General features: G+C 31.6%; 49 protein-coding genes (2 of these 49 running past the window's edge). 26 read left to right on the top strand and 23 right to left on the bottom strand.

Going from position 1 to position 57671, the window contains the following annotated elements; translation table 11 throughout:
* Positions 1-71, bottom strand: the 5' portion of a protein-coding gene (gene glp, locus BWZ22_RS15950) for a gephyrin-like molybdotransferase Glp (protein ID WP_076701946.1). 1108 nt of this gene lie to the left of the window's left edge; 71 of the gene's 1179 nt are visible here — the first part of the coding sequence; its start codon is at positions 69-71; its stop codon lies beyond the left edge, outside the window.
* A gap of 199 nt (positions 72-270) precedes the next feature.
* Here glp and BWZ22_RS15945 point away from each other — a divergent pair, with 199 nt between their 5' ends.
* The 9 genes from BWZ22_RS15945 to BWZ22_RS15905 all read left to right on the top strand — a co-directional run bounded on the left by BWZ22_RS15945 (position 271) and on the right by BWZ22_RS15905 (position 9348).
* On the top strand, positions 271-1020 hold the full coding sequence (locus BWZ22_RS15945; RefSeq protein ID WP_076701943.1) for a Crp/Fnr family transcriptional regulator: 750 nt from the start codon (positions 271-273) through the stop codon (positions 1018-1020).
* Positions 1021-1160: 140 nt separating this feature from the next.
* The gene (locus BWZ22_RS15940; protein WP_076701942.1) at positions 1161-1589 is read left to right on the top strand and encodes a globin family protein; all 429 of its coding nucleotides are present in this window, start codon (positions 1161-1163) and stop codon (positions 1587-1589) included.
* 227 nt (positions 1590-1816) lie between these two features.
* Positions 1817-3205, top strand: coding sequence for a CmpA/NrtA family ABC transporter substrate-binding protein (locus BWZ22_RS15935; protein ID WP_076701939.1), 1389 nt, complete (start codon positions 1817-1819; stop codon positions 3203-3205).
* Between the two features lie 24 nt (positions 3206-3229).
* The gene (locus BWZ22_RS15930; RefSeq protein WP_076701936.1) at positions 3230-4333 is read left to right on the top strand and encodes an ABC transporter permease; all 1104 of its coding nucleotides are present in this window, start codon (positions 3230-3232) and stop codon (positions 4331-4333) included.
* Positions 4334-4350: 17 nt separating this feature from the next.
* Positions 4351-5199, top strand: coding sequence for an ABC transporter ATP-binding protein (locus BWZ22_RS15925; RefSeq protein ID WP_076701934.1), 849 nt, complete (start codon positions 4351-4353; stop codon positions 5197-5199).
* A gap of 11 nt (positions 5200-5210) precedes the next feature.
* Positions 5211-6044 carry an ABC transporter ATP-binding protein gene (locus BWZ22_RS15920; RefSeq protein WP_076701931.1) on the top strand — a complete coding sequence of 278 codons (834 nt, stop codon included), beginning with the start codon at positions 5211-5213 and terminating at the stop codon, positions 6042-6044.
* 138 nt (positions 6045-6182) lie between these two features.
* Positions 6183-7460, top strand: a complete 1278-nt coding sequence (locus BWZ22_RS15915) for an alginate export family protein (protein WP_076701928.1) — start codon at positions 6183-6185, stop codon at positions 7458-7460.
* A 190-nt stretch (positions 7461-7650) separates the two neighbouring features.
* Complete coding sequence (locus BWZ22_RS15910) at positions 7651-8325, top strand: carboxypeptidase-like regulatory domain-containing protein (RefSeq protein WP_076701925.1); 675 nt, start codon at positions 7651-7653, stop codon at positions 8323-8325.
* A complete protein-coding gene (locus BWZ22_RS15905) occupies positions 8326-9348 on the top strand; it encodes a transglutaminase domain-containing protein (protein WP_076701922.1) in 1023 nt (340 codons plus the stop codon).
* 98 nt (positions 9349-9446) lie between these two features.
* On the opposite strand, the gene BWZ22_RS15900 is transcribed toward BWZ22_RS15905, so the two are convergent.
* Positions 9447-9896, bottom strand: coding sequence for a universal stress protein (locus BWZ22_RS15900; protein WP_076701920.1), 450 nt, complete (start codon positions 9894-9896; stop codon positions 9447-9449).
* 158 nt (positions 9897-10054) lie between these two features.
* On the opposite strand from BWZ22_RS15900, the gene BWZ22_RS15895 reads away from it, so the two are divergent.
* Positions 10055-10513, top strand: a complete 459-nt coding sequence (locus BWZ22_RS15895; RefSeq protein WP_076701917.1) for an RNA methyltransferase — start codon at positions 10055-10057, stop codon at positions 10511-10513.
* On the opposite strand, the gene BWZ22_RS15890 is transcribed toward BWZ22_RS15895, so the two are convergent.
* The 7 genes from BWZ22_RS15890 to tsaD form a co-directional block, all read right to left on the bottom strand.
* Complete coding sequence (locus tag BWZ22_RS15890) at positions 10510-11685, bottom strand: class I SAM-dependent methyltransferase (RefSeq protein WP_076701916.1); 1176 nt, start codon at positions 11683-11685, stop codon at positions 10510-10512. The two genes, BWZ22_RS15895 and BWZ22_RS15890, sit on opposite strands and share 4 nt — an antisense overlap.
* 6 nt (positions 11686-11691) lie before the next feature.
* Positions 11692-12780 (bottom strand): AI-2E family transporter, encoded by a 1089-nt coding sequence (locus BWZ22_RS15885; protein ID WP_076701913.1) that lies wholly within the window; start codon positions 12778-12780, stop codon positions 11692-11694.
* Between the two features lie 43 nt (positions 12781-12823).
* Entirely contained in the window at positions 12824-13324 is a 501-nt protein-coding gene (locus tag BWZ22_RS15880) for a TrmH family RNA methyltransferase (protein WP_076701911.1), read from the bottom strand.
* Between the two features lie 24 nt (positions 13325-13348).
* Positions 13349-13993 carry a DUF4159 domain-containing protein gene (locus tag BWZ22_RS15875; RefSeq protein WP_076701908.1) on the bottom strand — a complete coding sequence of 215 codons (645 nt, stop codon included), beginning with the start codon at positions 13991-13993 and terminating at the stop codon, positions 13349-13351.
* 1 nt (position 13994) lies between these two features.
* Entirely contained in the window at positions 13995-14699 is a 705-nt protein-coding gene (locus BWZ22_RS15870; RefSeq protein ID WP_076701905.1) for a 16S rRNA (uracil(1498)-N(3))-methyltransferase, read from the bottom strand.
* On the bottom strand, positions 14699-15337 hold the full coding sequence (locus tag BWZ22_RS15865) for a peptidylprolyl isomerase (protein ID WP_076701902.1): 639 nt from the start codon (positions 15335-15337) through the stop codon (positions 14699-14701). Before BWZ22_RS15865 ends, BWZ22_RS15870 begins: the two co-directional genes overlap by 1 nt.
* A 101-nt stretch (positions 15338-15438) precedes the next feature.
* Positions 15439-16461: a tRNA (adenosine(37)-N6)-threonylcarbamoyltransferase complex transferase subunit TsaD gene (gene tsaD, locus BWZ22_RS15860; protein ID WP_076701900.1), complete on the bottom strand. Its 1023-nt coding sequence runs from the start codon at positions 16459-16461 to the stop codon at positions 15439-15441.
* Between the two features lie 184 nt (positions 16462-16645).
* Here tsaD and BWZ22_RS15855 point away from each other — a divergent pair, with 184 nt between their 5' ends.
* The 5 genes from BWZ22_RS15855 to BWZ22_RS15835 all read left to right on the top strand — a co-directional run bounded on the left by BWZ22_RS15855 (position 16646) and on the right by BWZ22_RS15835 (position 25458).
* A complete protein-coding gene (locus BWZ22_RS15855; protein WP_076702590.1) occupies positions 16646-21025 on the top strand; it encodes a translocation/assembly module TamB domain-containing protein in 4380 nt (1459 codons plus the stop codon).
* Between the two features lie 155 nt (positions 21026-21180).
* Positions 21181-22167: a 6-phosphofructokinase gene (gene pfkA / locus BWZ22_RS15850; protein ID WP_076701897.1), complete on the top strand. Its 987-nt coding sequence runs from the start codon at positions 21181-21183 to the stop codon at positions 22165-22167.
* Positions 22168-22186: 19 nt separating this feature from the next.
* The gene (gene gap / locus BWZ22_RS15845) at positions 22187-23194 is read left to right on the top strand and encodes a type I glyceraldehyde-3-phosphate dehydrogenase (RefSeq protein WP_076701895.1); all 1008 of its coding nucleotides are present in this window, start codon (positions 22187-22189) and stop codon (positions 23192-23194) included.
* An 81-nt stretch (positions 23195-23275) separates the two neighbouring features.
* Complete coding sequence (locus tag BWZ22_RS15840) at positions 23276-24136, top strand: BadF/BadG/BcrA/BcrD ATPase family protein (protein ID WP_076701892.1); 861 nt, start codon at positions 23276-23278, stop codon at positions 24134-24136.
* Positions 24137-24237: 101 nt separating this feature from the next.
* Positions 24238-25458 carry an ATP-binding cassette domain-containing protein gene (locus tag BWZ22_RS15835; RefSeq protein ID WP_076701891.1) on the top strand — a complete coding sequence of 407 codons (1221 nt, stop codon included), beginning with the start codon at positions 24238-24240 and terminating at the stop codon, positions 25456-25458.
* An 18-nt stretch (positions 25459-25476) separates the two neighbouring features.
* Here the strand turns inward: BWZ22_RS15835 and BWZ22_RS15830 are convergent, their stop codons facing one another.
* The 4 genes from BWZ22_RS15830 to BWZ22_RS15815 all read right to left on the bottom strand — a co-directional run bounded on the left by BWZ22_RS15830 (position 25477) and on the right by BWZ22_RS15815 (position 33514).
* Positions 25477-26370, bottom strand: a complete 894-nt coding sequence (locus BWZ22_RS15830; protein ID WP_076701888.1) for a transglutaminase family protein — start codon at positions 26368-26370, stop codon at positions 25477-25479.
* Entirely contained in the window at positions 26371-28929 is a 2559-nt protein-coding gene (locus BWZ22_RS15825; protein WP_076701885.1) for a circularly permuted type 2 ATP-grasp protein, read from the bottom strand.
* A gap of 6 nt (positions 28930-28935) precedes the next feature.
* The gene (locus BWZ22_RS15820) at positions 28936-32259 is read right to left on the bottom strand and encodes a DUF2126 domain-containing protein (RefSeq protein ID WP_076701883.1); all 3324 of its coding nucleotides are present in this window, start codon (positions 32257-32259) and stop codon (positions 28936-28938) included.
* Positions 32260-32473: 214 nt separating this feature from the next.
* Positions 32474-33514, bottom strand: coding sequence for a GMP reductase (locus BWZ22_RS15815; protein ID WP_076701880.1), 1041 nt, complete (start codon positions 33512-33514; stop codon positions 32474-32476).
* 132 nt (positions 33515-33646) lie between these two features.
* Between BWZ22_RS15815 and BWZ22_RS15810 the strand changes: the two genes are divergently transcribed.
* Positions 33647-35062, top strand: a complete 1416-nt coding sequence (locus BWZ22_RS15810; protein WP_076701877.1) for a response regulator — start codon at positions 33647-33649, stop codon at positions 35060-35062.
* A 1-nt stretch (position 35063) separates the two neighbouring features.
* On the opposite strand, the gene BWZ22_RS15805 is transcribed toward BWZ22_RS15810, so the two are convergent.
* A complete protein-coding gene (locus BWZ22_RS15805) occupies positions 35064-35444 on the bottom strand; it encodes a RidA family protein (protein ID WP_076701875.1) in 381 nt (126 codons plus the stop codon).
* 11 nt (positions 35445-35455) lie between these two features.
* On the bottom strand, positions 35456-38125 hold the full coding sequence (locus tag BWZ22_RS15800) for a putative LPS assembly protein LptD (protein ID WP_371326809.1): 2670 nt from the start codon (positions 38123-38125) through the stop codon (positions 35456-35458).
* 196 nt (positions 38126-38321) lie between these two features.
* Between BWZ22_RS15800 and BWZ22_RS15795 the strand changes: the two genes are divergently transcribed.
* The 8 genes from BWZ22_RS15795 (at position 38322) to bshA (ending at position 48678) form a co-directional block, all read left to right on the top strand.
* Positions 38322-39416 carry an N-acetylmuramoyl-L-alanine amidase gene (locus BWZ22_RS15795; protein ID WP_076701869.1) on the top strand — a complete coding sequence of 365 codons (1095 nt, stop codon included), beginning with the start codon at positions 38322-38324 and terminating at the stop codon, positions 39414-39416.
* A 143-nt stretch (positions 39417-39559) separates the two neighbouring features.
* Positions 39560-40507, top strand: coding sequence for an MlaD family protein (locus tag BWZ22_RS15790; RefSeq protein ID WP_076701866.1), 948 nt, complete (start codon positions 39560-39562; stop codon positions 40505-40507).
* 1 nt (position 40508) lies between these two features.
* Positions 40509-41816 (top strand): (Fe-S)-binding protein, encoded by a 1308-nt coding sequence (locus BWZ22_RS15785; protein WP_076701864.1) that lies wholly within the window; start codon positions 40509-40511, stop codon positions 41814-41816.
* A 19-nt stretch (positions 41817-41835) separates the two neighbouring features.
* A complete protein-coding gene (locus BWZ22_RS15780; protein ID WP_076701861.1) occupies positions 41836-42627 on the top strand; it encodes a (Fe-S)-binding protein in 792 nt (263 codons plus the stop codon).
* 5 nt (positions 42628-42632) lie between these two features.
* Positions 42633-43118 carry an ABC transporter ATPase gene (locus tag BWZ22_RS15775; protein WP_076701858.1) on the top strand — a complete coding sequence of 162 codons (486 nt, stop codon included), beginning with the start codon at positions 42633-42635 and terminating at the stop codon, positions 43116-43118.
* Between the two features lie 74 nt (positions 43119-43192).
* Positions 43193-44416: a phosphoserine phosphatase SerB gene (serB, locus tag BWZ22_RS15770; RefSeq protein WP_076701856.1), complete on the top strand. Its 1224-nt coding sequence runs from the start codon at positions 43193-43195 to the stop codon at positions 44414-44416.
* Between the two features lie 134 nt (positions 44417-44550).
* A complete protein-coding gene (locus BWZ22_RS15765; RefSeq protein ID WP_076702589.1) occupies positions 44551-47469 on the top strand; it encodes a glycoside hydrolase family 3 N-terminal domain-containing protein in 2919 nt (972 codons plus the stop codon).
* 72 nt (positions 47470-47541) lie between these two features.
* Positions 47542-48678: an N-acetyl-alpha-D-glucosaminyl L-malate synthase BshA gene (gene bshA / locus BWZ22_RS15760; protein ID WP_076701853.1), complete on the top strand. Its 1137-nt coding sequence runs from the start codon at positions 47542-47544 to the stop codon at positions 48676-48678.
* A gap of 3 nt (positions 48679-48681) precedes the next feature.
* Here the strand turns inward: bshA and BWZ22_RS15755 are convergent, their stop codons facing one another.
* The 3 genes from BWZ22_RS15755 to BWZ22_RS15745 all read right to left on the bottom strand — a co-directional run bounded on the left by BWZ22_RS15755 (position 48682) and on the right by BWZ22_RS15745 (position 50713).
* Complete coding sequence (locus BWZ22_RS15755) at positions 48682-49101, bottom strand: DUF1801 domain-containing protein (RefSeq protein WP_076701850.1); 420 nt, start codon at positions 49099-49101, stop codon at positions 48682-48684.
* Between the two features lie 100 nt (positions 49102-49201).
* Complete coding sequence (locus BWZ22_RS15750) at positions 49202-49690, bottom strand: hypothetical protein (RefSeq protein ID WP_076701848.1); 489 nt, start codon at positions 49688-49690, stop codon at positions 49202-49204.
* 180 nt (positions 49691-49870) lie between these two features.
* Positions 49871-50713 carry a UDP-2,3-diacylglucosamine diphosphatase gene (locus BWZ22_RS15745; RefSeq protein ID WP_076701845.1) on the bottom strand — a complete coding sequence of 281 codons (843 nt, stop codon included), beginning with the start codon at positions 50711-50713 and terminating at the stop codon, positions 49871-49873.
* A 185-nt stretch (positions 50714-50898) separates the two neighbouring features.
* On the opposite strand from BWZ22_RS15745, the gene aroC reads away from it, so the two are divergent.
* Entirely contained in the window at positions 50899-51960 is a 1062-nt protein-coding gene (gene aroC, locus BWZ22_RS15740) for a chorismate synthase (RefSeq protein WP_076701842.1), read from the top strand.
* A gap of 280 nt (positions 51961-52240) precedes the next feature.
* Positions 52241-53395 carry a rhodanese-like domain-containing protein gene (locus BWZ22_RS15735; RefSeq protein ID WP_076701840.1) on the top strand — a complete coding sequence of 385 codons (1155 nt, stop codon included), beginning with the start codon at positions 52241-52243 and terminating at the stop codon, positions 53393-53395.
* A gap of 177 nt (positions 53396-53572) precedes the next feature.
* Here BWZ22_RS15735 and BWZ22_RS15730 read toward each other — a convergent pair whose 3' ends face one another.
* The 5 genes from BWZ22_RS15730 to BWZ22_RS15710 form a co-directional block, all read right to left on the bottom strand.
* On the bottom strand, positions 53573-53812 hold the full coding sequence (locus BWZ22_RS15730; protein ID WP_076701837.1) for a hypothetical protein: 240 nt from the start codon (positions 53810-53812) through the stop codon (positions 53573-53575).
* 36 nt (positions 53813-53848) lie between these two features.
* Complete coding sequence (locus tag BWZ22_RS15725) at positions 53849-55075, bottom strand: hypothetical protein (protein WP_076701834.1); 1227 nt, start codon at positions 55073-55075, stop codon at positions 53849-53851.
* Between the two features lie 220 nt (positions 55076-55295).
* Entirely contained in the window at positions 55296-55715 is a 420-nt protein-coding gene (locus BWZ22_RS15720; protein ID WP_076701831.1) for a thiol-disulfide oxidoreductase DCC family protein, read from the bottom strand.
* Positions 55716-55886: 171 nt separating this feature from the next.
* Complete coding sequence (locus BWZ22_RS15715; RefSeq protein WP_083692405.1) at positions 55887-56762, bottom strand: polysaccharide lyase family 7 protein; 876 nt, start codon at positions 56760-56762, stop codon at positions 55887-55889.
* Between the two features lie 22 nt (positions 56763-56784).
* On the bottom strand, positions 56785-57671 hold the end of the coding sequence (locus BWZ22_RS15710; protein WP_076701826.1) for a DNA mismatch repair protein MutS. 1279 nt of this gene lie beyond the right edge of the window; only the last 887 of its 2166 coding nucleotides appear in the window; its start codon lies beyond the right edge, outside the window; it ends in the stop codon at positions 56785-56787.

Genomic DNA, 57671 nt, shown 5'->3' with positions numbered 1-57671 from the left:
TTGGTGGTTTCTTCAAGTAATGCAGATGTGTTATTTTTTACTAATGCAATAGCATCTTTTATTGAAATCATTTTTCATTCGTTATATCCTTGTAAATATAACGAATATGTAAGTGATTTACTTGTTTTTTCTATTGCAGATTTCATAATTTTTTGTATAATAATTGTACTTGTATTGAAAGAATACATATATTTAGCCAATACTTGATAATTTTATTATAAAAATAAAAACTACGTATTATTACGTATATTTGAACCGAATCAAAAAATTATGCTAAAAGCGGCTTCATTTTCAAAATCAAAACATTTAAATTTAGATAAAGTGTCTTGTGATGCTTGTACTAACACATTTTGCTTAGTAAAAAAGAGCTTAAAAGTACTTGAGACTTCAGATTTTTTAGATGAGAAAAATGAAATATTTTGTAAAAAAGGCCAGCAATTTATTATAGAGGGAGCTCCTGTTAACGGATTATTTTTTATCCTTCAAGGCAAAGTAAAAGTGTTTAGAACAGGTATTAATGGAAAGGAACAGATAGTAAGGTTTGCGAAAAATGGTGAGATTATTGGTCATAGAGGCTTTGGAACCGAAGAGTACTATCCTATTGGAGCTATTGCTTTAGAAGATACTGCGCTTTGTTACTTCTCTAAAGAATCATTACAAAAGGGGTTGAGAGAAAACTCTGAATTTACCTATAATTTAATGCTTTTTTACGCAAACGAGCTTAATAGAAGCGAATCTAAAGTTAAATCTTTATCTCAAATGACCGTTAGAGAACGTGTTGTTGATACCTTATTATATATTAATAGAAAGTTTGGAAACCTTAATGGATTTTTAAATTTACCACTAAGTAGAAAAGAATATGCAGATTATGCAGGAACCTCAGAAGAACAAGTTATACGGGTGTTTTCTGCTTTAAAAAAGGAAGGATTAATTTCTGCTAGTGGAAAAAAAATAGGGATTAATGATGTAGAACTTCTTAGTAAAGAAATTAGCGAGCATAACTTTTTCTTAGATAGCTAGTTAAATATTTTTATTTTTTTTAAACATGGTGTAAAGGCAGGTTTCTTCCTGTTTATTTCTATATTTTTTTTGTAACAACTCTTTTAGTTTTGCATCATAAACAATTCTTTTCTTAAAAAAGAATATTTAAAGCCTAAAATATGGAAGCAAAAACAGTAGCCTTAGTACAAGAATCATTTAATAAAATGCGACCTATTGCCAATACAGCTGCAGAGTATTTTTATGCCAAATTATTTGAACTAGATCCGCATTTACAAGAATTATTTCCTACGGATAATGAATTAATGAAAATACAAGGACGTAAACTTATGTCTATGCTAGGAACCGCTATTAATGGGTTAAAAAACTTTAATGATTTAGTTCCTGTTTTAGAAGATTTAGGGCAAAGACATTTAGATTATAAGGTAGAAGAATTTCATTATTATACCGTAGGAGAGGCTTTATTAGCAACATTAGAAGCTGGTTTAGGTGCAGATTTTACTTTAGAAGTAAAAAATGCATGGGTAGATGTTTATACTACCATGTCTGGAATTATGGTGAAAGCTGCTTATCAAAAAGAAATTACTTAAAAACAACATGTAGATAAGTATTAATTACTAGTGGATACTTATTTCGGCTGTTTGTGTTAAATATTTAAAAATCAAATAATTGTGTTAAAAACCTGCAAATTTGCAGGTTTTTTTATGTGATAAAAAGTGTTTTTAATGTGGTTTTTGGCAGTATGATTGTTTTTATCTACTTATATATTTGTTAAAAATTAAGTATAAATACTTAGTAATTATTTAACAACTTTAATATGAAAGCACTAATCAAAAAATCAATCTTTATTCTACCAATGGCAGTTTTACTATTTGCATGTGGAAGTAAAGAAAAAAAGAGAGAAAGTTCAGTAGAAAAAATAGCAGCTGGAGTTTCAAAAACAAAATCATTAGATATAGAAAAGCCTCAATTAACTTTTGGGTTTATTAAATTAACCGATATGGCACCTTTAGCCATTGCAAAAGAAAAAGGATTTTTTGAAGATGAAGGTTTGTTTGTTTCTGTTGAAGCACAATCAAACTGGAAAAATGTATTAGACCGTGTAATAGATGGTCAATTAGATGGCTCTCATATGTTGGCGGGACAACCTATTGCTGCAGGCGCGGGTTTTGGTCGTCAAGCAGAATTAGTAACTCCGTTTTCAATGGATTTAAATGGTAACGGTATTACAGTTTCTAATGATGTTTGGTCTAAAATGAAACCAAATGTACCAAAGGGAGATGATGGTAAACCTGTACATCCTATTAAAGCAGATGCTCTTAAGCCTGTTATTAATGAGTATAAAAACTCTGGTAAAGCCTTTAAAATGGGAATGGTGTTTCCAGTATCAACTCATAACTACGAGATTCGTTATTGGTTAGCTGCTGCGGGTATTCACCCAGGAATGTATACAGCTGATAATGTGCAAGGACAAATAGATGCCGAGGTTTTATTATCGGTTACGCCTCCACCACAAATGCCTGCAACTTTAGAAGCAGGAACCATTTACGGCTATTGTGTAGGAGAGCCTTGGAATCAACAAGCCGTTTTTAAAGGTATTGGCGTGCCTGTAACAACAAATTATGATATCTGGAAAAATAATCCAGAGAAAGTATTTGTAATGACTAAAAAGTTTGTTGAAGAAAATCCTAATACAGCAATAGCGGTTACAAAAGCTCTAATTAGGGCAGGTAAATGGTTAGACGAGCCTCAAAATAGAGCAGAGGCAGTTAAAATATTGTCTATGTCTCAATACGTAGGAGCAGATGAAGCCGTTCTAGAAAATTCTATGACAGGAACCTTTGAATTTGAAAAAGGAGACAAACGCGAAATGCCAGATTTTAATGTGTTCTATAAATATAATGCAACATATCCATTCTATTCTGATGGTATTTGGTTCTTAACTCAAATGAGACGATGGGGACAAATTCCTGAAGCAAAACCTGCAGATTGGTATTCAGAAACAATTAAAGACATATATCGTCCAGATATCTGGAAAAAAGCAGCTAAACTTTTAGTTGAAGAAGGAAATATCCCTGCTTCAGATATTCCTGAAACCGATGGTTATAAGCCGGCTACTTCAGATTTTATTGACGGAACTACCTATGATGCTAAAGACCCAATAGGGTATATTAATAGTTTTAAAATAGGAAACAAAGACAATTAATAAGTTGTACTAAAAAAAATAGTCATGAAGCAAAGCATAACATTAAATAAAGTAAGCAAGTTTGTGGGGTTAGGTTTTATAACCACATTAAAGTCATTATTTACAGGAAAATTGGATAAGAAGGATTTTAAGAACTTCTTACGTAAAACCGTAGTGCCACTTGCTTCAATTATACTGTTTATTGGATTATGGCACTTAGGAGCCAAAACACTTTATAACATTGAAGCAGATTATAAAATCAATAAAGCACTAGAAGAACAAGGGCAAGCGGCCGCCGATGAAATGGCTGCTTGTATTGCATCAGGGGATGTTGGTTGTCAACCTAATACATTACCGTCACCTGCTCAAGTATGGAATTCATATAAAACTCTATTAGCAGACCATAGAGCAATTAGTGCAGATAAGTTAGCTTTTAAAGAAAAAACCGCTGCTTTAAATGAAAAACGTATTGCTGAAGGTAAGGCTCCAATAACGTATACAGGAAGACCGTCTTTTGTAGACCAAATTATAACTAGTTTAAAAACAGTATTTGCAGGATTTTTACTAGCGCTATTTATTGCAGTACCTATAGGGATTGTAATTGGTTTAAGTAAAACATTAAAAAGTTCTTTTAACTGGTTAATTCAAATTTTTAAACCAGTATCTCCAGTGGTTTGGTTGCTTTTGGTATTTATGATTGTAAAGACTGTTACTAAAGATTCAAATTCTGATAGCGCTTTTATCATTTCATTTATAAGTGTTGGTTTATGTTCTATGTGGGCAACTTTAGTAAATACGGCTATGGGGGTTTCAACCGTTGATAAAGACTATATTAATGTAGCTAAAGTGTTAAAGTTAGGCCCCATTCAAAAGGTTTTTAAAGTAATATTACCGTCTTCGCTACCACTTATTTTCACTGGACTACGCATTACCTTATCGGTAGCGTGGATGGTTCTTATTGCTATTGAACTTTTAGCTCAAAATCCTGGATTAGGATTGTTTGTTTGGGAAGAATTTCAAAACGGAGCCAATGATTCTAACTCTAAAATTATTGTAGCCATGTTTGTTATTGGTATCATAGGTTTTTTATTAGATAGAATCATGTTAACCATCCAAAATATGGTGTCTTTCAATAAAAACGCACAATAAACTTAAAATTGAAAAACATGGCATATTTAGAATTAAATAATATTTATAAAACGTACGGTCAAGAAGATAATGCTACTCAAGTACTTTCAAATATAAATTTAAGTATTGAAGAAGGTGAATTTGTAGCTATAGTGGGTTTTACAGGAAGCGGAAAAACAACTTTAGTAAACCTAATTAACGGTTTGTTAGAGCCCACAAGTGGTGAAGTATTGTTTAAAGGCGAACCCGTAAAAGGCACCAGTCATGAACGTGGAGTAATATTTCAAAATTATTCATTACTTCCTTGGTTAACGGTAGAGCAAAATGTAGTGATGGCTGTTAAAGAGGCATTTCCAAAGCGTAAAAAATCAGTATGGAAACGTAAAGCGGCTCATTATATAGAAATGGTAGGATTAACACCAGCAATTAGTAAGTTACCAAAAGAGTTGTCTGGAGGCATGCGTCAACGCGTGGCGGTTGCTCGTGCCTTAGCTATGAAGCCTGATATGATTATAATGGATGAACCACTTGGAGCTTTAGATGCATTAACCAGAGGTAATTTACAAGATCAAATTTTAAATATTTGGGGAAAAGATAAACGTACCGCTTTATTAATTACCAATGATGTTGACGAGGGTATTTATATGGCTGATAGAATTATTCCATTACGCCCAGGACCAAACGCTACTTTAGGTCCAGAGTTTAAAATAAATATAGAACGCCCCAGAGATAAGACAGCGTTGAATGATAACGAAAACTTTAAAGAAACCAGAAATGCTATTATAGAATATTTAATGGATATAGGTGATCAGCGTAAGTCTCAAGCAAAAGAAGAATTTGTTTTACCAGATTTAGCACCTAAAAGTTTTGTGGGTAGCAGATTTTAAAAGCCAAAATTATGAGTATAGATGTATTAAATAAAAAAGTTTCTACAGAAAGAACAGATAATGGCCTTTTTCCAGAATCAAAAGTCATGTTGGATTTAAAGAAACTTAAAAAAGTATACCCAACACCAAAAGGAGATTATGTAGTGCTTGAAGATTTAAATCTTCAAATAATGAAAGAGGAGTTTGTTACCATTATTGGGCACTCTGGTTGTGGCAAAACAACCATGCTTTCAATGATAGCAGGACTAAACAATATTACAGATGGTTATATTTCGGTTTTAGGAAAACATGTTAAAGGTCCAGGACCAGACAGGGGTGTTATTTTTCAATCACCCAGTTTAATGCCTTGGATGACATCACTTCAAAATGTGTTGTTAGGTGTAAATCAAGTATTTCCACATGCAACAAAAAAGCAACGTAATGATATCGCAAAGTATTATCTTCAAAAAGTAGGGTTAGAAGAAGCATTTCATAAAAAGGCATCAGAATTATCACAAGGTATGCAACAACGTGTAGGTATAGCAAGAGCTTTTGCCATTAAACCAAAGGTACTTTTGTTAGATGAACCTTTTGGCATGTTAGATTCTTTAACTAGAGGTGAACTTCAAGACATTCTTATTGAAATTTGGAATAAAGAAAAAATTACAGCTGTAATGATTACCCACGATGTTGATGAAGCTATTTTTTTAGCAGACCGTGTGGTAATGATGACCAGTGGTCCTAGAGCTAAAATTGGTGATGTTTTAGAGGTTGATTTTGAAAGACCCAGGACAAGAAAATCTGTTTTAGAGCACGACGATTATTACAAATACAGAAAGCACTTAATAGATTTTCTAGAGCATTAAGGTTTAAAATAAAAATGCAGTTTTAAACATGAGTTTTATCATATAGAGGACGTTGTTGTCTTTTTATATTTGCAACGAGTATGTTTATAGAAAATCAACTAAAAACCAATTCAAACATAAAATTTAAAACAAGAAAACATGAAAAAACAATATGTATTAATAACAATTTTGGCTTTAGTGGCTCAATTTGCACAAGCCCAATTTACTTTAGATGGCGAGTTTAGACCACGTACAGAATATCGTCATGGGTTTGGAAGTCTTATTGCAGATGATACCGATGCTGGTTTTGGAATTTCAACTAGAGCACGCTTAAATGCAGGCTTCACAACAGAAAGTTATAAAGTGTATTTAAGTTTACAAGATGTAATGGTTTGGGGTGAAAATAGGCAAATTTTACCTTATGATCAAAACAACTCATTTGCAATTTTTCAAGCTTGGGCAGAAATTAAATTAGGAGAAGGATGGTCTACTAAAATAGGGCGTCAAGTATTATCATATGATGATCAAAGAATTCTTGGAGGTCTTGATTGGGCACAACAAGGACGCAATCATGATGCTGCTTTAATAAAGCATAAAAAAGGGAATTTTATTTTAGATTTTGCTTTAGCATTTAATCAAGACTATTCAAACCCTACAGGATTTGTTTCAACAGGCACAGGTTACGATACTACAGGCTTTTTCTCTTATAAAACCATGCAAATGTTGTATTTAAAACAATCTTGGGAGAAATTTTCTGGTAGCTTACTATTGTTAAATAACGGTTTTCAGAAGTATGATGGTAGTAGTGAGCCAGATGGTGTAAGTAATTTACAAACTATTGGTACGCATTTAGATTATGAAGTAGGTAGCTTTGGTTTAGCGGCTAATGCCTTTGTTCAAACGGGGAAAAGACAAGGAGAAATTGATGTTAAAGGCGCTTATTTGTTAGGTTTAGATGTAGCTTATAAAACTTCAGATAAAGTAACTTTGGGAGCTGGTTTAGAAATTATTAGCGGTAACGATGCCGATACTGGTGAAACTGGAGCTTTCTTCCCTTTATATGGAACAAACCATAAGTTTAATGGATTTATGGATTACTTCTATGTAGGTAATCACGCTAACTCCATTGGATTGTTTGATATTCATGCTAGTGCAAACTTTAAATTAAATAACTCTTCTAGCTTAATGGCTAAAATACTTAATTTTAGTGGTGAGCAAGAATTGCCTAGTGGCGAAAAATCTTTAGGTACAGAAATAGATTTGGTTTATAAAAAAGCATTTAAAGGGTATGCTTTAGTTTTGGGATACTCTCATTTATTTCCCGCAGATGGTATGTATGAGTTAAAAGGTGTTACTGAAACAGATGCTGCCAATGGACAAAATTGGGCTTGGGCAATGTTAGTAATTAAACCTAAGTTTTTAAATACCAGTAAATAACATTAGATTACAATCTGATTTTTAGAATTGTTATGATTATTTTAAAATTGAAATCCCGCTTTATGTGGGATTTCTTATTTTTAGTAGTTGTGTAATTGCAATGTTACTCATTCAACAAAGCTGTTCACTCAATGTAACTGTTCTTTTTTGTATCTTATGCCTAGTTTCGAGTAAATAAATTATTTTTACAATGAAACAAACAATGAATATTTCGGTAAAAAGCCCTTGTTCAAAAACGTTTAGTAATTTTGCTAAAACATCTCAAGGTGCTTTCTGTAACTTTTGTAATAAAGAAGTTATAGATTTTAGAAACATGACCTCTACAGAACTACTAAAGTTCTTTGAAGAAAATCAATCAAAAACCTGTGGAATTTTTAAAATATCTCAAATGAAAACGTATTCACAACCAGTAGTTTATAAAACAAAAACACATTTTAATTATTTAATGGTTTTAAGTTTTGCTTTATGTTCTTTAGTAGGAATTCAAAACATACAAGCCCAACAAACAAATGCATCAACAGAAATTACTAAAACCAGTGAACAAGTTGGTTTATTAACAGGTACTGTTCTAGATCATGAAAACCTTCCGTTACCAAACATGAGTATTGTGTTAAAAGGAACAAAGGTTGGGACTTCTACTAATTTTGATGGTGAATTCACATTTCCTCAAAAGTTAAAAGAAGGAGATGTATTAATATTTAGTTCTTTAGGGTACTCTCCTAAAAGTATTACAATTGGCAAAGACCAAACCGTTTTAAATGTTGTTATGGAAGCTGAACTTGTTGAGTTAATGGGAGCGGTTGATACTAATCAATCTTACAAATCTAAGCGCTCTCTTTGGCAAAAAATTAAAGGCATTTTTTAAATGAGGAAGCACAAGCTGCTTTTAGTTTTAGTATTAAGTTTTAAGGTTTTTTCACAACCTACTGATTTTAAGCATGTAAATTTTAAAATAGCCGATGATATTGCAAAATCTTTAAAGGGAGAATCTTTAAAAGACTTACCCATATTAGCGCATAAACTAACATCAAATTTAGCTACCGATGTAGAAAAATTTAGAGCTATTTATACTTGGGTGTGCCTAAATATTAGGAATGATTATGGTAACCACATTCAGAATTTAAAAAAGCGAAGAAAGTTTAAAAATGATAGCATTGCACTTTATAATTGGAATATTGAATTTAAAGAAAAAGCACTTAAAAAATTAGTAAAGCATAAGAAGACAATTTGTACAGGATACGCATATTTGCTTAGAGAATTGGCTTCTTTTGCTGGTTTAAATTGTAAAATGGTTCATGGGTATGGAAGAACTGTATCTACCAATATAAATGAATTAAGCATACCAAACCATACATGGAATGTGGTGCAGTTAAATAATAAATGGTATCTGTCTGACCCTACATGGTCTAGTGGTTTTTTTCATTTAGATGAAGGGGTATTTGTACCACAATACAATGAAGGTTATTTTTTGGCAGATCCAAAACTGTTTGTTAAAAGTCATTTTCCTTTAGATTCTAATTGGATTTTAATAAAAAGCAATCCGCCCTCTATTGATGATTTTTTAACAGGTCCTTTGGTGTATGGTAGCGCTTTTAAATATCATATAATACCACTTCTTCCAATTAAAATGAAATCAGAAGTTGCTATAAATACAGAAGTGGTATTTCAATTTAAAGTTCCGTACAATCAAAAAGAAAATACATTCAGTTTGGTTGTTGATAGCGGTTCTAGCAACAAAACCATTCAACCAAGTTCATATAATAAGCAAACAGAAATTTTAGAGTTTAAAAAAGTGTTTAAAAGAGGCTTATATGATGTGCATTTAAAGGTAAATGATGAGGTAGTTGCAACTTATGTTATTAAAGGTATTAAACCTAAGAACAGGTGAGTTTACTGTTTTTTTTGATGTGTGGCAATATCTCACCAAGTGTGTAAAGTTAAAAAATATCGAGGGTTGCAATCCTCGATATTTTTTGCTTACAAACTTTAAGGGATAGAGTCAAGAGGTACTAATAACACAGGAATTTTAGATTTTTTAATAATTTCATCGCTTACACTTTCAATAAATAGTTTGTAAATAAAACCATGTTTGTTATTTCCTGTTATAATTAAATCAATATGTAATGTATCAACCTTTTCCATAATTGTTTCTATGGTTTGTCCTTGTACCAACAGTGCAGTAGAATCAATACTTTTTTTGTTAAGCGCATCAGAGTATTCTTGAATAATCTTTCGTTCTTTTTTTAAAACTAATGCTCTAGCTTCTCTTTCATTATTAGGACCTGTACCACTTGTATATTGAACAAAATCGGGTTCTGGTGCTGCAATATGAATTAACCAAATTTTAGAATGGAATTTTTCGGCCAATAGGCTTCCTGTATCTATTAATTTTTGAGTGTTGGTATCAAATTCAACCGGGATCAATATATTTTTCATGACAATAGATTTTAAGATTGAACCTTAATTTAAGAAATTTATTAAAACTCTGAAATGATAAATATCATTATTTCAGTTAGTTATAGTAATAATGCACAGGTTTTAAGTAATAATAATAAGTAATGGTAAAAGCTATTATCTTTTATATTTTTGCGACTATGAATGATAACTTCACAAATGAGTTTTTCGGAATTGGAATTCAGAATGGTAAAACTCCTGAAAACTTAGGTGTTTTATGGCGTTCGGCTCAAAATTTAGGCGCAAGTTTTATTTTTACTATCGGTAATAGGTATGCAAAACAAGCATGTGATACACATAATGCAGTAAAAGCAATGCCTTATTTTCATTATGAAAACTTTGATGAATTTTATAAGAACTTACCTAAAGGAGCGCGTTTGGTAGGTGTTGAGTTAACTGAAGAGGCAGAACCTTTAGAAACATTTCATCACCCAAGACGTTGTGTGTATTTATTGGGAGCAGAGGATCACGGACTTTCTAAACAGGCCATTAAAAAGTCTCACTTTTTAGTAAAATTTAAGTCAGAATTAAGTTTAAATGTATCAGTTGCAGGAAGTATTGTAATGTACGATAGAGGTATTGATAAACCGCGTTCTTAAGCTTTTTGGGTAACAATTACTATTTTGTTATTATTTAAATCTGTAGTAAAAAACAAATAGGTGTCTCCGCCATCTTTAATTTTGAATTTTTTTCTAATTTGAGCTACCGTCTCAGGAAAATTACGAGTGGTAATATTAGCTTTGTTTAGATTTAAACTTTTTAAAGCCTTTTTATTAAAAGGAATAACATTTTCAATTTTAAATACTCTTCCAGGGAATTTAATTAACGTATTACTAGTATATAAATGCGAATGTTGATGGAGTTTATAAACGTTTAATTGGTGGGATACTTCATTAAAACCTCCAGATTTTAAAATGGCTGCATTTGGTTCGTATAAATAGGTGAGTGGTTTGTTGAAATTAGAGGCTTTTTGGGTGTTGTTAAAATTGAAGCTAAAAGTTTCGTTTTGTTCTTTTTTTATGTTGATGGTTTCAATATTTACAGAACCTTCAAAGTTGTTTTCTAAAATCCAAAGTAATTCTTTTACTTCATTATTTACAGCTACAATATGTATGGTTTTAACGTGTTTTAATTCAGATAAACCAACCGAAATATCGAGTAAAGGAGATGTTTTTATTAAAATGTTTTTTGAAGAAGTAAATAAGGATTCTAAGTGCTCTGGTACATTAGGTAAACAATCTTTTATAAAGAAGACTTTGCCTTTGTTATCATGTCTTCTAGACGGGTCTATATAAATCCAATCAAAGGGTTTTGAATGCAATTTTAAATACGCCACACCATCTGTATGTAGCGTTTCAATATTTATGGCTTTTAGTTGCTTAAAATTATGTTTTACTATGTTAGATAGGTTTTCATTTACTTCACAATGCGTAACATTATTAAATTGTTTTGAAAAATAAAAACAATCTATCCCAAATCCGCCTGTTACATCAATAATTGTTTCACCAGAAATCAATTTACTTTTATAATTGGCAGTGATTTCAGATGAAGTTTGTTCAATATTTAATTTATTGGGGTAGTAAATATTATTAGTATTAAACCAAGTGGGAAGTTTTAATTTACAGCGATTTTTAGCTTCAATTTGCTCTATAATGTCTTTGGTTTCAACATTTTTAAAAGCAGTACCTTTTAAAAGAAGTTTGGTGAGGTTAGCGTTTAAGTTTTCAGAAATAAAACTCTGAACATCAGTATTTAAAATGGCTAAATTCAAAAGAAATTATAGGTCTTTGGTAAGCTTTTTAACTATTTTGTTTTCAGAAAGAAATTCTTTTAATACAACCTTAATAGCGGTATAAGCAGGTATGGCAATAATAAGTCCTAAAACTCCAAATAAAATACCAGCAATAAGAATTACTAAAAAGATTTCTAATGGATGTGATTTTACACTTTTTGAAAAAATAATGGGCTGACTTCCAAAATTATCAACCAATTGTCCAATGGCTATAACAAGTAAAACCCAAAGTGTTTTTGGTAAAATAACATCGCTAAAACTTTGCCCCAGTGAGCTTGTCATTGTTAGTGTAATCATTAAAGCGCCCCCAATTAATGGGCCAACGTAGGGAATTAGATTTAATAGCGCACATAAAAAAGCAATAACAACAGCATTTTCTACACCAATAATTAATAGCCCAATCATGTAAATAATGAATAGAATGAGTATTTGAAAAATTAACCCTACAAAGTAACGCGATAGTAAATCTTTAATTTTTTCTGATGAAGTTTTCCAACGTGTTTCTTTATTATCTGGAATTAACGTAAGAATGCTGTTTTCAAATAATTTGCTGTCTTTTAAAAAGAAAAAAGAAATAAATAATACCGAAAACAGACCAATGCTAAAACTGCCTAAACCACTAATAATAGTGTTTAGAAAGTCTGGAATTACCGAAAAATCTAACTTAGAAAACAAGTTAGAATCTTTTAAAGATTGTTCTACATCAATTTGGTGTAAATCAAAATAAGTAACAATTTCAATATAAAGATTTTCAATATTACCTTGTAATTCATCAATATTTAATAGTGATAAATTTTGCCCTTGTTTAATAATTAAAGGAATAAATAAACTAACTAATCCGCCAAAAACAGCAAGTAGTAAAACCATGGTTGTAACAACCGCAAAGGTGTTTTTAAATTTAAGTTTTTCTCTTAAAAGAAGTACAACAGGCCTTCCTATTAATGAAATAACAGCAGCAATAGCAATATAGCCAATTACCGATTGAATTTTATATAATAGGTAAAGTACTAAAACAACACCACAAATTATGGCAATAGCTCTTAAAATACCGTTTGAAATTATTTTAGAATTCATTTAGTAAATATAATAACTATTTGTTAGTACATGTTTTGAAATGTTACAACATTTGTTTAGTTATTTCATACAGCGCAATATTAGTGGCTTGTACCACATTCATACTACTGTTTTTTCCGTACATATCAATATGAATAGTAGTATCAGAAAGTTTTAAAATAGCTTCTGAAACTCCAAAATTTTCATCACCAATTACAACAACTATGGGGTTTTCTTTCGAAAATTTAAAGGTATGAATAGGTGTGCTTGTTTCTGTAATTTCTAAAGCAATAATTTGATAATTTTTAGATTTTAAATCTTGAATAACTTTTAAAGCAGACTCATGTATTTCAAAATTTACCGATTTCTCTGTAGCTCTTGATGTTTTAGTCATTTTTCTACCAAAAGGAATATGGTTACCACAAAGTATTAGTTTTTCAACTCCAAAAGCATCACTTATTCTAAATAAGCTACCAATATTGGGGGCATTGGTTACGTTATCGCTTATTAACGTTATTGGAAATGTACGTTTTGTAAATTGTGTATTATAATGAGTTAGTTGCAATTGTAATGTTGAATTGGTACAGGTTTAATTTTCAAAAGCATATTTAACAATATTAGCCCCCATTTTAAGAGCTTTTTCGCGTACTTCGGGTGGGTCGTTATGAACCGATTCATCTTCCCAACCATCACCTAAATCACTTTCATAAGTAAATAAAAGTACTAATCTGTCTTCATAAAAAATACCAAAAGCCTGTGGGCGCTTACCATCATGTTCATGTATTTTTGGTAGTCCGTTAGGAAAACTAAAAGCGGTGTTAAAAATTTGGTGATTAGCAGGAAGTTCTACTAATTCTTTATCTGGGAATACTTTTTTTAATTGTTCTGTTATATATGGTTGCATACCGTAATTATCATCTATATGCAAAAAGCCTCCAGATATTAGGTAATTACGCAAGTTTTCGGCATCATCGTCACTAAAAAATACATTGCCATGTCCGGTCATGTGTAATAATGGATATTGAAAAATATCTGGACTTCCAACTTCTACATTTTGAGGTTTCGCTTCTATTTTTGTGTTAATGTTCTCATTACAAAACGCTATTAAATTAGGTAAAGAGGTAGGGTTGCTATACCAATCGCCACCACCTTTGTATTTTAATACAGCTAATTCTTGCGAATTAATAGTGAGTAGTGAAAAGTGAAAAATTAAAAGTAAAATTACTTTTTGCATATTACTGGTTTATAAAAGCTACAGAATGACACGCTACAATAGCAGCGGTTTCTGTTCTTAATCTGGTATCACCCAAAGTTACAGGAATAAATTTATTAGCCAATGCCATTTCAATTTCTTTAGTACTAAAATCGCCTTCTGGACCAATTAAAATGGTGATTTCTGTTTTTGGTTTTAATTGGCTTTTTAAAGATTTTCTATTGGTTTCTTCGCAATGTGCAATAAATAAATTGCCATTAAAGTCTTGTTTTATAAAATCTTTAAATGAAATAGCTTCATTTAGTTTGGGTAAATAACAATTTAAAGACTGTTTCATGGCCGATTGCAAAATGCGTTCAAAACGTGCAGGTTTAATAACTTTACGTTCACTATGGTCACAAATAATAGGCGTAATGGTATCAATACCAATTTCAGTAGCTTTTTCTAAAAACCATTCATACCTATCGTTCATTTTTGTAGGTGCTACTGCCAAATGTAATTTGTAATCACGGGTTGGTTGTTTTGCTTTTGATGTGATAGTAACCAGACATTTATTAATGTTGGGTATTGTTAATTCTGCTTTAAACAACCAACCGTTGCCATTTGTAATATGTAAAGTATCGCCCGTGTTTTTGCGTAAAACTTTTACAATATGTTTGCTTTCATCTTTAGGAAAGGTGAATTGTTTGGTGTTTTCTGTGATATTTGGATTGTAAAAGAGTTGCATTAGTTTTTAGGTTCAACAATTTTAAGGACTTCAATTTCTGTTATATCTTTAGGTTTGTAGGTTTGAAGTACAAGATAATACCAGTTTTTTGAAGGAATATTAATAGTATAAATATCATTTAAAGCATGCTCATTGTTAATTAAAGCGTTCTCAAAATCTGGATGCATTTCACCTGTTGTAAACCATCCTGTATCACCACCTTTTTGAGCATTGTTATCCATAGAATATTGATTAGCTAACTGATAAAAAGGTGTGCCATTGTTGTATTTTTTAATCAATGTTTTTCTAAGTTCTTCAATACTTTCTAATGAATATTTGTTGCCGTCTAAGAAAATATAAGACACTCGGTAATATGATTTGGTGTTTCTATCTAGTATTTTATATAGTATTTTTTCAAATTCTTTTTCTTCTTGTTTTACTTGGCCTTTGTTTAATTTAAACAGAGATTTTGCCAATATTGTTTTGTGTTTTTCTTCATTAAAGACAATTATTTTACTATTAAAATTATACTTATCCTTAATAAATTTCTCAGCTTGTTTATGGGTTTCTATATTGGCTAGTTCTTGTTCTGCATTAGTTTGGGCAGTTAAAATAGATGATAAAAAAATAAAACTGTAAATAAGTAGGTGTTTTTTCATAGTATATAAATTAATTGAAATTTTTTCAAAATTAAATTTAAAACCATACGGTTATTTTAAAACTCAGAGAAGTTTTTAAGAATAGGTTGTTTACAACTTATTTAAATTTTTAACCTAGCCGAAGCCATTATATCTTGTTTGGTAAAATGGCCTTCTAAATATTTTAAATAGCCAACAATGGCAATCATAGCAGCATTATCGGTGGTATATTCAAATTTAGGTACGTAGGTAGTCCACCCAAATTTTTGCTCGCCATCTTTTAAAGCTTGTCTAATTCCAGAGTTAGCAGATACTCCGCCACCAATAGCAATGTGTTTAATACCAGTTTCTTTTGAGGCTTTTTTTAGTTTATCAACCAAAATTCCAATAATGGTATATTGAATAGAGGCACAAATATCATTTAAGTTTTCTTTAATAAAATTAGGATTTGCTTTGGTTTCGCGTTGTACAAAATAGAGGATACCTGTTTTTAATCCAGAGAAGCTAAAATTCAATCCATCTACTTTTGGTTTTGTGAACTTAAAGGCTTTTGGGTTTCCTAATTTAGCGCGTTTATCAATTTCTGGTCCTGCAGGATAACCAAGACCTAGTATTTTTCCGCTTTTATCAAAGGCTTCACCAACAGCATCATCAATAGTTTCTCCTATAACTTCCATATCAAAATAATGGTTCACTTTAACAATTTGGGTGTGCCCACCAGAAATGGTCATAGCTAAAAACGGAAAGGGTGGTTTTTTAAAATCTTCCTCTTCAATAAAATGGGCTAAAATATGCCCCTGCATATGGTTAACATCTATTAATGGTATGTTTAAACCATAAGCCAAAGATTTTGCAAATGAGGTGCCAACTAGCAAACTCCCCATAAGTCCTGGACCACGAGTAAAGGCAACAGCACTTAATTCTTCTTTGGTAACACCTGCTTTTTTTAGAGCTTGATGTACTACAGGTACTATATTTTGTTGGTGTGCTCTAGAGGCTAATTCTGGTACAACACCACCGTATTCTTCATGTATTTTTTGACTAGCAATTACATTACTTAAAATTTTTCCGTTGTGTATTACAGAAGCTGCTGTATCATCGCAAGACGACTCAATTCCTAGAATGAAAATATTTTGTGAATCCATTAATAAATTTTAGGCACAATAATTGTTAATTTTGGCAACGAATAGACGTCTAAAGGTACTTTAACATTCGTAAGTACAAATGTAGTTTATTCTTAATAATATCATAACTTTAACAGGTATCAAAAAAGTATTAAAAATAGCGTCAAAAATAGCGGGTATTTTCCTGCTTATCTTCATCATTTTGGTGTTAGTGCTTTCTATTCCTGCTGTACAAACAAGTTTAGGTAATTATGCCACAAAAAGGCTTAATGAAGAATTTGGTACTAATATTAGTATTAAAAGAGTAGGGTTACAGTTAAATGGCGATGTAGAGTTTAAAAATATTTTTATTGAAGATTATAAAAAAGACACATTAATAAATATTGCAGAACTAAATACCTCTATTTTAAACTTTCATAATCTATATAATAACAAGATGACCTTTGGTGATGTTGACATTATTGATTTGTATTTAAATATTAAAACTTACAAAGATACAACCGACACTAACCTTGACATTTTTGTTAAAAAAATTGAAGGTGATAACCCCAAAAAAGGAGATGGTACCTTTTTGTTATCGTCTAGTGATGTATCAGTCTACAACGGTATTTTTAAGTTAACAGATGAAAATAGAGAGGTTTCTAAACGTTTAGATTTTAAAGATTTAAATATTAATGCTACCAATTTTTTAATTAAAGGGAGTGATGTAAGCACCAGAATTAATAAGCTGTCATTTACAGATAGCAGAGGTTTGAGTATTAAAAATATGATGACCAATTTTAAGTATACACTTACCGGAATGACCTTTGATAATTTAAATATTAAAACTGCAGAGTCTACATTAAAAGGAGATCTTAAGTTTTTATATAAGCGCGAAGATTTACAGTATTTTACCGATAAGGTTTTAGTTGAAGCTAACTTTAAAGAATCTGATATCTTGTTAGATGAACTTAATTTAATTTATGATGAGTTTGGATACAATCAAAGAGCTATTTTTGATGTTAATTTAACCGGCACTTTAAACAATTTAAGGGCAACAAACTTAAACCTTAAAACTAATAGAAATACTAAAGTACTTGGTGATATAGACTTTAAAAATCTGTTTAGCAAAGAAGAAAATAATTTCTTTATGGATGGCAGATTTTCTAATTTAACATCAACTTATACAGACTTAAAAGCTCTTTTGCCCAATGTTATAGGAGAAGCTATACCTTCTACTTTTGAAAGATTAGGTAGGTTTACAATTACCGGAAACACACAAATAACATCTACAACTGTAAATGCAGATATTGAGATTGATACAGAGATAGGTGTTGTTTATAATGATTTAAAAATGACCAAAGTAAATGACATTGATAATGCCGTTTATCATGGTAAAGTTGAATTTAAGGAGTTTGATTTTGGTGTTTTTTTAGATGACCCCAAAATAGGAATAGGATCTTTAGATTTTGATGTTGAAGGTAATGGCTTTATTACAGAAACTATTGATACTAAAGTAAAAGGAGATATTTACAATATAGTTTACAACAATTATAATTATAGCCGTATAAAAGTTGCGGGTAATGTTAGAAACAAAATTTTTGATGGGAACTTAATTGTAAACGATAAAAATCTTCAAATGCAATTTAGCGGATTAGTAGATTTTTCTGAAGAAATAAAAAAATACGATTTTGAAGCCGATGTAGATTATGCCAATCTAAACACCCTTAACTTTATAAAAAAAGATAGTATTTCTATTTTTAAAAGTAGGCTTAATATGAACATGAATGCTAGCAATCTAGATGATGCCTACGGAAGAATTTCATTTAGCAATACTACCTATACTAATGAGCATGATACCTATTATTTTAAAACATTCAATATATCTTCAAGATTTGATAACAGCATTAGGTATATAGAATTTAAATCGCCAGATATTATTGAAGGCGATTTAAAAGGACGCTTTGTTTTCAACGATTTAAAAAAACTTTTTGAAAATTCTTTAGGGCACATATATACCAATTATATTCCACATAAAGTAAAAACTAATCAGAGTATAGATTTCAATTTTAAAATATACAATAAAATAGCAGAGGTTATTTTTCCCGAAATTGAATTGGGTAAAAACACCTTTATTCGTGGTAGAGTAGAAAGCGATGAAACCAATTTTAAACTCACCTTTAAATCGCCACAAATAAAGGTTTATGATTACTTTGCAAATAATATAGAACTACAGGTAGATAATAGTAATCCGCTTTTTAATACTTATGTAGAAGTAGATAGTTTGAACACCAAATTTTACAACGTTTCTAAATTCAATTTAATTAACGTTACGGTAAATGATACCTTGTTTATGCGTTCAGAGTTTAAAGGCGGTAAACAAAATAAAGATACTTATAATCTAAGTTTTTATCATACTATTAATGAAGAAATGGAATCTGTTATAGGCTTTAAAAAATCAGATTTCACCATAAAAGACAGGAAATGGTATATTAATGAAAAATCAGATACTTTAAATAAATTGTCTTTTAATAAGGCTTTAACTAAGTTTAATTTCAATAACTTAAAAATAAACCATAAAGATGAAGAAATAAAACTATCTGGCTTTTTAAAAGATTCTACACAAAAAGATATTAAGCTAAATTTTAAAAATGTAAATCTTGCAAAAATAACCCCAGATATTGATAGCTTGTCGCTTGCAGGAAAAGTAAATGGTAAGCTAGATATACTGCAACAAAATGGTAGTTATTTACCAAACTCAACCATTGTTATAAATGATTTTAAAATCAATAATTTCCCGTTGGGAGATTTTGATGCAGAAATTAAAGGTAATGAAGACCTAACAAACTATGTGGTAAATGCCAATATTAAAAATGACATCTCTAAATCGTTAATAGCTCAAGGAAATATTAATGTAGTAGGAAAACAATCTACAATAGATGTAGGTGTTAATTTTGATCATTTCGTTCTATCACCACTCAATCCGTTGTTAGATGGTGTACTGTCTAATATTAGAGGCTTTATAACTGGAGAGGTAAATATAGTTGGAGATCTTAAAAAACCAAATATAGAGGGCAACCTTAAATTAGAAGATGCTGGTTTAGGCATACCCTATTTAAATGTAGATTATGCTTTTAATAATAATGCTTCGGTAACTTTAAAAGATCAAAGTTTTATTTTTAATAATATTCAGCTAACAGATACAAAATTTAACTCAAGAGGTATTCTAGACGGGTCACTAAGTCACGTAAACCTATCTAAATGGAGTTTAGATTTAAACATAAAAACGAAACGATTATTAGTTTTAGATACAGAAGAAACTGAAGAATCTTTGTATTATGGGCGTGGTTTTATGGGAGGTGTTGCACAAATAAAAGGGCCTACAGAACAATTAAATATTAATGTAATTGCCGAAACCAAAGCAGGTACAGTCTTTAAAATTCCTTTAAATGACACAGAATCTTTTGGAGATAATTCTTTCATTCATTTTGTTACCAAAAAGGAAAAAGAAGCAAAAAATAAAGGCGAAGAAGTAACCTTTGAAGAAATTCAAGGTTTAGAATTAGATTTTGATGTAGATGTAACTGAAGATGCCGATTTAGAAATAATTATAGATAAAGATACGGGCCATTCACTAAAAGGAAAAGGTAGAGGAGGTATTTTAGTAGAAATTAATACCAACGGAAAATTTAATATGTGGGGAGATTTTGCGGTATTTGAAGGGATTTACAATTTTGCTTACGGTGGTTTAGTGCAAAAACAATTTATAGTGCAACCTGGTGGAACAATAGCGTGGAATGGAGACCCTTTAAGAAATACTACTATAGATATGTTGGCCATTTATAAAACACAAGCAAACCCATCGCCATTGCTAGATAATCCTATAAATAGAAGTATTCCAGTTGAATTAAACATTGCTTTAACAGGCGATTTAGAACAGCCCACACCAGAGTTTAGTTTTGAGTTTCCTAATGTGAATTCATCTGTAAAATCAGAGTTACAGTACCGTTTAGAAGCCCCAGATGATAAACAAAACCAAGCATTATATTTAATATCAACAGGGTCTTTTTCTCGTGGTCTAAATGAACTTAATTTCTCAGGAACCATAGCAGAAAGGCTCAATGGTATAATTAATGGTATTTTTTCTAACGGAAACGGTAAGTTTAATTTAGGAGTTAATTATGAAGCAGGACAAAACAGTCCAGATTACCAAACCGATGATAGAGTTGGGGTTACATTACAAACTCAAATTAGCGACAGAGTACTTATAAATGGTAAAGTAGGAGTGCCCATTGGAGGAGCAGATGCCACAAACACAGTTGTAGCAGGCGATGTTCAAATAGATTTTTTGTTAAACGATGAAGGAACTTTAGTAGCTAAAGTTTTTAATAGAGAAAACAGTATTCAAAATTTTGGTGAAGATATTGGATATACGCAAGGGGTTGGACTTTCATATAATGTAGATTTTGATACCTTTAAAGAACTCATTCAAAACCTATTTAAAAAGAAGCAAACAGAAGAAGCTCGAGAAAAAGAAGTATTAGAAGAAAATAACAACAATTCTTTACCAGATTTTATAACTCACAAAACAACTTCAAAAAAGTAAAATTACCACTTTTTATACTTATTTTGCACATCATTTTCTCGCCTGTTATAAAATGTTATTTACTAAAACGTTATAGTGTTAAGTAAGCATTAAAATAGGGTAAATACTATGATTATATAGTTTTTGTTTAGTAATTTTACAAGCAAATTAAAGATATGCCAAATAGAATTAAAAAAATAGGAGTTTTAACATCTGGAGGTGATGCCCCAGGAATGAATGCTGCTGTTCGTTCTGTAGTAAGAACCTGTGCGTATCATGGTGTAGAATGTGTAGGAGTGTACCGTGGTTACCAAGGTATGATTGAGGGCGATTTTAAACCTATGGATGCACGTAGTGTAAGAGGTATTATTAACAAGGGTGGTACCATTTTAAAATCTGCTCGTTCAAAAGAATTTAGAACCAAAGAAGGACGCGAAAAAGCGTTTAAAAATATTGTAAAAGAAGGTATTGACGGACTAGTAGTTATTGGTGGTGATGGGTCATTTACCGGAGCTTTAGTTTTCAATAAAGAATATGATTTCCCTGTAATGGGAATTCCTGGTACTATTGATAATGATATCTTTGGAACTACACATACCTTAGGTTTTGATACAGCACTTAACACCGTGGTAGATGCTATTGATAAAATTAGAGATACAGCAAGCTCACATAACAGATTGTTCTTTATAGAAGTTATGGGGCGCGATGTTGGTCATATAGCACTAAACACAGGAATTGCAGGTGGAGCAGAAGAAATTTTAATACCAGAAGAAGATTTAGGTTTAGAAAGATTAAAAGAGTCTCTAAACAAAAGTAGAACATCTGGTAAAACTTCAAGTATTGTGGTGGTTGCCGAAGGTGATAAAATTGGAAAAAACATTTTCGAATTAAAAGAATATGTTGATGAAAATATGGAAGGTTATGACGTACGTGTATCTGTACTAGGGCACATGCAACGTGGTGGAGCTCCTTCTTGTTTTGATAGAGTGTTAGCAAGTAGAATGGGAGTTAAAGCTGTAGAGTCATTGCTAGACGGAGAAACTAATTACATGGTTGGTTTACTAGACAATAAAATGGAATTAACACCTTTAGAGAATGCTATTAAAGGTAAAACAAAAATAAATTTAGAATTATTACGTGTCTCAGATATTATGAGCACATAACACACTAATTAACTTAGATATGTCAAAATTAAAAATTGGAATTAACGGTTTCGGTAGAATAGGTAGAATTGCCTTTAGAGTTGCAGCTTCTAGATCTAATGATATTGAAGTAGTAGGAATTAATGATTTGTTAGATGTAGAACATTTAGCATACTTATTAAAATATGATTCTGTTCACGGCAGATTTGACGGAACAGTAGATATTAAAGACGGAAACTTAGTAGTAAACGGTAACGAAATAAGAATTACTGCAGAACGTAACCCAGAAGATTTAAAATGGGATGCTATTGGTGCAGAAGTTGTTTTAGATTGTACAGGTATCTTTACTACATTAGAAGGTGCTCAAAAACACATAACTGCTGGAGCTAAAAAAGTAGCTATTTCAGCGCCTTCAAAAGATGCACCAATGTTTGTAATGGGTGTTAACAATGACAAAATTACTGCAGAAGATACTATTGTGTCAAACGCATCTTGTACAACAAACTGTTTAGCACCTTTAGCTAAAGTAATTAATGACAATTTCGGAATTGTTGAAGGTTTAATGACAACAGTACACGCAACTACAGCAACACAAATGACTGTAGACGGTCCATCTAAAAAAGATTGGAGAGGTGGTAGAAGTGCTATTGCCAATATCATTCCTTCTTCTACAGGTGCTGCTAAAGCAGTAGGTAAAGTAATTCCTGAATTAAACGGAAAACTTACAGGTATGGCATTTAGAGTACCAACTCCAGATGTTTCTGTTGTAGATTTAACTGTTAGAACTGAAAAATCAGCTACTTGGGATGAAGTTAAAGCTGCTTTAAAAGCTGCTTCAGAAAATGAATTAGCTGGTGTATTTGGTTACACAGAAGAAGCTGTTGTTTCTCAAGACTTTGTTTCAGAATCATTAACTAGTGTTTTTGATGCAGGAGCAAGTATTGCTTTAAATGATAACTTCTTTAAGTTAGTATCATGGTATGACAATGAATTTGGTTACTCAACAAAATTGGTTGATTTAGCTCAATATATTGCATCGGTTAAATAATTTAGTTTGTAATTATATCACTCCACAGTGTATTAAGTGTTTTTACATTTGATTACTGTGGAGTTTTTTATTTTTGGTTTTATGATTTTAATTGTTGATAGTGGTTCTACCAAATCAGATTGGTTAGCGGTAGACAAAGAAGGTAATAAATTAACGGAAAAAATTCGTACAAAAGGGCTTAATCCTGCCATTTTGAGCGAAAAAAAACTTCAAAAAATCATAAAAAAAAGCAAAGAGTTAAAAAGTAATAGCGACAAAGTAACTCACGTATTTTTTTATGGGGCAGGCTGTGGTACAGAAAAACCTAGAGAACTTTTAAAAGGTGTTTTAGAAGATTTTTTTCCAAATGCCCATGTTGAGGTTAACGAAGATACTTTAGCAGCGGTTTATTCAACAATTAATCAACCAAATGAAGCTGCTGTTGTTTGTATTATGGGTACAGGCTCTAACTGTAGTTATTATGATGGTAAAAATATACATCAGCGTGTAGCATCTTTAGGTTATACTTTAATGGATGATGCTTCTGGAAACTATTATGGTAAACAATTAATTAGAGACTACTATTTTAACCATATGCCAGAAAATGTAAAGGTAGCTTTTGGTTCAAAATATAATATGGATTCAGATTTTATAAAGTATAACTTGTATAAACAACCTAATCCTAATGCATATTTAGCAAGCTTTGCAGAATTTATGTTTTTACATAAAGATTCAGAATATACCATTAATCTAATTAAAGACGGTATACGTTTATTTGCTAAAAATATGATTATGCAATATAAAGAAGAGCTTAAAACTGTACCAGTACATTTTGCTGGTTCTATAGCGTATTTCTCTCAAAATGAAATAAAAGAAGTAGCCGAAGAAATGGGCTTTAAAGTTGGTAATTTTGAACGCAGACCTATAGATGGTTTAGTACCATTCCACATTAAAAACTTATAGTAATAAGAAAATTACATATTTTTAAAAAGAGGGGTAATCCCTCTTTTTTGTTTTACATATTTTGAATAGCTTAGAGCCCTTTTTAAAATTCAATTAAAGTTTTGAAGAAACATTTAGCCATATACATATCTAATAAAGACGATAAAAGAACGCTAATAAAGAACATTTTAGCAGGTAGCATTATTAACGAATTACAAAATTTAAAAGGCGCCTTGTTTTCAGAAATAACTATAAACAAATTTATTGAAGAAGAAAGGCGCCACGGACATATAGATATTGCTACTGCCAATAAGAAAGGACTAACAAAATCATCTGAAGGAGAAAGAAAAAAGGCTTTAATAAATTATATTATTGCTAATAAACCAGAATATATTGTAGCCGATAATGTATTTGGAAATTTAGATGTTGAAGCCCAAAAAAACATTGCAGAAACTTTAGAAGATTTAAGTAAAACCATCTGGATAATTCAAATAACAAACAGAAAAAGAGATATTCTTCCTTTTATAAAATCTGTTTACAAACCTGTAGGTAAAAGCATAGAATTAATAAAAGATTTTAATAGTTTAACTCCTAAAACAACGAAACATTTTATAAAAGACTTACCAAAACCCATTGAAAAGGTAGCAGTAACAAGTAAATCTTTAGTTAAGTTTAATAAGGTTACAGTTTCTTATTTAGATAAAACGGTAATAAAAGACATTTGTTGGGAAATTAAACAAGGCGAATTTTGGCATTTAAAAGGACCAAACGGTTCTGGTAAAAGTACCATATTATCACTAATTTCTGGCGATAACCCTAAGGCATTTAATCAAGATATTCACCTTTTTGGTGTAAAAAAGGGTAGTGGTGAAAGTGTTTGGGATATAAAAATGAAAATTGGCTATTTTACATCAGAGATGCTTCAGGGCTTTAGGCGTTCTGATACTATTGAAAGGATGATCCTTTCTGGGTTTTATGACTCGGTAGGGTTATATAAATACCCTAATGAAAATCAAATATTAATTGCGCATCAATGGTTAAACTTATTGAATATGCTTGATGTTAAAGATAGAAATTTTCAAACTTTATCAAGCGGACATAAGCGTTTGGTTTTAATTGCCAGAGCCATGGTGAAACATCCGCCATTACTTATTTTAGATGAGCCTACAAACGGACTTGATGATGACGATATTGGTATTTTTACAGAGTTAATAAATAAAATTGCTAAAGAGAGTGAAACAGCAGTTTTATACGTATCGCATAGTAAAGAAATAGGACTAAAACCAGATTTTGTTTATGAACTTATTCCAAATAAAAAAGGTTCTATTGGTAAAAAAATATAGCCTAAAATATGAAGCTGTTTATTCATCAGCGGGTCTTATGTCAACAGCTACATTCATTTTGTTCATACCAGTGCTATAAATAACACCTTTAAGAGGTGGAACATCATAGTAATCTCTTCCATAAGCAATAACAATATGCTGGTTTTTAGGAATTTGATTGTTTGTAGGGTCAAAATCTACCCAACCAAACTCAGGAATGTATACTGAAAACCAAGCATGTGAAGCATCAGTTCCTACTAGTTTTTCCTTTCCTGGTGGAGGTAATGTTTCTATATACCCGCTTACATATCTTGCGGGTAAGCCAACAGAACGCACACAGGCAATAGCTATTTGAGCAAAGTCTTGACAAACACCTTTTTTCTTTTCAAAAACTTCTTTAATAGGGGTAGCTACATTGGTTACTTTGGTATTAAACTCAAAATCTGTATAGATACGTTGCATTAACTCATGCGCTGCTTCAAATACAGAGCGTTTTGGTTTAAAAGACACTTCGGCATAGGCTTTAATTTCTGGTGTTATTCCTGCTACTAAAATAGATTCTAATATAAACTGGCGTATGTTTAATAGCTCAGAATTAATATTTTTTAAAGCCAATAAAGCTTCTTGTAGAGTTATGTTTTGTCCTTCAGGAGAATTATAAATATTTGGTTGTAAACTACTGTCTTTTTCAATAATGCTATTGGCTGTTACTTTTAAAACAGAATGATGCTTTTGAATTGAAAACCTAGTTACGGTGTTCCCAAAAAAATCTAACTTTTCAGAGATTTCAGTTGGGGTAGGAGTAATATCTAAGTTATAATCTAATACAGTTTGCCCAAGCATAGTTTTTGGTTTTATAGTGGCTATGTTATGACAAAAAGTTACGCCTACTTCGTATTTATAACTAGTGGTGTGTGATACTTTGTATTTCATTTATGAAAGTGGAAAATTTTGATTTACCAATTGCTTTTGTTGATAAGAATGGTTAAAATACATATCTGATAATTCTATAGATGCCTCATGAAGTAAATTGCCTAAATCTCTTAAAACATGGTCTAGATTCTGTCTTATGGCTTCATGTTCATCTAATTGTAAAAGCATATCTGTGTTTAAATTTTTAATTAATAAACTGGCTTTTGCAATTTTTTGTTGGCATTTAGATATGCCTTCGGTGTTTTTGGGCAATGGTAATCTATCAATATCTTTTTTAATACGATTAATTTGATAGGTTAAAGACTTAGCGTACTCTTTATCTAATAAAAGTAAGTTTAACACATTTTCTAAACTTAAATGAGAACGATAGCTGTATCTGTAAATATTTAAACTTTCATTACTTAGAAGAAAAGATTCTAAAATTTCATATTGTCTAGCTTCATCAAAATTAAAAACAAGAAGTGCTCTACTTTTAGCAACATTCATCATAGCTTGTTCTGCTTGTAAGCCAATAAAGTATAAAAGAAGTCCTTGATTAACTAAAATACTTTCTTCAATTAGTCCCATAAAAGCTATTAAACGTGTAACAATTCGGTCTAAAAATTTAACTAATTCTGGAATTGAGTAATCGCTATTTTCTTTAAACTTATCCCATAATTTTTTTATACTATCAAAAACACGCCACATATCTCTAGACCATAAGCTTCTTAAAGTGTAATAAGAATTATTGAAACTAAACATGGTTTGCGCAAAACTTCCTAAACGAGTTTCATCTGTTATTAATGAAATAATTTCTTTTAAGGGATTTTTTAGTATCTCTTCAGAACCTTTTCCAACAAAACCAGGAAAAGTAGAGGTAATGGTTGTAACAGATTTAAATAAAAATACCAGACTCTCAGAATCGGTTTTTCTATTATGATACTGTTCACTATTCATTTTATTAAGAACCATACGTAAATACCTAGCGGTACTTAAAGATCTGCTTAAATATCTACCAGACCAATAAAGGTTTTCTGCCATATTACTGGGCAAATCATTTATATGAGATATGGAAATTTTACAGGTATTGTTCCATGAGTATTTTTGAATATTAGGTTGCAGCTCATCAGTAACAATCCAAAAATCTTTACTTACACCACCTCTTTGGTTTGATACAAATAAGTTTTCTCGTTCTGGAGCAACTCTTACCAAACCACCAGGCATTGCAGTATAACTATCTTTAGTTGCTATAGAAAATGTTCTGCATACTACTTTCCTTGGTTCTAAATTACCGTTTACAAAATCTGGTGCGGTAGAAAACGAAATTTTTTCTTGTGCCACAAATTGGTATGGAGTTAGTAGAATTTCATCTCTTAAAGTTTTTAACTCATTACTGTCTAAAAACTCACAGAAAAATATACTTTCTCGGTTAGATCTGTCAATACGTTTAACAACTAAATCTTTTAAATGATCTAGTACATAATGGCATTCTTTTTCTTGTCCACACCACCAAGAGGCTATTTGTGGTAAAATTAAATCTTCATTAAAAAAGTAATTACAAATAGCATTCATAAATGGTATTAAACCAGAATTTTCTAAAATACCGCTACCAATAGGGTTTATAATAGTAACACGTTGTTCTCTAATAACGTCTAACAAACCAGCTACTCCTAAATAGGAATCTTCGCGTAGTTCAAGCGGATCCATAAACACGTCGTCTACACGTCTTAAAACCACATCAACCTGCTTAAGTTCTTTTAAGGTTTTCATCCAGAGTTTACCATTTCTAACAACTAAATCGTTACCAGTAACTAGCGGATAGCCTAAAAAAGAGGTCATATAGGCGTGCTCAAAATAGGTTTCGTTAAGCGGTCCTGGTGTAAGCACAACAATATTAGGGTTGTCTTTATTTTGAGGCGCCGATTCAATAAGCATTTTATTAAAATGAAAGAAGAAGTTAGAAGGATCTTTCACGTTAATCCCTTGAAAAATGTTAGGCATGGTTCTACTTAAAGAAAACCTATTTTCTAAGGCGTATCCCATACCAGAAGGGGCTTGTGTTCTGTCATTTACCACCCACATACGTCCATCTGGTCCTCGAGCCAAATCTGCCGAATGTATTAGTAAATTTTTAGCTGTTTTATACTGAATTTGATCACATTGCCTTAAAAAACCACGATGAGCAAAAATAACTTCTTGTGGTACAATACCATTTTTAATGAGCTCTCGCTTACCATAAATATCTTTTAAAACTAAGTTTAGTAATTCGGCTCTTTGAATGATGCCTTTTTCAATATCTTGCCATTCTTTTTGGTGTATTAAAAACGGAACGATGTTTAAGTTCCATGAGCGGTTCATCCCTTTGGGATCATTATAAACGTTATAGGTAACGCCATTTTCATCCATTAACCAATCAATCTCCGCTTGTTTAGCTGTTAAATTATCATTGCCAAATTGTGTTAGGTTATTGAGTAGTTTTTCCCAATTGGGGTTTATAGTCATGTTAGATTTTAATACTTCATCATAATTCTTAAAGTCAGAAAAATAATTTTGAAATAATGTATTAGAACTAAAGGGCATACAATGTTATTTTTTTCGCAAATCTAAGGTATTTGGAAAATCTATGTTAATAGGAAGTTCTTTATACTTAAATTTTTTCTTTTTTTCTTGAACTTCAACTTTTCTATAAGAAGGTTCAAAACCTTGAGATATGTTTTCTATGTGACCTTGAGAATGCCCAAACTCCCAGAAACGATTTATTCTTCTAGATTCTGCTTCCAAGCTGTTAATAGGTGCAGCTTCATATGAGCGCCCTCCAATATGTGATACAAAATAAGTGCAACCACCAATAGAGCGTTTGTTCCAAAGGTCAACAATATCAAAAACTAAAGGCGTGTCAACACCAATAGTAGGATGTAAGGCAGAATACGGATTCCAAGCTTTATATCTAATACCAGCAACATATTCTTCTTTTACTCCTGTACTTTTTAGGTCTACTCTTATGCCATTACAAGTAAGTACGTACCTATCGTTATTAAAATTAGAAACTTTTACTTGCATTCTCTCAACCGAAGAATCTACATATCTGGCTGTACCGCTACCGGTAGCTTCTTCACCTAAAACGTTCCAAGGCTCTATGCCAGCACGTAATTCTACATGAATGTTATTGATATTAACCATGCCATGTAAGGGGAATCTAAACTCAAAAAACGGATTAAACCAATCTTCTTTAAAGTTATAACCAGCATTATTTAATTGCTCTACAATGTCTTTAATGTCTTCGCGTACAAAATGTTCTATTAAAAATTTATCATGTAGTTCTGTTCCCCATCTAACTAGTTTGTGTTCGTAAGGTTTTTTCCAAAACCATGCAACTAGAGTTCTTACCAATAAGTTTTGCATTAAACTCATTTGTGCATGTGGAGGCATATCAAAAGCACGTAGCTCTAAAATACCAAGTCGTCCTGAAGAAGAATCGGGTGAATATAGTTTATCTATACAAAACTCTGCTCTATGAGTATTTCCGGTTATATCTGTTAATAAATGACGAAATAACCTATCGGTAAGCCAAAAAGGAACATCTCCATTTTTTGGTATTTGTTCAAAAGCAATTTCTAACTCATATAGGTTATCCATTCTGGCTTCATCAACTCTAGGTGCTTGACTTGTAGCACCAATAAAAGCACCAGAAAAGAGATATGATAATCCGGGGTGATGTTGCCAAAAAGTTAGTAAGCTTCTTAATAAACTAGGTTTTCTTAATAACGGACTATCGGCAGGAGTTACACCTCCTAAGGTAACATGATTGCCTCCGCCAGTACCGGTATGTTTACCGTCTAGCATAAATTTTTCGGTGCCTAATCTTGCTTTTTTAGCTTGTTCGTAAAGTTTTAGAGTGTTGTTTGTGAGTTCCTCCCAGTTTTTAGCAGGATGAATGTTAACTTCAATAACTCCGGGGTCTGGAGTTATTTTCATAGACTCTAAACGGTTATCATGAGGCGGATCATATCCTTCTAAAACAACAGGAATGTTTAGCTCTTGTGATGTTGCTTCAATGGCAGCAATTAAATCTAAATAGTATTCGGCAGCATCTAATGGTGGTAAAAATAAATGTAGTTTTTCATCTCTAATTTCGGCACATAATGCGGTGCGAACAAAGTAGTTAAATTTACTTGGCTTAAGTCTTTTGGTTTTAAAATCTCTCTTGCGTTTTGCAACTAATTCTGAATAATTGGGGAATTCTTTTTGTTCTGAAAATTGATCTGGTTCAAAAGTAGGAAATTCATCTTGTTTTGGTTTTTGAATTAAAGATTCTAAAGGGAGTCTGAGACCAACAGGAGAATTGCCCGGAATTAAAAAAAGGTGCTTTCTTCTAAACTCCCACGTACTTGTATACCATGTGTTTTGTGAGTTATTTAGTGGCAATACGTATCCAACGGGTTTTGTGGTTCCTTCTTTTAAAAGTTCTTGTAATTTATTTTTTACTAATAAATTTCCATCCTTTTTTGTAGGATCTATATCAAGAGGTATTTTGCCTTCTTCCCAAAGAAAATAGAAGCTATCTTCAAAGGTTGGCATGATTGTCCAATCGGTTACCCCTAAATATTTTGTTAGTTTTTCAAGGAATTTTTTATCGGCGTTTTTAGGAAGTTTGGGATTGTTAGAAAATAGCGATAGCAAATTTTTATTTTTCCAAATAGCTTTACCATCTTTTCGCCAACATATTTCAATAGACCAACGGGGAAGGGGTTCACCCGGATACCACTTACCTTGTGCTTGGTGTAAAACGCCTCCTTTACCAAAAGTGTCATATAACCTTGTTGATAGATTTTTTGCTAGTTCTCTTTTATGTTCACCATCGGCAGCGGTATTCCATTCTGGAGATTCCATATCATCAATTGATACAAATGTGGGTTCGCCTCCCATGGTTAGTCTAACATCACCTTGTTCTAATTCTTCTTCAACTTTAAAACCTAAATTGTAAATGGCATTCCATTGTTCTTCGGTATAAGGTTTAGTAACTCTTGGCGATTCAAAAATTCGTGTTACAGAGTTTTCAAAAAAGAATTCGGTTTCACACACATCGGTGGCACCTGTTACAGGGGCAGCACTTTCAAATGAAGGTGTACAAGCTAAAGGAATATGACCTTCTCCGGCTAAAAGCCCAGAAGTAGCATCAAAACCAATCCAACCAGCTCCGGGAATATAAACTTCTGTCCAAGCATGTAAATCTGTAAAGTCTTCTTCAGGACCAGAAGGTCCGTCTAATGATTTTTCATCAGATTTTAATTGTACAATGTATCCAGATACAAAACGAGCACCAAACCCTAAATGGCGCATGGTTTGTACAAATAACCACGCATAATCTCTACAAGATCCTTTTTTTAAAGATAGTGTTTCCTCGCAGGTTTGTACACCAGGATCCATTCTAATATTATATTTTAAATGCTCATAAATCTTTTTATTGATATCAATTAAAAAGTAAATGGTTTTTCTAGGGGTGTAATCAATGGTTTTTAGAAATTCTTTAAGTAACGGGCCGTTATCTGTAATTTCTAAATAGGGTAAAAGTTCTTTTTTTGTAGTTTCTAAATACTTAAACGGGTATTCTTCGGCATACTTTTCAACAAAAAAATCGAAAGGGTTTATAGATTGTAAATCTGCTATTATTTCTACATCTACAGAAAGTTCTTTTGTTTTTTCAGGAAATGTTAAACGCGCTAAATAATTTCCAAAAGGGTCTTGTTGCCAATTTAAAAAATGTTTTTCTGGTTTTATTTTTAAAGAATACGCCTCAATAGGAGTTCTACTATGAGGAGCAGGTCTTAATCTAAAAATATGTGGAGAAAGAGAAACTGAACGATCATATTTGTAAATTGTTTTATGAGAAATCACAACTTTTAACGCCATAAGTATGCTAGGTTTTTTAAAAATAAATTCACCTAAAAAAGCAATAGTAGCAATTGCTTTTTTAGGATTTTAATAACGATGTTTTTAAATGTAATTAATATTTGTAAAATAATAAGTATTAAACATTTAAAATTACAAGATGCTGAAATTTATGTTTAATAATTTTACGTATTAACAAAAAAACACCTAAAAAATACTTAAAGAGAAGTTTAAGTTAAGAGTTGTATACTTGGTTCTCTTGTTCGGCAACTCTAATAAATGTGGTACGTTTTGTAAGTTCTTTTAATCGTTTTGCTCCAACATAGGTACATGTACTTCTTAGTCCGCCCAAAATATCTTGCAAAGTAGAGTTTACTTGCCCTCTATAAGGTACTTCAACAGTTTTACCTTCGCTAGCTCTATACTCTGCAACACCGCCTACGTGTTTTTCCATAGCCGTTGTAGAACTCATGCCATAAAACTTTTTAAAGGGTTTACCGTTTTTTTCAATAGTTTCTCCGCCACTTTCATCATGTCCTGCAAACATGCCACCTAGCATAACAAAATCTGCACCTGCTCCAAAAGCTTTGGCTATATCACCAGGGATAGTACACCCGCCATCGCTTATAATTTGACCACCTAAGCCATGAGCAGCGTCGGCACATTCAATAATTGCAGAAAGTTGTGGATATCCTACACCAGTTTTAACTCTGGTGGTGCAAACAGAGCCTGGACCAATGCCTACTTTAACAATATCTGCTCCAGAAAGTAATAATTCTTCAACCATTTCTCCGGTAACAACATTACCTGCAATTATTACTTTTTCTGGGTATAATTCTCGGGTTTGTTTTACAAAATCTGCAAAATGTTCAGAGTAGCCGTTAGCTACATCTATGCATATAAACTTTATAAACGTGTTATGTTTTAAAATTTCTGCTAATTTTTCAGAATCCGCTTTACTAATACCAGTACTTACTGCAATATAATTTGAGAATTCATCAGGTAAGTTTGCTGAAAAAGCATTCCAATCGGCTATAGAATAATGTTTGTGAATTGCGGTAAATAGCTTGTGTTTAGATAGGGCTTTAGCCATTTCAAAAGTGCCAACTGTATCCATATTTGCTGCCATTATAGGGATTCCTGTCCATGTTAGCGGACTGTGCAAAAATTTAAAATCTCTTTCTAAGTTTACTTCGGCTCTACTTTTTAAGGTAGATCGCTTTGGACGAATCATTACATCTTTAAATCCCAATTTTATTTCGTATTCTATGCGCATTTATTTTCTAATTTTAATAAATTAAAAGTACAATTTTTAAATAACTTTGAATATGTAATGAAAGATAAATATGTTTAGTTTGTTTTTATTATTAGTATATTTATAAATATGTTTACACCCCACAATTTTTAAATGAATTTTCTATTAAAGTATTTGAGAACCAACGTTAAAAGAATTCTTTCTTTTTTAATTTTTGCATCTATAATTCTAATCCTTTTTTTAGGATATGCCTTTTTAGAGAATTTTTTTGATGTAAGAACCATAGTAGTTTCTTTATTTACCATAGCTATAGTACAAGTTTTTGTTTTGCAATATTTTTTTAAAAATCAATTAAAAAATGACATTACTAGAAACAACTTGGTAGAAAGAGTTAATGAATTAAAAAGTTCTCTTGAAGAAACCGAACGATTAGCAGAACACAAATCAATTTATTTAGCAAATATGAGTTATGAGGTTAGAACACCTTTAAATACCGTTATGGGTATGCTAAATATGTTGGGGCAATCTGAATTAAATAGTGATCAACAAGCACAGATTGAAATTGCTCAGTATTCATCAAAACACTTATTGCAATTAGTTAATATGGTAACTAGTAATGCAGAAGTAGATGCTGGAGATTTTAAATTAAATATGCTAACAATTGACTTAAAAACAGACCTAACAAAACTCTTTAAAGTTTTTGAATATCAAGCTTGGGAAAAAGGTTTAGAGTTTGAGTATAAATTTCTTTCTGAAGAAAAAGATAAGTTCTTGGTTTTGGCAGACTCTGCTAGAATTCAACAAGTGCTAATAAACCTTATAAATAACGCTATTAAGTTTACCAATTCTGGTAAGATTTCAATTATTATAGATCAAACAATTGGTATAGACAATGAGCAAATTATAACGTTTTATATAAAAGATACCGGAATAGGCATGAAGCCCGAAGAGGTAAGACGTATTTTTGATGATTCTGAAATTGCTTATGATGCCACTATGATGCGTGATTATAGAGGTGGTGGTATTGGGCTCACTATTTCTCATCAATTAGTAAAATTAATGGGAGGGGAGCTAAAGTTAGAAACAAAAGAAAATGAAGGTTCTACGTTTTATTTTAGTTTACAACTTAAAAAGACATTGAATATAAAAATAGAAGAAAAAGAATTTAAGCCCATTTTAAAAGAAAAATTTAATGTTTTAGTGGCAGAAGATAATAGAATGAACCAAAAGGTTATTAAATTTTTATTAGAGCGACAAGGAGCCGATTGTACGTTTGTTAAAAACGGGCTAGAAGCTCTAGAACTTTATAGAATATTAGATTTTGATATGGTGTTTATGGATATTTACATGCCAGATATGGATGGGTATGAAGCTACCAAATCTATACAAAGAACTAGAAAATATTCAAAGTTAAAAACACCAATAATAGGGGTTTCTGCTAGTGCATTTAAAGATGATATAACCAATGCAAAATTAGCAGGAATAGATGATTTTTTATCTAAACCTATACAGGTAGAAAAGCTAAAACAGTTACTTATTAAGTATTCTAAAAAAGAAACTTCTGCCTAAATTAATTTACAGCAATCATACTAATTTCAACATTTACATCTTTTGGTAATCTAGCTACCTGAACAGTTTCTCTTGCTGGTGCTGTAGCTTCATCAAAATAGCTTCCGTAAACCTGATTTATTAGACCAAAATCATCCATATTACTTATAAAAATAGACGATTTAACAACGTTATCAAAAGTCATATTTGCAGCCTCTAAAACAGCTTGTAAATTTTTCATTACTTGGTGTGTTTCTGCTTCAATATCATTTAAAACAAGTGTACCAGTTTCTACGTTTATAGCAATTTGACCAGATATGTATAGCGTGTTATTACTAAGAATGGCTTGATTATACGGTCCTAAGGGGGCTGGGGCATTTGTAGTAGTTATTATCTTTTTCATTAAAATAGATTTTATAATTGTCGGTCTGGTTGTCTTCGTTTTTCGTATTTTAAGTCTTGTAAAATACTAGACTTAATACCAATAAAGAAATTCCATGATTTATTATCGCTAAACGGAATCCAGCTAAAATTCATTCTCCAACTTTGTAAATCTCTTGAAAACCGCAATTGTGTATAAGTAAACCCTTGGTTTTTTATATCATAACCCGATGATGCGCCAATAGACCATTTACTGGTTAGTTCAATATCTCCAGAGAACATAAGTGAGTGTGATGATATTTCATTTTGTCTTCTAGAGTTGGCATAATTTATAGCATATGCTAAACGGAGATTCCAAGGTATTTTATGGTTGAAAAATTCATTTTCTTCTTCTTCCTCTTTTCTATTGCCTCTTTGGTTTCTGTCTATTTGCTCATTGGCAAAATCTAAATTTTCTGGTAATACATCTTCAGGATTATCAGCCCCTGTACCAGAATCTCTGCCTTTATCTTTGTTATTCCCGTCTTTACTAGATAGAGACCAGCTAGCAGTTAAATTTGCACTGGTTACCCTAAACAGACTGCCTCCATTATCAATATTAAATGTATTTATTCTAGTGTTATTATTATCTAGTGCGTAGGGGTCTAGGGTAGCACCAAAGTTTACACTCATTTTGTTATCAAAAATTTGGGTGCTTCCACTAACCCTTACAGGGCTCCATTGTAATGAATCTGCAGCAAAATTATATGCTGTTGAAAAGTTTAAACTATTTAAAAGTTTTATTTTTTTATCTTCAGTAGCAGTAGAATCTTTATCTCTTACTTTGGCTTCAAAGTTATTGGCTAAAGAAATACCCATAGAGCTTGAGAAACTTTTATTAGGTGCACCATAAATAGATTCTTCAAACCTTGAATATTCTACATCTGTAGTTGTTAAACCATCGGCAGTAATAACTTCTTCTTCGTAGGTGTCATAATATTTATCAAAAGCAGGGTTAATGTTGTAACTAATAGAAGGCCTCATAACATGCCTAATGGCTTTTAAATATGAATCCTTACCTTCCTTTTCAAAATTAAACATACCATAAAGGGTGGTTCCTATACTGGTACTAAAATTGTACGTTCTATAGGAATCAAAACCGTTTATGGTTTCTGTTACTTCTTCGCCTTCAACAGAGTCATAATATTTTTCAATGGTTTTAAATGTCCATACTTCGTTATAACTAGTACTAGCACTAACGCTAAAATTTTTAAATACTTTAAAGTTTGTGCTTAATGGTATGGAATGCTTAAAGCCAGCTTTGGCATCATCAAACATTTCTTTTTTAAAGAATAGAGAGTCTGTAGTCGTTATTCTGTTTTCTCCCGTTACGTTATATTGTAAGTTTATGTTTTGAATAATCCCCTTTTTTGAGCCTGTTTTGGATGCAAATGGATAAACTCTCCCTATACTTCCTTGAAAGGTTGGGAGGGTCATATTTACAGTTTCTGTATTAGTGTTTTGAGAGTGTGTGGCACTTAAACTGTAATTAATTGCGGGTTCTGTATCAAAAGTTTTTGAGTATGAAACTGATGATGATAATGTGTTTGTTAAATAATTACTACCAGAGTTAATTTGATTTATTGATGCCTGGTAATATTTACTACTACCTAAATTAACTGAGGCAGAAAAACGAGAGCTAGGGCTGGCTTTAGAATCTTGACTATGAGACCACCGTATGTTGTAAATGGTGCTTTTGGCATAGTCTGGGAAACCAAATTCACTGGTAATTAAGTTTTCATATCTAAAGGCTACATTACCTCTAAAACGGTACCTTTTGGCATAAGCACTTTCTAATCTTAAACCGTAACTTCCGTTGGTGTAATAATCTCCTAAAACAGCTAAATCTACATAATCATTTATAGCAAAGTAATACCCGCCGTTTTGTAAAAAGTAACCGCGACTATTTTGTTCACCAAAAGTTGGAATTATAATACCAGATGTGTGTTTTTCACTTTGTGGAAAAAAACTAAAAGGTAACCAAACTGGGGTGGGCACATCATAAATATACAAACCAGCAGCCCCAGTAACTATTTTTTTACCCGGTACTATTTTTGCCTTTAAAAGTCTTATGTAATAATCAGGATCTTCAAGGTCTTCAGCAGTAGTGTATTTTGCCTCTTTTACAAAATACACAGAGTCATTTTCTTTTTTTGTGATACTAGCTATTACGGTACCTTCGCCTTGTTCTGTTTTAGAATTGTAAATAAGCGCTTTTTGTGTTTCTGTATTAAAAACAATAGAGTCTGGTTCTACAACATTACTACCTTGTGTAAAAACAGGTTTTTGTGTGTAACCCTCAATGGTATCGGTTATACCTTTTGCATATACGGTGTTTTTGTTATAATCTATAGTAATACTACCAGCAGTTATATTCATGTCTCCATAATCTATAGAGGCATTATTGTATAAATACAGTTTTTGTTGTTTTTGGTTAAACTTTGTGTAATCTGTAGCACTGTATTTAACTATATGTTCTAATAACTCCTTAGGTTTTACAGAATCTGTTACAGTAGAATCTTGATTTTTTTTAGAAATTTCAATGTCTTTTTCCTTTTTAATGTCATTAGCATTAATAGCCAATGTGTCTTGAACAGGATTTCCTATAATGGGTTTTGGTTTTTTAGGAATGTCTTGACCAAAGCTTATAGTGTTAATAAACACTGTAAAACTTAGAGCAAAAAGTATTTTAAAGTTGTTTGTATGCAACGCTTTTAATGTATTTTTGTAAAAGTATGGCTCGGTTTTTGAATTGCCAAAATTACATATATTTTTCTGTGTATTGATTTAAAATTTAAAATAAAATCTACACTTAAAAATAACAAGTAATAAACCGTTTTTTTTAGACGTTAAAATATTTATGCAAACGTACAGATTATCACTTTTCGTATTAATTATATCAGTATTAACATTTTCTTTAGATACTAATGTGTATGCTCAATCTAATTCTAATAAGTTTGTTGTAGTGTTAGATGCGGGGCATGGTGGTAAAGATCCAGGTAATATGGGGAGTGGTTTTAAAGAAAAAGATATTGCTTTAAAAATTGTTTTAGAAACAGGAAGGCAACTAGAAAGAAATCCAAACATTAAAGTTGTATATACTCGTAAAAAGGATGTTTTTATAGATTTAGATGTACGAGGAGCCATTGCCAATAAAGCCAATGCCGATTTATTTGTATCTGTTCATTGTAACGCTCATAACTCTCAAGCGCATGGAACTGAAACATTTGTGTTAGGAACTCATAGAAATAAAACTAATTTTGAAGTAGCTAAAAAGGAAAATTCTGTAATTTTTCAAGAAAGTAATTATGAGCAAAAATATGATGGTTTTAATCCTAATTCACCAGAATCTTTTTTAGCAATCTCTATAGCACAAGAAGAATATTTAGACCAAAGTATTAAACTAGCTAGAATAATTCAAGATAAGTTTACCAATTCATTAAAACGTAAAAACAGAGGGGTAAAGCAGGCAGGTTTTATAGTATTACACCAAACGGTAATGCCCAGTGTTTTAATAGAGGTAGGTTTTTTAACATATAAGAGAGAAGGTGTTTACTTAAATTCATCCAAAGGTCAAAAAGAGATTTCAACAGCTATAACTAAAGCTATTTTAGATTATAAAAATAGTATAGCTACAATAGGAGACTTTAGTGACAATAAAGAGTTTGATGAAATTCCAAAAGAATCAAATGGTATAGAATTTAAAATTCAAATAGCAGCCAGTTCTAAAGCATTAGAAACCAAGCCATATAATTTTAAAGGCTTAAATGAAATTACCAGATTAAAAGAAGGTAGTTTGTATAAATACTATTATGGTAGTACAACTAATTACGAAACCACAAAACAGTTAGAAGAAGAAGCCAGAAGCAAAGGCTATAGCTCTAGTTTTGTAGTAGCTTTTAAAAATGGAAAAAAAATACCGTTAACAGAAGCCTTAAAAACAATAGCCAATTAAGAGTGTTCTTTTCAAAATTATTTTAAATTTGTTTTTCAAACATATTTAATTATAAAATGAGCCATAAAATAGAATTTATAAGAATTTTAAAATTCACATGGCTAGTTACATCTGCCCCAACCATAAAAATCAACTAACATTAGATGAAAATAACAAAAGAAGTTAAAACAGCCTTATTAGTAATTTCAGGAATAATACTTCTTATTTTTGGGTTTAATTACTTAAAAGGACAAAATCTACTAGATTCTTCACGTAGGTTTTATACAGAATATGATAATGTTGAAGGTTTAACCCCATCAATGCCAGTAACTATTAGCGGAAAAGTAATAGGAAAGATTACTAAAATAGACTTTAAAGGCGATGGTTCTGCTAAACTTAGAGTAGAATTATTAGTAGATAGCGATTTTCAATTCTCAAAAAATAGTAAAGCCGAATTATATGAAACAGGCCTTATTGGAGGTAAAGCTATTGCTATTGTACCAGCATTTGATGGCGCAGAAAATGCCAAAGATGGCGATGTGTTAGCCGGAAGTGTTAAGGCTGGATTAAGTGAATTAGTAAACCAAAAACTTACGCCATTACAAGAAAAATTAGAAGCTGTTCTAGGTAGTAGTAAACAATCACTATCAAACATAAATGATGTTTTTGATGAACAAACAAAAGCTAATTTAAGAAGTAGTATTGCAGAGTTAAACGCTACTATTAAAACATTTAAAGTTTCGGCGCAATCTATTAACAACCTATTAGGAAATGATAACAGTAATTTAAATAAATCATTATCAAATGTAGAAATAATAACTTCTAATTTATCTAAAGTATCAGATTCTATTGCTAATACAAACATTGGTAAAACCATTGATAATTTAGAGTCTACTTTAAATAACTTCAACACCATTTTAGCAGGTTTAGAAAAAGGCGAAGGCTCTATGGGTAAATTGTTAAAAGACGAGACTTTATATAACAATTTAGAAGGAGCAACAGAAGAATTAGAGGAGCTTTTAAGAGATATTAAACTGCACCCAAAACGCTATTTTAGAATACTTTCTAAAAAAGAAATACCTTATTCAGGAGACGAAGAAGAAAACAACTAGTATGAATTATTTGCCAAATATAATTTTTGCAATTCTACTCATTTTCGGAATTGGTTATTTTACTAAAAATGTAAAAAAGCTAATTAGAAATATCAAGCTTGGGCAAGATGTAGATGTAAGTAATAACAAAAAAGAACGTTTTAAAAACATGATGCGCATTGCCTTTGGGCAAAGTAAAATGGTGCGTAGACCTATTGCAGGCATGTTGCATGCTATTGTTTATGTAGGGTTTATTGTTATTAATATTGAAGTTTTAGAAATAATTATTGATGGGTTATTAGGTACTCATAGAGCATTCTCTGGAATAGGAGTAACTTACGGAGTTCTAATTGGAATTTTTGAAATATTAGCCATTTTAGTTTTAGTATCTGTTACTCTATTTTGGATTAGGAGAAATGTAATTAAAATACGCCGTTTTTGGAATAAAGAAATGACTAGTTGGCCAAAAAATGATGCCAATTACATCTTGTATTTTGAAATGGTGCTTATGACACTGTTTTTAATAATGAATGCTACCGATGTAGCATTTCAAAGCATGAATAATGGCAATGTTATCAGCCAATTTATAGCACCGTGGTTTAGTAATTTACCAGAAGCTACACTACATATTGTTGAAAGAAGTGCATGGTGGCTACACATTGTAGGTATTTTAATCTTTTTAAACTACTTATATTTTTCAAAACATTTGCATATTCTGTTAGCATTTCCAAACACCTATTACGGAAGCTTAAAACCTAAGGGACAGTTTAACAATTTAGAATCTGTAACCAAAGAGGTTAAGTTAATGATGGATCCCAATGCAGACCCATTTGCAGCTCCTGCCGATGATACAAACGATGAAATGCCTGCCAAGTTTGGCGCTAGTGATGTACAAGATTTAAACTGGGTACAACTACTTAATGCTTATACCTGTACAGAATGTGGTAGGTGTACATCATCATGTCCTGCTAATTTAACAGGTAAAAAACTATCACCTCGTAAAATTATGATGGATACGCGTGATAGATTAGAAGAAGTAGGTAAAAATATAGATGCCAATAAGGGTGAATTTAAAGATGATGGCAAACAATTATTAGGAGATTATATAACCCATGAAGAACTTTGGGCATGTACTACCTGTAACGCCTGTGTAGAAGAATGTCCGGTAAGCATTAACCCATTGTCAATTATTTTAGATATGCGTCGTTATTTAGTTATGGAGCAAAGTGCTGCCCCAACAGAACTAAATAATATGATGAGTAATATTGAAAATAATGGTGCTCCATGGCCTTATAACCAAATGGATAGATTAAACTGGAAAAATGAATAATTCAAAATAACCTAACGGTATGAGTGATGAACTTAAAGTGCCAATCATGGCAGATTTAATGGCAGAAGGCAAGAAACCTGAGGTTTTGTTTTGGGTAGGGTCTGCTGGCAGTTTTGATGATAGAGCCAAAAAAATAACCAAAGCCTTTGTTAAAATTCTTAATAAAGCAGAAGTAGATTTTGCCGTTTTAGGTACCGAAGAAAGTTGCACGGGCGACGTTGCTAAACGTGCTGGGAATGAGTTTTTATTTCAAATGCAAGCATTAATGAATATTGAAGTACTAAATGCTTACGGAGTAAAAAAAATTGTTACCTGTGATCCCCATTCGTTCAATTGCTTAAAAAACGAATACCCAGAATTAGGAGGAAATTATGATGTAGTGCATCATACACAGTTTATTCAAGAGTTAATTAAATCTGGTCGACTAAAACTTAAAGGTAATTTATACAAAGGAAAGCGTATTACTTTTCATGACCCATGTTATTTAGGAAGAGCCAACAATGAATATAATGCACCAAGGGAGATACTAAAAAGTACCAATGCAAGTATTGTTGAAATGAACCGACATAAACGTAACGCATTATGTTGTGGGGCAGGTGGGGCTCAAATGTTTAAAGAACCCGAAAAAGGCGATAAAGATATAAATGTGCTAAGAACCGAAGATGCGCTACAAACAAACCCTAATATAATAGCAACAGGTTGTCCTTATTGTAATACCATGATGACCGATGGTGTTAAAGCCAAAGAAAAAGAATCCGAAATTTCAGTTTTAGATATCGCTGAACTAATTGCTAATTCAGAAGAATTATAAACAAAATGCTAGTAGATTTTAATACATTACCAGAAGAGTCTAAAGTTTGGATTTACCAAGCTAACCGTTCTTTTACAGAAGAAGAAATAGCCGAAATATCCTCTAAATTAGAAACCTTTATTGAAAATTGGACCGCTCATGGAGCCGATTTACATTCTGGGTTTCAAATAAAATATAAACGTTTTATCATCATTGGTTTAAATCAAAATTTAAACGCAGCCACTGGGTGCTCTATAGATGCTTCTGTACATTTTATTCAACAATTAGAGCAAGAATACAATGTAGATTTAATGGATAAAATGAACGTATCTTACAAACAAGGAGAATTCATAGCTTATAAATCTTTAGCAGATTTTAAAAAAATGGCAAAAGATAGGGCCATCTCTAAAAATACCATTGTCTTTAATAATCTGGTTAACAACATAGCAGAGTTTAAAGAAAACTGGGAAGTACCAGCTAGTGAAAGTTGGCATAGTAGATTTCTTAACTAAATTTTATTTCACTTCTTTTTATATTTCAAATAGAATGTTGATTTTTACAACTTTCAAAGCGTAAACCCAAAAAAATGGCTAACGATATTTTTTTATTAAATATTTCCGGACAAGATAAACCCGGATTAACCTCTGGTTTAACCTCTGTATTGGCAGAATACGGTGCTAAAGTGTTAGATATTGGTCAAGCCAATATTCATAATACCTTATCATTAGGTATTATGTTTGAAATCCCAAAAGGAAAAAAATCAGCAGCCGTATTAAAAGATTTATTGTTTAAGGCTTATGAGTTGGGTGTTACAGCAAAATTCAATCCCATTTCTTTAGATGATTACGAAAATTGGGTGAGCCTTCAGGGTAAAGATAGGTATATAGTAACTATTTTAGGCGAAAAATTAGCAGCAGAACAAATATCTGAAGTCACAAAATTAGTATCAGATAAAGGTTTAAATATAGATGCCATTACACGTCTTACAGGGCGTTTATCTTTAGTTAAAGAAGAAGAATATCCTAGAGCTTCAATACAACTCTCTATAAGAGGTAAAATTGAAAATAAAGCAGAGTTTACCGAAAAATTCATGCAAATTTCACAAGAAATGGATGTTGATATTGCGTTTCAAGAAGATAATATTTATAGACGCAACAGACGCTTGGTATGTTTTGACATGGATTCTACGCTTATTCAAACAGAGGTTATTGATGAGTTGGCAGAATTAGCAGGTGTTGGAGAGCAAGTAAAAGCCATTACAGAGTCTGCAATGCAAGGAGAAATAGACTTCAACGAAAGTTTTAAAAAGCGTATGAAACTTTTAGAAGGCTTGAGTGAAGAAGTCTTGCAAAATGTAGCGGTTAATCTTCCTATCACTAAAGGTGCTAGAAGATTAATAGATACCTTGAAAAACTACGGATTTAAAACCGCTATTTTGTCTGGAGGATTTACCTATTTTGGTCACTATTTGCAAAAGGAATTGGGTATAGATTATGTGTATGCTAACCAATTAGAAATTAAAAATGGAGCCTTAACAGGTAATTATTTAGGTGAAATTGTTAATGGTGAGAAAAAAGCAGAATACCTAAAAGAAATTGCCCAAAAAGAAGGTATAGATATTAGCCAAACTATAGCTGTGGGCGATGGTGCTAATGATTTACCAATGCTTAATCTTGCTGGTTTAGGAATTGCATTTCATGCAAAACCTACTGTAAAAGAAAATGCAGAAAGCTCTATTTCTAGTATAGGGTTAGATGGTGTTTTATACTTATTAGGCTACCATGACAGACATATTGATTTAATTGAATAGTTTGCTAATAATACCTAGTTAACCTCTTCTTTATAAAACTATCTTAAAGTCTTTTTATCTTGTTTCTAAAAGTAGTACTTTGGCACGATTATTAGTGTTAAGTACTTAATGTTAATATGCTTAAAAAATCTTTTATGCGTCAAATTTTAACTACTGTATTTTTTCTTTTCGTTATTAATGTTACATGGGGGCAAATAAGCTCTAACCCTTTGCTTTCAGAAGATGTTGAAGCTCAAAAAAAATGGGTTGATAGTGTCTATTCAACTATGACCTTAAAAGAAAAAGTAGGTCAATTGTACATGGTTCAAGTTATGTCTAATCAAGATCTTGCAACTAAAAATAAAGTTATAAAACTAATAAAGGAACAGCATATTGGAGGGGTTATTTATTCTAACGGTGGACCTGTAAGGCAAGCTAAATTAAATAATGAGTTACAATCTGCTTCTAAAATTCCATTGTTAATTGGTATGGATGCCGAATGGGGCTTAAGTATGCGGTTAGATTCTACCTATGCTTTTCCTTGGAATATGACACTAGGCGCCATTAAAGACAATGAACTTATTGAGAGAACTGGAAAACATATAGGAGATCACTGTAAACGAATTGGTGTTCATTTTAATTTTGCCCCAGTGGTTGATATTAATACCAACCCTAAAAATCCAATAATAGGCAACCGGTCTTTTGGAGAAGATAGAGATAACGTTACAGAAAAAGCTTTGGCCTTTATGAAAGGTATGCAAAGTGCAGGGGTATTGGCTAATGCAAAACATTTTCCAGGTCATGGAGATACAGAACAAGATTCACATAAAACCTTACCAACAATAAATTTTGATGCAAAAAGGATAGATTCTGTAGAACTGTACCCTTATAAAAAACTTATAAAAGAAGGACTTTCAAGTGTTATGGTAGCGCATTTAAATGTGCCTAGTTTAGAGAGTCGTTCTGGTTATCCTTCATCATTGTCAAAAAATATTGTTACCAACATATTAAAAGGTTCTTTAGGGTTTAAAGGACTCATTTTTACAGATGCTTTAACCATGAAAGGTGCTGCAGATTTTGATTTAACAGGCGAAATTGATGTGGCTGCTTTTAAAGCAGGAAATGATGTTATGCTCATGTCTGAAGATGTTGAGGTTGGTATTTTAAGAATTATTAGAGCTTATAATAATGGCGAAATATCAGAAGATAGATTAGAGCATTCTGTTAAAAAAATCCTTCAAGCTAAATACAAAGTAGGGTTGCATAATTATGAACCTGTTGGTGTTTATAATTTAACTAAAGATTTAAACAGATTAGAAGATGATATTTTATATGAAGAATTACTTGAAAATGCTATAACCGTTGTAACCAATAAGGACAATTTGTTACCAATACAGCACTTAGAAACTAAAACAATTGCTTATGTAGAAATGGGAGATGATACGGGCGCTACTTTTTTTAACGAATTAAAAAAATATACCAAAGTACATCATGTAAAAGCAGAACTACTTGGTGAATTAATAGGTAAGTTACAAGTTTATAATACGGTGGTTATTGGTTTTCATAAATCTAATGCTAACCCATGGAAATCATATAAATTCACAAAAAAAGAACTTGCTTGGATACAAGAAATAGCCAAAACACATAATGTAGTTTTAGATGTATTTGCAAAACCTTATGCGCTAGCAGATTTAAAAACTATTGATAATATAGAGAGCATTGTTGTTAGCTATCAAAACAGTAAAATAGCGCAACAAAAATCTGCACAAATAATTTTTGGAGCATTAGCTTCTAAAGGAAGTTTACCAGTTTCAGTTGGTGCTTTTTTTAAAGCAGGCGATGGCGTAAAATTAAATGATATTAAACGCTTAGGATACACAGTGCCAGAGCGTGTTGGTATGAGTTCAGAAAAATTAAAAGTAGTAGATTCTATAGCACAATCGGCTGTAAGTCGTAAAATGACTCCTGGAATTCAGTTATTAATAGCCAGAAAAGGAAAAGTTATTTATAATAAGAATTTTGGAAAACATACCTACGAAGGTAAAACCAAAGTTAGTTATGATGACATTTATGATGTGGCCTCTTTAACCAAAATTCTTGCAACACTTCCTTTGCTAATGGAAATGGAAGAACAGGGTATTGTTTCTTTAGATAGTAAATTATCAGAAATACTACCAGAATACAAAGGTTCTAATAAAGAAAATATTACCATAAAAAGAATGCTGTCTCATTATGCTAGGTTACGTCCTTGGGAGCCATTTTACTATCATACTTTAGATTCGGTTACAAGAAAACCTAGCAAAAAATATTACCGAACAACAAGAAGCGAAGCATTTAATATTGAGGTTGCCAAAAACCTATACTTAAGGTCTGATTATCAAGATTCTATTCAAAAAATAATCAGAGATTCTGATTTGTTAGATAGATTAAGATATCGTTACAGTGACTTCCCTTACTATATTTTAAAGAAATTTATTGAAAAACATTACGACAAAGGATTAGACGAGTTAGTTCAAGAACATTTTTATCAATCTTTAGGAGCCAATAACACCATGTATAATCCATACCATAGTATTAGTAATAAAAAAATAGTTCCAACAGAGATAGATGATTATTACAGGTATCAAAAAGTTCATGGTTTTGTGCATGATATGGGAGCTGCCATGCAAAATGGAGTAGGAGGTCATGCCGGTATATTTAGTAATGCTAATGATGTTGCTAAAATTATGCAAATGTATTTGCAAAAAGGATTTTACGGTGGCAAACGCTATTTAAAACCAGAAACAGTAGATAAATTTAATACCTGTTATTATTGTGAAAAGCACAATAGAAGAGGCGTAGGTTTTGATAAACCACAGCTTGATGAAGAAGGTCCAACTTGCGGTTGTGTGTCTATGAGCAGTTTTGGGCATTCTGGTTTTACAGGAACCTATGCTTGGGCAGATCCCGAAGCAGAAATAGTGTATGTGTTTTTAGCAAACCGTACCTATCCAAAAGCAGGGAAAAACTTATTACTAAAAGAAAATATTAGAACAGAAATACAGCGCTTCATTTACGAAGCCATAGTAGATTAATAAAATATTTAATGTTTAAAGTTGAAGAAAAACTTTAGAAACTTTCAATTTTAAACACTTAAAACTGTATATATGAAGATAGGAATGGTTTGTTATCCTACATTTGGCGGAAGTGGGGTTGTTGCTACAGAACTTGGTTTAGAACTTTCTAAACGCGGTCATGAAATTCATTTTATTACCTATAACCAACCAGTAAGGTTAGAATTAATTAGTAATAATGTGCATTATCATGAAGTCAATGTTCCAGAATACCCTCTGTTTCATTACCAACCTTATGAGTTAGCACTCTCAAGTAAATTGGTTGATATGGTAAAGCTTCATGGAATTGAAATTTTGCACGTTCATTATGCCATTCCGCATGCATACGCTGCTTATATGGCAAAACAAATGTTGAAGGAAGAAGGCATTAATTTGCCTATTGTAACCACACTTCATGGAACAGATATAACTTTAGTGGGTAGTCACCCATTTTATAAACCAGCAGTTACTTTTAGCATTAATAAATCAGATGCTGTAACAGCCGTTTCAAAAAGTTTGAAAAATGATACGCTACGTTTGTTTGATGTTAAAAAAGATATACATGTAGTGCCAAATTTTATAGATTTAGATAAATACAACCATAGCTTTACAGATTGCCAACGGCATATGATGGCAGAGGATAATGAAAAAATTATAACACATATAAGTAATTTAAGACCCGTAAAACGTGTGCAAGATGTTATTAGTGTGTTTTATAATATTCAAAAAGAAATTCCTTCTAAATTGATGTTTATAGGTGAAGGTCCCGAAAAAGAACACGTTGAACAACGTTGTATTGAATTAGGAATTGTTGATAAAGTGATTTTCTTTGGAAGAAGTAATGAAATTGATAAAATATTGTGTTTTAGTGATTTATTCTTATTGCCTTCTCTTACCGAAAGTTTTGGTTTAGCAGCATTAGAGGCTATGGCATCAAAAGTACCTGTAGTTTCTAGTAATACAGGTGGTATTCCAGAAGTTAATATTCATGGTTACTCTGGGTTTTTAAGTGATGTGGGTGATGTAGAAGACATGACCAAAAATGCCCTGTATATTTTAAGTGATGAAAAGCGACTAAAAACGTTTAAAGAAAATGCAAGAAAGCAGGCTTTAAAGTTTGATTTACATGAAATAGTACCGCAATATGAAGTTATTTACCAAGACACTTTAGCCAAGTGTTTGGTGTTATAAACTTTATATTCCTAAGGTAGGAAATTGTTTTACTTTGTGATAAGTTAAAGCAGCTTTTATACAATGCTTTAAAGCTTCTTTATTAATATCTTTATCTAACTTAAAAATAATAGCGCGGTTACCTTCAAATTCAAAAACGTTTTTAAAAATACTTTTAAAGGTTGAAACTAACCTACTAGTACATTGAAAATACATAGCATATTGTTTGGGTGTTTTGGGTTTCCAATCAATTCTTAAAGTGCTACCGTGTTTAGTAATGTAACTTGGTTCTCCCCATTTTAGAGTTTCTTCTAAAGCATCAATAGTTTTGGTTTCTTTAGCAGTTTCAATAATGAGTGCTCTAAGCACATGCATTTTATCTTTAATATGCTCTGGGTAATTGTTAAAAACAGTAGCTACTTTTTTGTTTGTTTTTAGTTTCAAAATGAGAAGGTTAAATTATAAAATAACGTTTGTTGAAGATAGCAAAAAAAAAAGCCTCACTAAAAGTGAAGCTCTTTAATATTATTAAACTAAACGTTATTTAGAATTGATAACGAATACCAAGTGCAATATCAAAATCTAAATCATTGTTATCATATAAATCGTCTCCAAACCCAATTTCTGGTCTAAAGTCAAGAGATAATTGTAATGGAATTTCAAAATCATATTCAATACCTATATCACCTGCAGCAAAAATAAATGTATCAGTATCATCAATTCCAGGAGCATCAATACTAAAAGAGCCAATTCCACCACCAGCACCAACATACCAATTAAAACTACCGTCTAAAGGCATAACCCATTGGTATAAACCAGCTAGTTTAAACCCGTCATAGTTACTGCCATCACGCCAACCTAAATCAAATTCTAAACGATTACTGTCACTTAAAGCTCTTTGGTATGACACTTCGGCACCAAACCCATCGCTATCACCTAAACGTAAACCAATAGCATTATCGGCTATACTTTGTGCATTGGTAGAGAATGCAAACCCCATTACTGCTAATGATAATAAAAATAATTTTTTCATAAGTTTAAATTTTGTGTTTTAATTTTTCGTACTTTATAAGTTAAGTACGTTAATTTTATTATTCCAGATTAGTTTACAAAAATAACGCCAAAAGCGCATAAATATTTAACTAATTAAAAATATTAATTAAAAAACAAATTAAAGGCTTGATAGTAAAGTTTTTGTGAAGCTAAATTTAGCTTATTTTTTTTCGTGCTTTTCTACTATAGTAATGGCAGCAATAAGGTCTTTTACTTCCATGTCTGCCATAGATTCATCAACATAAAAAGCAGCAAGTTTATCTTTACTGTAGTTGTAAATTTTCCAACGTTTAAATTGGTATTCTAGAGCAGTGAAATTTTCAACCCAGTCACCAGAATTCAAATACATGGTGCTACCGTGTTTGTTTTCTTTATACTCCATTTTAGGTTGGTGTATGTGTCCGCAAACCACATAATCATAGCCATTTTCTATGGCTAAATCAGAAATAACTGTTTCGTAATCGTTTATAAATTTAACAGCTTTTTTTACACTGTTTTTTATTTTTTTAGAAAGCGAATAACGCTCTTTCCCTCGTTTTTCTAAATACCAATTAATAAGTCTGTTTAGCAGAATAAGAAAATCATAACCATAGCCACCAAGTTTTGCCAACCATTTGGTTTGCTGTATAGAAACATCAAACACATCACCATGAAAAAACCAGCCTCTTTTGCCGTCAAGGTCTAAAACAAGTTTATCTACAATAGAGATATTGCCAATATTGGTGTTGCTAAACTTTCTTAGCATTTCATCATGGTTCCCAGTAATATAGAATATCTCAACGCCATCGGCAGCCATATCCATAATCTTTTTAATAACCTTTAAATGCGATTTAGGAAAGTAACGTTTACTAAACTGCCATATATCAATAATGTCTCCGTTTAGTATTAGTTTTTTTGGCTCAATACTGTTTAAATAAGTTAGTAAATGTTTAGCATGACATCCGTAAGTACCCAAGTGTACATCAGATATTACAGCTATTTCTATTTTTCTCTTTATTTTCAATATTAGGGAGGCTTATATAGTTACAAATAACTACATTTACTATTATGTAATGATTACGGTATAATTATTTTATTATCAGTTTATTGTTAAGCAAGTGTTATGCTTTTAACTGAATTTACTGTGTTTAGCACAATTTCATTTTTGTTTCTCTTAGAATAGATTTACTTTAGCAAAAATTTTTTAACATGGCAGGAAATTCCTTTGGAAAACTATTTAATTTAACAACTTACGGAGAATCTCATGGTACCGCATTAGGTGGTGTTATAGATGGATGTCCTTCTGGTATTGAATTAGACTTTGATGCTATTCAGCATGAATTAAATAGACGTAAACCAGGGCAATCTGCCATTGTAACGCAACGTAAAGAACCAGATACTGTTAAATTTCACTCAGGTATTTTTGAAGGTAAAACAACGGGTACGCCTATTGGGTTTGTTATAGAGAATACCAATCAAAAATCTCATGATTACTCTCATATAAAGGATAGTTACCGCCCAAGTCATGCCGATTATACCTACGATAAAAAATACGGTTTTAGAGATTATCGTGGTGGCGGACGTAGTTCTGCGCGCGAAACATCTTGTAGAGTGGTAGCAGGCGCCATTGCAAAACAGTTGTTAAAAGATATTGAAATTACTGCTTACGTATCTAGTGTAGGTACTATGAAGCTTGAAAAACCATATACCGAGTTAAATTTGGCTAAAGCCGAAGAAAATATAGTGCGTTGCCCAGATCCAGCCATGGCATCTCAAATGGAAAGCTACATAAAAGAAGTACGTAGTAAAGGCGATACGGTTGGCGGTATTGTAAGTTGTGTTATTAAAAATGTACCTGTAGGCTTAGGCGAACCAGTATTTGATAAACTACATGCCGAATTAGGTAAAGCCATGTTATCTATAAACGCGGTAAAAGGCTTTGAATATGGTAGTGGTTTTTACGGAAGCACTATGTATGGAAGTGACCATAACGATGCGTTTAATACAGATGGCAGTACAAAAACCAATTATTCTGGTGGTATACAAGGCGGTATAAGTAACGGTATGGATATTTATTTTAATGTAGCCTTTAAACCAGTAGCAACCCTTATTCAGAAATATGAAACCATTGATAAACATGGTAACATTGTAGAAATGCAAGGTAAAGGGCGTCATGACCCTTGTGTAGTCCCTCGTGCGGTACCCATTGTAGAAGCTATGGCAGCCTTAGTGTTGGCAGACTTCTATTTAATTAATAAAATGCATTCTTAGTAGCTAGTTTCCGTTTTAAGTTTATTCTGAGTTTGTTAAAGGGTTAAATCTTTTTATGCGTCATTACGAAGTAAATTTTTAATTTACTGTGGCAATCTCTTGGTTTAATGAGATTATTACATCCGTTTCTCCTCATAATGATGACTCATTTAGTACAAACATAAAATTCAAGAAATAAACCCGTTATTATTTAAAAGAGGTATTCAGTCTAAATAAATGTTTGTTTCTAAAGAAGTATTAAGTATTTTTAATACAGATTATAATATTTTAAAACATAAACATGGCATTCTCAAATACTATTGTATCTGTAAATTGGTTGTATAAAAATTTAGAGTCTAAAGACTTGGTGATTTTAGATGGTACCATAAATAAAGTATTTGATGACCAATTACCACAAATACCCAAAGCACGTTTTTTTGATATAAAGCAAAAGTTTAGTGATACAACAGGAGCATTTCCTAGTACCTTTCCATCACAAGAGCAATTTCAAGCAGAAGCCCAAAATTTAGGCATACATAATAATAGCATTATTGTTGTTTATGATGATAAAGGTATTTACTCTAGCGCTCGCGTATGGTGGCTTTTTAAGGCTTTTGGTTTTAACAATGTAGCGGTTTTAAATGGTGGTTTCCCAGAATGGTTAAAACAAAATTTACCTACAGAACCTATGGTAGCATATCATGGTGAAAAGGGTGATTTTACAGCAACACTGCAACCAGAATACATGACGTTTTTTAATGATGTTAAAATGGCGTCGTTACAAAAAACACATACAATTGTAGATGCCCGTTCTAGTGCCAGATTTAATGGCGAAGTACCAGAACCCAGAGCAGGATTACGTAGCGGTACTATTCCTAACTCTATAAATTTACCGTTTACCAATTTGTTAAACAACGGACTGTTTAAACCCGAAAAAGAAATTGAAGACATATTTAGTAAAACTATTAATAAACCCCACAATGCACCTATAATATTTTCTTGCGGTTCTGGTATAACGGCTTGTATTTTGGCCTTAGGAGCTGAAATGTCAGGTTATAAAAATATAGCTGTTTATGATGGTTCTTGGACAGAGTGGGGTACTTTAACAACAAAAACTATGGATACACCAAGCACTTGGACAAAAGCAGAATTGTTAGCGTATATTTTAATTTATGTAGCCAATTCAGATCTTAAAGAATCATGGAAAGAACATGACTATATTTTAAATAGAGTAGATGAAAAGGTGTATAAACGTATGCACCAACAGTTTGAAACCGATAACGATTACCAAAGCATTCAAAATATAATTGAAGCTGTAAAAACACACGACTATTTTAGAAACGATTTAGCCGATTTATTTGCCGATATAAAATTAATGGCTTTTGCCGATGGCGATATACACCCCATGGAAGAAGCTGTTTATAACCAGTTACGGAAAATTTTGAAGGAGGCTTAAATACTTCAATGAAAAGATATAAGTTTTTTAAAGGTGTGCTAACCGTGTAAATATATAAATTAACAGAGAAGCTATACCATTATTTTCAATTTTAAAAAAATATAACAGAAAGAATCAAGCTATTGACTTGGCTCTTAACTGCTATTATATATATATCGTGCTGGGTCGTTATTTATATCAAATTTTCTTTTTTCCTTTGTTTATTCTATTTCGGTTTATATAGAAAAGAGAGATTAAACCAATGTCAATTATAAAAGCCTTGGTAACTGACCATTTTATCAAATTATTAAAATCAGTTTTTTTTAATATTTCTGATTGTTTAAAATGTGATAAATAAGCTTCTCCTATAAAAATGATAAAGGTAGTTGTAATGATAAACATTATAATAATGCCAATTTCAATTCTTCTATTTTTCATACAAAATCTAGGATTATGGTAAGAATGAACTTGTTACTATCCTTTTAACCATCTTAACCACCTGTTTTTATCTTTTTGATTGGTTGTTTGTTCAATGGCAATTTTGGTAATATCAACAAGTCTCTCTTTTATTTCTTGAAACCATTCTTCATACCCATCAAGGTTAAAAGTTTCATCTTTTCTGTATTCTGTTAATTCAGTTATTTCATTTTTTAGTAAAGCAAGTTGTTCTTGAAGATTGTTTTGAATGTATAATTTGTATTCTTCCGCTTCCTTATTTTGTTTTTCCTTAATTAGATTATTTAAAACATCTTCTGCTGTTTTGTACCAGTCATTTAGATAATCATGATTTATCAGTACGTAACTCGCATAGGCAATACAAACTCGTTTGAAATTTGGTTTTTCGATATGTGTGAGAACAAAATTTGATTTGTCTTTTAGTTTGAATTTTTCAAAATATGTTTTTTCTGCAATTTCATAAGATTCAAAAGATGAAATATTTGACATTTTATTTTTATCAACCTCAATTATAAAATAATTGTTTTGTCTACCTATATGTCCAAACCAATCCATTCTAATTTTGGCGTTATTCTTAATGAATACTTCATTGAATTTAGAATGAACTTTGTGTTTATCATCAATATTTATAACTTCTTTTTTTTCCTCAAAATTTAATTCATCAATTTTAGAAAGCAACAATAAGAATCTCTCAAAATCAGGATGTTGTTGCCCTTCTTTTATTTTTAAATTATAAAGTATATCAATAATTTCTACCATTGAAGCCCATTTGTGACTTTTAACCGTACGAATTTGAATTTCGATTAATTTATTTGGGTTTATTGGACTTTCGATATAAAGATGGTAGCCTCTGTAACCATCATTTTTTGTTTCTTTAAGGTAATCATTAAAATACTTAACATTGAATCGTTTGTTTAATTCATCAATTAATTTTGGAATTGCGCTATTGTGATATACTAAAATTCGACATCCAGCGATATCTCCCATATTTCCCAAAGCCATTGTTGGTTGTCTCTTTATTTTTGAAATTATTGACTCTATTCGTTTTATTCGGAAAGCAGTAATACTATCACTACGAGCACCTTTAGCAACTTCAGAAATTATCTCAAATACTGATGATAAGTCAGATTTGAAGGAAGTTCTATATTCCTGTAATTTAACAAGTAATTCTGTTGAAGGAAGTTTGTTCTCTTTAATACAATGCCGAATATCTTTTCCTAATTTATTTACTTGTGATTTAGTCATTTAATTCAATTTTACACTTTTTAGACCTAATATTGAGGATTGTAATCTTCTTTATTTTCATTCAGCAGGTTATGTTAAGGATATAACCCCATTCCAATAAAGAAACAAGTTCAGCATAATTAATTTATATCCGTAAATGAGCTAAGGTAATTTTTTAACTTATAAAAGTCAATAATTACTACTTACTTTGAAAGAAAAGTTATAAACATTAGTTTGTTTATTATTCTAAAAACTTGCTTTTAAGTTCTGGGGTAGGTATCATGCAAGCATCTTTTTTGCCATACCATTTGTAGCGGTTTTTAGCAATATAATCATAAACCCAATTTCTTATAAAAGCGGGTATTATAAAAAATATACCCATAAGGTTTCTTGGAAACCCTAAATAGTGTGCAATTTTTAAGGCTGCAGTAGATTTGTAGCTAATACCTTGTTCTGGGGTATAGAGTAAAATAGAATCTATTTTATTGATGTCTATGTTATGACTTTCAATAATACTTTGCCCAATATTACTTTGTAATGGCGCAAATAAAAACAAGTTGTTTTTATCATGTTTTATAACGTATTGTACAGCGCTGTTACAAAGGTTGCAAACACCATCAAATAGAATAAGTTTTTTGTTTTTGGGAATTTTAAAAGTCATTACACAAAGGTACTACTTTACAAGCTTTTTAAAAAGGAATTTAAATCGGTCTCTTTATCTAGTTGTAATGTCTTTTTAAGATACCATTTTCTACTTGAGGGTATCTCAATTTTGTACAATAAAAAATAAAGGATTTAGTAATAAAAGGGATTTTTTAGAGTTTACTTTATTTTAATTGTGTTCTGTAACTACTTTGTATAGAGTTACTTGTGCGGCTTTTTCGTAATCATCATGCCAACCAAAATAATTACCTGTTTTAAAATAATTTTCATGACCATAACCATTGCCAACATAATCATAAACAAAGGTATAATCAATATTAATATCTTTAGCTTCACAAACTAAACCATAATAAAACTTACCATTTTCAATTTTAATTTTAAAGGTAAATACTTCATTGTCAACTTTAGCAATATCAAGTTTGTCATCAAAAGCGCTGGTCCAAGGTTCGCCTTCATCTGGTTTGGTATAATAATCTATTTGAATGGTGCCGCTATTCCATCTTATTTTTATGGTTGCAGGCGCGCCTTCTAATCCAGTAGTTTCTTTACCGTGAACTTGGGCAACAATGGTTCTGCCATTACCTTCTACATAATCTACTTTTAAGGTGGTTTCTAAAATGTGGGTGCCGGTAGCCATAGACCAATTATCGGTAGTGGTTTGGTTACCACGCCAAAACTCTCTTAGTTCGGTTCTACAGTATTTATCGCCTAATTGTGAATAACCAGAGGTAGTGTATCCTGTAAATTTGGTGTACATAGTATAACTGCCATCATCGTTTTTATAAAAGTATTTTGATGTTTGTGGCCCCAAGTTATCATCAATAATATCTTGGTAAAAAATAGATGTGGCACTTCCGCTGCCATTATTTAAGGGAACTGATAAGTACCAGTTTTTCCAAACAATGTTTTCTTCGGTAGTTTCTTCTTCTTGTTCTGTTTGTTCTTCTTCTGTAGTATTTTCATTTTCATCTTGAGATGAGCTACAGTTAAAAGCCAAAACCATAACTAATAAAGGCAGAAGTATGATAAATTTCTTTTTCATCATTTTTACTGTAAAAATACGTAAATTATTTAGCCTCAACTAATTCTAGTTGCTCTACACTTACATTGGTGGTAAACATACCATAATTAACTACCGCCTTGTTTTTTTCAATTTTATCTATAGTACCTACAGAACGTCCGTCTTCTAACCTTACTCTATCACCAATTTTTAAAATAGGTTTTGGTTTAGGTGGTTGTTTTGCTTTAAGTTCTTTTTCGGCCTTTTTCTTTTTACGTATAACTTCAACTTTCTTTTCAACTTCTTTTTTTACTTGTTTTTCTTTAGCTTTTTGGACTTGCTTTTGTTTAGCAGAAATGCGTTTGCGTTTAGAGTTTTCAATTTGAACCAACTTAAAAAGTTCATTCATTAAATTGCGTTTTTGTTTATTGTTGAAGTATTTTTCGGCTAAATCATCAACTTTTTGACCTAGGTAAATTAAACGCTGATTGCTATCGTATAATTCTTGATAACTTTCTAGTTTTCGTTGTATTTTAGCATTTATTTCTTCTAATTTATCAGCTTCTTCACTCTTCTTTTTTTCGTTGAGTTTAAGTGATTGTCCTGTTTTTTCTAATCTAGAGCGTTCTTTTTGTAATTTGGCAATGGTAGCATCAAAACGTACTTTGCTGCGCTCTATTTTCTTTTTAGCTCTATTTATTAAACTATACGGAATGCCATTTTTTTGCGCTACTTCAAAGGTGAAAGAGCTACCGGCTTGCCCTACAACCAATTTGTACATGGGTTCTAAAGTGCGCTCATTAAACAGCATGTTGGCATTTAACATGCATGGTAATTCGGTTGCTAATATTTTTAGGTTAGAGTAGTGGGTGGTAATTATCCCGAAAGCTTCACGGTGATAGAATTCTTCAAGAAAAGTTTCGGCTAAAGCACCACCAAGTTCGGGGTCGCTAC

Origin of the sequence: Seonamhaeicola sp. S2-3, from assembly GCF_001971785.1 — a bacterium.
GTDB lineage: Bacteria > Bacteroidota > Bacteroidia > Flavobacteriales > Flavobacteriaceae > Seonamhaeicola.
Note: the sequence above shows the minus strand (reverse complement) of the source record. Positions and strands in the feature narration are given on the sequence as shown.

Excerpts from the sequence above, each read along its gene's own strand:
- BWZ22_RS15945 (WP_076701943.1), top strand. The coding sequence starts at position 271 with ATGCTAAAAGCGGCTTCATTTTCAAAATCAAAACATTTAAATTTAGAT.
- BWZ22_RS15940 (WP_076701942.1), top strand. The coding sequence starts at position 1,161 with ATGGAAGCAAAAACAGTAGCCTTAGTACAAGAATCATTTAATAAAATG.
- BWZ22_RS15935 (WP_076701939.1), top strand. The coding sequence starts at position 1,817 with ATGAAAGCACTAATCAAAAAATCAATCTTTATTCTACCAATGGCAGTT.
- BWZ22_RS15930 (WP_076701936.1), top strand. The coding sequence starts at position 3,230 with ATGAAGCAAAGCATAACATTAAATAAAGTAAGCAAGTTTGTGGGGTTA.
- BWZ22_RS15925 (WP_076701934.1), top strand. The coding sequence starts at position 4,351 with ATGGCATATTTAGAATTAAATAATATTTATAAAACGTACGGTCAAGAA.
- BWZ22_RS15920 (WP_076701931.1), top strand. The coding sequence starts at position 5,211 with ATGAGTATAGATGTATTAAATAAAAAAGTTTCTACAGAAAGAACAGAT.
- BWZ22_RS15915 (WP_076701928.1), top strand. The coding sequence starts at position 6,183 with ATGAAAAAACAATATGTATTAATAACAATTTTGGCTTTAGTGGCTCAA.
- BWZ22_RS15910 (WP_076701925.1), top strand. The coding sequence starts at position 7,651 with ATGAAACAAACAATGAATATTTCGGTAAAAAGCCCTTGTTCAAAAACG.
- BWZ22_RS15905 (WP_076701922.1), top strand. The coding sequence starts at position 8,326 with ATGAGGAAGCACAAGCTGCTTTTAGTTTTAGTATTAAGTTTTAAGGTT.
- BWZ22_RS15900 (WP_076701920.1), bottom strand. The coding sequence starts at position 9,896 with ATGAAAAATATATTGATCCCGGTTGAATTTGATACCAACACTCAAAAA.
- BWZ22_RS15895 (WP_076701917.1), top strand. The coding sequence starts at position 10,055 with ATGAATGATAACTTCACAAATGAGTTTTTCGGAATTGGAATTCAGAAT.
- BWZ22_RS15885 (WP_076701913.1), bottom strand. The coding sequence starts at position 12,780 with ATGAATTCTAAAATAATTTCAAACGGTATTTTAAGAGCTATTGCCATA.
- BWZ22_RS15875 (WP_076701908.1), bottom strand. The coding sequence starts at position 13,993 with ATGCAAAAAGTAATTTTACTTTTAATTTTTCACTTTTCACTACTCACT.
- BWZ22_RS15870 (WP_076701905.1), bottom strand. The coding sequence starts at position 14,699 with ATGCAACTCTTTTACAATCCAAATATCACAGAAAACACCAAACAATTC.
- BWZ22_RS15865 (WP_076701902.1), bottom strand. The coding sequence starts at position 15,337 with ATGAAAAAACACCTACTTATTTACAGTTTTATTTTTTTATCATCTATT.
- tsaD (WP_076701900.1), bottom strand. The coding sequence starts at position 16,461 with ATGGATTCACAAAATATTTTCATTCTAGGAATTGAGTCGTCTTGCGAT.
- pfkA (WP_076701897.1), top strand. The coding sequence starts at position 21,181 with ATGCCAAATAGAATTAAAAAAATAGGAGTTTTAACATCTGGAGGTGAT.
- gap (WP_076701895.1), top strand. The coding sequence starts at position 22,187 with ATGTCAAAATTAAAAATTGGAATTAACGGTTTCGGTAGAATAGGTAGA.
- BWZ22_RS15840 (WP_076701892.1), top strand. The coding sequence starts at position 23,276 with ATGATTTTAATTGTTGATAGTGGTTCTACCAAATCAGATTGGTTAGCG.
- BWZ22_RS15830 (WP_076701888.1), bottom strand. The coding sequence starts at position 26,370 with ATGAAATACAAAGTATCACACACCACTAGTTATAAATACGAAGTAGGC.
- BWZ22_RS15825 (WP_076701885.1), bottom strand. The coding sequence starts at position 28,929 with ATGCCCTTTAGTTCTAATACATTATTTCAAAATTATTTTTCTGACTTT.
- BWZ22_RS15820 (WP_076701883.1), bottom strand. The coding sequence starts at position 32,259 with ATGGCGTTAAAAGTTGTGATTTCTCATAAAACAATTTACAAATATGAT.
- BWZ22_RS15815 (WP_076701880.1), bottom strand. The coding sequence starts at position 33,514 with ATGCGCATAGAATACGAAATAAAATTGGGATTTAAAGATGTAATGATT.
- BWZ22_RS15810 (WP_076701877.1), top strand. The coding sequence starts at position 33,647 with ATGAATTTTCTATTAAAGTATTTGAGAACCAACGTTAAAAGAATTCTT.
- BWZ22_RS15805 (WP_076701875.1), bottom strand. The coding sequence starts at position 35,444 with ATGAAAAAGATAATAACTACTACAAATGCCCCAGCCCCCTTAGGACCG.
- BWZ22_RS15795 (WP_076701869.1), top strand. The coding sequence starts at position 38,322 with ATGCAAACGTACAGATTATCACTTTTCGTATTAATTATATCAGTATTA.
- BWZ22_RS15790 (WP_076701866.1), top strand. The coding sequence starts at position 39,560 with ATGAAAATAACAAAAGAAGTTAAAACAGCCTTATTAGTAATTTCAGGA.
- BWZ22_RS15785 (WP_076701864.1), top strand. The coding sequence starts at position 40,509 with ATGAATTATTTGCCAAATATAATTTTTGCAATTCTACTCATTTTCGGA.
- BWZ22_RS15780 (WP_076701861.1), top strand. The coding sequence starts at position 41,836 with ATGAGTGATGAACTTAAAGTGCCAATCATGGCAGATTTAATGGCAGAA.
- BWZ22_RS15775 (WP_076701858.1), top strand. The coding sequence starts at position 42,633 with ATGCTAGTAGATTTTAATACATTACCAGAAGAGTCTAAAGTTTGGATT.
- serB (WP_076701856.1), top strand. The coding sequence starts at position 43,193 with ATGGCTAACGATATTTTTTTATTAAATATTTCCGGACAAGATAAACCC.
- BWZ22_RS15765 (WP_076702589.1), top strand. The coding sequence starts at position 44,551 with ATGCGTCAAATTTTAACTACTGTATTTTTTCTTTTCGTTATTAATGTT.
- bshA (WP_076701853.1), top strand. The coding sequence starts at position 47,542 with ATGAAGATAGGAATGGTTTGTTATCCTACATTTGGCGGAAGTGGGGTT.
- BWZ22_RS15750 (WP_076701848.1), bottom strand. The coding sequence starts at position 49,690 with ATGAAAAAATTATTTTTATTATCATTAGCAGTAATGGGGTTTGCATTC.
- aroC (WP_076701842.1), top strand. The coding sequence starts at position 50,899 with ATGGCAGGAAATTCCTTTGGAAAACTATTTAATTTAACAACTTACGGA.
- BWZ22_RS15735 (WP_076701840.1), top strand. The coding sequence starts at position 52,241 with ATGGCATTCTCAAATACTATTGTATCTGTAAATTGGTTGTATAAAAAT.
- BWZ22_RS15730 (WP_076701837.1), bottom strand. The coding sequence starts at position 53,812 with ATGAAAAATAGAAGAATTGAAATTGGCATTATTATAATGTTTATCATT.
- BWZ22_RS15725 (WP_076701834.1), bottom strand. The coding sequence starts at position 55,075 with ATGACTAAATCACAAGTAAATAAATTAGGAAAAGATATTCGGCATTGT.
- BWZ22_RS15720 (WP_076701831.1), bottom strand. The coding sequence starts at position 55,715 with ATGACTTTTAAAATTCCCAAAAACAAAAAACTTATTCTATTTGATGGT.
- BWZ22_RS15715 (WP_083692405.1), bottom strand. The coding sequence starts at position 56,762 with ATGATGAAAAAGAAATTTATCATACTTCTGCCTTTATTAGTTATGGTT.